The organism is Clostridium sp. AF15-41, assembly GCF_003604095.1.
Taxonomy (GTDB): Bacteria; Bacillota; Clostridia; order Lachnospirales; family Lachnospiraceae; genus Coprococcus.
In genome coordinates, this window is the sequence record NZ_QTMQ01000018.1 from 219 (window position 1) to 49,578 (window position 49,360).

Below are 49,360 nucleotides of genomic sequence, written 5' to 3' on the forward strand. Positions count from 1 at the left end.
GCTTTACCATATCATCACATTCTACGGCTTTTCTTGCAATTCCTACATAATCAATCATGCTCTTAATCTCCTTTATTTTCTTTTAAATTTTATCGGCTCGCTAAAATATACTTCTTCTGGTGTATTATCAAGATCATATACAACAGCCTCCGGTATTCCTCCTGACGTATAACCACCCGGTATCCAGTTATCATTTGCTCCCATCTCGTTACCGCTTGGAAGTGAAATATTGTATTTCTTAGGATTATTTACATACATTATTATATAATCACCATTCTCTAGAGAACCAATATTATACCCCAGCTCTTTTTCTAATTTCGTCAGATCGCCCCCTGCGTTATTTAACACTCTATCAACCTCATTTTTAGGTAGTACAAACTGTGTTCCATCCGAGCGGCCTAATTTATCTCTACCATCAAAGTAATCATCATATGTTTTCTTTGATAAAATATATGCTGCTCCATCATCAAATTTTGACAAATGATTATCTATATACTCTTTGCTCAGATATTCTGATGGGGTCGGTCTGCTTCCTTTAGGAGTATTTAAAATATCCGCTATCTTTTCACTGGTTAATCCAGACTTGCCTCCAAGCTCCTTCTCAATCTCATCAGGCGTCTTTCCCTGCTTGAGTCTGTCGACAGCATCATCACCGTATTTCCCTATGATTGTGACAGCATCATCACCATGTACTATAATCGCATCGACTGCATCATCTCCATATTTCCGGATGATCTCTATTGCTTCATCTCCGTTTTTGATAAGACACTCTGCCACATCGTCTGCGCTTTTCGAAGAACCCTTCATCAGCTCGAAGATCTCGTCCATCTTATCCGCAAAACCATCCATCTGTGAAAGCTGCTTCAACACATCAGGAGACGCCCCAAGACCTCTCGCCTTTCTCAGCCAGTCAAGTCCTGTATCTCCGAAGTTCTTTGCAAACATACTTATCACTTCATCAGAAAGTCCCAGCTTCTTAAGATTTGTTACCAGCTTGCTGATATCTTCCAGCTTCGCTCCGTTTGCCAATAGCTCCTCTACTACATCAGCACCTAGAGACTTCACAAGTTTATTTTTCAGTGTAAGAGACAATATCGGTTTTGCAAGCTCTGAAAATAATGAAAGTCCTACGGTAAGTATCACATCAAATATAGTCTGTTTGACAATGATTTCTCCCGCTTCCTCATTACCATCCATATACGCATCAAACAGCTTAAAGGTCTGTATGCACGACCATACACTCACACCTATGCACACACCAGCAAGAGCTATCTGTGCTGATCCAAGAAACGATACAGCCCCGGCTGCTGCCATCATATTTATTGACTGGAAAATAAGGAGCATACCCTCTGTTATATCAACAAGTGTAAGTCCAAATTCAACCATAGTGTCATATATTACTTCGCTCTGGGTACTTCCACCGTTTAAACCTCCCGATATCCTGTACGCAGCCGTTCCGTCTTCCGAGAGAACTATATAACCCACTCCGTTCCAGCTTCCAAGCACCATTTCCTCACGGGGAATGAAAACCGTATAGCCATTTTGTGCCGCGGTTCTTATCTCCGATACCACCTCGTCCGCTGTGTCAAGTAATATCAGAGCATCTTCAAGATTTGAAGAATTAATAGCCAGAATGTCAACTCCACTTTCCACAGCATCCTTGAGTATACTTATAGTAGAAACAGCAGGTTCCCCCATAAGTTCTTCAAAAATTCCACTCTCATATTCCGAACCCATTATACCGGTCGTAAGCAGATATTCCCGCTCCGCATTCTCATCACCCAGAAGGCTCACCACACTGTGGCTGTCTTTATCCACATCCATGAACATATAGCCGAAATCAATCCCGCTTACCATTCCATAGATGTATTCCTTTTCAGCTTCATAACCTGTTATTGCTTCACTTATATTTCTTGTAGCTGCAACATTATAACTGTCCGCTGCTGCGGCATATGTCAAATCCAACTGGGCAAAATACAGTTTGCCCGTCATCTCAAGATATCTTCCCATATATTCAGGGCTATAGACATTTTTCTCTGACACACTGTCCTTAAGAGTGATTATCTCATCATAAAGACTTTCCATATCCGCATCACTTATGCTCTGTACATCAATGGTTACTGCATACATCGAACCTGCTGTAATTGTATTCGTTATTCTGTTGTTCCCTTCATTTGTATGGAACACTATGCTGAAGCTGCTGTCCGTTCCAAGAGGGCTGTATAAAAGCTTCTCTTCCTTATCACTTACAGCCTCCCCATCCACATAAAGTACAGGCATCATATGTACTGCGTACGATGGAGTTGTAAATATATCCCCATATCCCGAAAGGATCTCTTCGTCAGCATCAGTTGCAGCCTCATAAGAAAGAAGTATACTCTTGCCCGAAAGCTCATCCGCATTGAAACTTCCAAGAGTACAGCCATCCACTTCAAATGTCACCTGATCCCTTAATCGGTCAGGTAATTCCGCAAATGTCCCCTCTTCACTATCTACCTCATACTGCAGAGAAAGTGGAAGATACACTTCATCTCTCTGTTTTATTATACGTTTCCTGAAATAGACACTATTTAAATCCATTTCGGACAATGAATCTTCACATTCCGCATAAATATCATTGTAAACATTTTCGAATGTCTCTACAGCTCCCGACGATACAGCCTCATCAAGCTTTGCCGCAATTTCATCTGTATCTCCTGACACCGTATCATATACACTATGTACACTCTCATATTCCTTAATTCCCGTATCAAGGTCTATCCATACGCTCTCTCCATCTGCATCTCCCGCTCCCCGGTAGTTGCCGTAAGGTACAAGGGTTCTCACCCATACATGCTCTATTTTTAGATATACGGTTTTTCCTTCGGATGTAAGCCTTGTTACAGGCACCCCATTTGATGCAAGTACAGCCGCCGCATGCTCTGCTGTATCAGCTCCCGTAAGTGCCATGGCTTTTTCAGGCTCAAGAAGTATATTGCCCTCTACATACATTGAAGGATATCCCTTATATCGAAGCATAGCAATAAGAAGCCCTGCCTGGTCTACATCATTTCCACCCTTTGACTCAAATGTTCCTGCAGCACCTTTCCTGCTACCGTAGTAATATTCATAATCTATGTTGTTCTTTATGTAATTATATATATTAAGCGGCGTATCAAGCTCACCGGCAAGCTTCTTCATTTCTTCGGTAAGTTCCATAATCCCTGTACAGGAAATAAGCTTCTCATCTGAAATCTCCGAAGTGTAGTCTTTTGCTGTGAAATTCTCCACATCACTTTTTTCCGCATTATAAAGCTCCGCTTCAACCACCCTGTATACTTCCGGCTTATCCGAAATCTCTGATCCATATGTATGTACATCTTCATCAGCTCTAAGCAGCTCTCTCGCTTCTTCTATGAGCCCCAATACCTCAGCGGCATCTCCTGATGATATGTCCTCCTTCAGGGCTTTCTCTATATCCTCTGCCTTTTTCTTCCTCTCCGACAGTTCTGCCTGAAATTCCCCTTTTCTTTTCTCCAGAAGAGACTGTGCTTCATCTGACAGGTTACTTAATTCATCACTGCTTCTGATTATTTCTTCAGCTTCTTCTGCCATCTGTCCAAAGGCTTCTTCGACAGCATACAGATGTGTGGCTGTCTCTTCCACATTTCCACTTTTTACCTGATCTTCCAGCGTATCAAGTTCTGTGCCAAGAAGTTCTGAGGCAGGCATAGTATTCTCCTGACTATCCGCCGACTCTTTCTCTGTATCTTTTTCAGGCGCAGTATTCTCCGTTTTATATTCATCCTGCACCGTATTATTTACACTGCCGCTTTTTCCACAGCCGGCAAGCATGTTCAGACTTAACGCAAATACAAGCAGCATTGCTATGCATTTATATCCATATTTATAAGTTTTAATTTTTTCTATCATTTATTTATCCTCAATTTTATGTTGGTAATAAGTTGCCTGTATATTGATTTTCTTTGCAATTATGCTTCCTTTATAGTCAAAATCACACACATTTATTGTAACAGTACCATTTGGAGCATATATCAATCCGTTTCCATTTACGTTTGTCGCCTGTATAGTTATGTCACCATTTTCTGAAGCTATTACTACAGGATCTTTATATCCAAGAGTCATAACATTTGCATTAAAAGATATATCTCCGTTCGAAACTAAATCTGCGAATATATTAACCCTATTGCACCATGCTCTCGTAGTCGTTTTACATATAGTAGGATTGGTTACATTTGCCATATTGTACTCTGCGATTTCTTCAATTCCCGTATTCTGTTTCATATTGTCCAATATGTCTGTCATATAATTCGGAAGTTCTATCTGCGAAGCATTTTCGATTTTCTCTGCTATATGAAGATCTCCTCCCGCTATCTGCAATTTTCCCGCAGAATATGCCGTACCAAGAAGATTTAAGGTACTTCCCTGAAATCTGAATGTTTCGTTTCCATACACAATACCTTTTACATCTGCCTGACAACAGAATAATTGTACTTCTTCCTCACTTGCAAATAATGCATATGGAAGATCAAAATACGATTCATTATCAGGTATTTCTATCTCCTGAACAAATTCTTCCCCGATATTTCCCGCATTATCAACAGGACGTATATGAATATATACAGTAGTTCCCGGGGTACATTCTCCAAGATTCACAGTTGCCTTATCCTGATTAGCCGGAACTATGTCAGATATAAGATTTCCTTTCTCATCATACTCTGCAATATCCTCTATATACTCCTTATCGCTTACCTCCACTATATAGCCCTTTAATCCTGAAAAAGCTGTTGCCGTCACTATATTTGACTGTATGTTCTCCGTCTCAGAACTTGCCGCTATTCCTTCAACGTAATACTGATATGTTGTCCCCCTGTCCTCGCCATATATAGTTGCAATACCGTTATCCGAAATTTCCAGATCATCAACAACAGGCGCGTCCAGATCGTAAAATGATTTATCAGCTGAACCTGTACTGTATGTAAACTGTTTTAAATAAAAAAGTGTATTTGCCAGTACCTTACGCTCATCATCTGTAGCAAGTCCATTACTGTGTCCTGTCTGTATCATCGCAAGCTGATTATTTGTAAATAAATAGGCACTTGATGTCACACCGGTAGCTGAATCCGTACAGTTTCCATCCGTCTCCAGTTCCATCCACACAGTCGATCCCAGACTGCCGCCCGAACATTGTCCCTGTGTATGTGTCCATGGAATTTCAAGTGTACCTGATAGATTCCATGGATAGCCTGTAAGGAACCCTTGTTTTACTACTTTTACTTTATTTGAAAATCCTGATGAAGTGCCTCCCATTTTCATTCCAAGCATATCTGAAAATTTTAAAAAATAAGGCTTGTACCAGAGCGTATCATGTCCAAACAAAGCACCTCTGCCTGAATCTATAAATTTCTTAGTTGCTATATATGACTTTTCATTTAAATCTTTTGGTGATCCTATAGGTCCATTGTAATCACTTGAACCAAACATCAGAACATCATATTTATAATTTCCGTCCTCATCAAACAGATATTCTTCAGGCTCGGTATTATAATCATCTATATAAACAGTATCTATATCAAATAAGCCTTTTCCTGCCGGCTCACCTGTTCCGCTTACAGTCGTTTCCATCCAGTCGACAAGATAATTTTCCGCCGTTAAACGAGGATATATATTAAGCACCCTTACCTTTTCATTTCCGTTCCATGTAGAGCGTGTCTCCCAAACACCGTCTCCCTGCTTTCTAAATACCCTGTAACCATATCTTTCTTCATCATTTGTTATGTCATTCCAGTCAAGCTCTATACCATAATCTTCACCGTCTTTAACTGTACATGTCAATTTCAGTTCAGGCTTTTCCTTTTTATGCACCGTAAAATTAAACTCAGTACTTTTCCATATATTCTCTATTCCCGCATCTTCCTTAGACAGCACTTCAGTACGGAGTACATATGTCCTGCCTTCGGTCGCAACAATATCCATAACAGCGTCTGTCTTCTGTTCTTCCTGTTTCGGAATAAAAAGACATTCTTTTTCTTCTGTCTTTATGATCTCCCCATCTTCCAGTAAAGTGTAACGAATAACAGCCTTCATCTCCTGGTTAATGGTATATTGTATGGTTGTCTGTAATGATACCTGTTGTTTCCTGTCTGCTTCCAGTACATAATTGTCTGCTTCCGTTATCAGATTCTTTATTTCAAACTTCAATGAATGGTACTGCTCGATTTCCCGTACCAACAGAATATATTGTATGGTATCCTTTACACTTCCATATACGCTGCCATCCTCTTCCTGTACAGCATTTAACTTCTTTTCCACATCATCGGTATCATTTATTAATTCCCTTTTGTACAGATAACCTGCCAGTTTTGCCTGTTCCAAAAATGTCTCTTCAGAAAAATCTGCAGTAAAAACATTCTGGCAGTAGCTGTCCAACTTTTCGTACACAGAAGCATTGTCAACACTCGCCAATAACAAAACGATACCAACCTGTGCAGATAATTCCGGTACGGATATGTCAAATTTTGTATAACCAAAACCTCCGTCCGCTTTCTGCTGTCCAATCAGATAATTAACAGCCTTCGTCATCCTATCTGAATGATATTTCTGTTCCGTACTATCTGTGATTTCTTCCAGTCCGTCTTTTTCCCATACTGCTTCTTGTGCCAGCAATACCAGCATAGTATCATACACATCGCTCGTATAGGATTCTGTAAGGCCAAATCCGCCATCCTCATTCTGCCACTCCCAGGCTGTATCCAGATAGCTTTGACATCCCCTTGCCCATGCAAGATGTGCCAGTTCATCTACGTTAAGCACCGTATGTTCCTGCTCCCATTTTGTTAAAAACGTACTGTCTGTTTCATTTTTTTCTTCACGCAATACTGCCATTGCATTACAGGTGAAATTCGGAAGTCCTGCATTTTTCCATTCCCCACTTTCTTCACCCATTTCTTTGAGCCATGAAAGTGCCTGCGGTTTTCCTCTTTGTTCTTCTGCCTTGGCAGAAAATGGTATTAAGTTTAATAATAAAATAATGGTGAATATAAGACTTGTAAGTATTACGCTTTTCTTTTGTATGCGTTTCATACTACCCCCCCTTTTAAATTATAATTTCTTTAGACTTCTTTTTAGAATCAACTTAATCTACATGTACAAATGTAATGATAAACCAGGTGTATGCCCCTTCTTCACTCCGTACCGTGATCTTGCCACCCATTCCCTCTACGATAGACTTTGTAAGGGATAAGCCGATTCCGACACTGTTTGGATTCACATCATGGTGTACACGGTAGAATCGTTTGAATATATTTCCGAGATCTTTCTCTGCGATCCCCATTCCATGATCCTTGACATAGATCCTGGTAAAGACCGGATTGTGTTCTACCTCAACCGTGATCTCTGTTTTCTCCGGTGAGTAGTCTGAGGCATTCTTTAAAAGATTGATGATCGCCTCTACCAGCCAGTCACCGTCACAGACCAGCTTCCTGCCATCCTCACAGATCACATGAACCTCCTGTTCCCTACTCTCCGTCAGATAGGTTACGCTGTCTCTTGCCTGTAATAATAACAGCTTCAGATCACATTCTTTCCGGTCAAACTGGATTGCTCCCGCTTCAATCCGGGCAAGCTTTAAAAGAGATAATACCATCCATTCCATTCTGGTAAGCTGATTTTTTGATTCGTTAAGCACCCGCATCCGTTTTTCTTCATCTGTAAAGGAATCATCTAACAGCAGATCGATGAATACATTTAAGGATGCCAGCGGTGTCTTAAGCTGATGAGAGATATCTGACATGATATCACGTAAGAATACTTTCTCTGACATTTCCCGCTCTTTGCTTTCTTTTAAAAATGTCACCATCTTATAAAAGTTCGTATATAAGATTCCGATCGTACCCTGCATGTATTCTTCTTCCGGCAGCTCATCTTCTCCCTGAACTACACGAAGCATCTCATCCGACACATGCTCAATCTCCCGATAAGTATGGTTGATCTCCCGATAACTGATGAAAAACAGAATTACAAGCCCGACCGCTAATATCAGCAGGATAACCGCAATTCTCTTTTCATCGCCACCGAACAGGAACCGTATACCGATTCCAACCACTGCCAACAGTATTACAGACAGGATCACAAATCGTTGTATGAATCTTTTTCTCTCAAAATCACTTTTCAAGGCTTTAGTTTCCTCTTTAAATATCCCTTCCCACGTTTGCAAGAACCATAGCCGACATCTTCGGTACCTTCAGATAAAGCATATTATGCTCTACCTTGTAGTCACAGGCTTCCAGACTGTAGCCTTCTTCATTTGTGAACATCACTCTGCGCATAACCTCATGATTCTTGACACCGATCCGTCTGACATGCAGCTTCACATCGATATCTTCATAATTTGTATTCAGGATCACAACCAGCTGCTCTGTATCTGTGAACCGTCCATAAGCAATGATCTTATGTGCTCCATATAAGAACATAACTGAGCCGCGGATCAAAGCCTCATAGTTCTTATGGATGCGGATCATGTCCTTATGGAACCGGATCAGCTCCATATCTTCTCTGCCCCACGGATAAGTTCTACGGTTATCCGGATCGGTCCAGCCGCAAAGTCCTGCTTCATCGCCATAGTAGATCGTCGGAGCTCCCGGCCAGGTCATCTGGAATACAACACCCTGACGGAATATACTCTTATCGATACCCTCATTTGCCGCCTGCGGTCCCATCGTATGCGTACGTCCGACTCTCCGGTTTGTACGGGTTAAGAATCTGGAATGATCGTGGTTCGACAATTCATTCATCGCAATCTCAAGGGATGGACGCTGGAATCTCGCCATATGATAATTCATGGCTCCCATAAATGTATCCGGATTACCCAACAGATCACCACGGAACTCATCACTGTGTTTCTCAACACCAGTCAGGAACCAGGTGATCGGCTCCATAAATGCATCATAGTTCATAACGGTATCCCACTGATCGCCCTTTAACCAAGGCTTTGGATCTCCATAATGCTCTGCCAGTACAATTGCATTTGGATTTGCCTCTTTGACTGCATCACGGAACATTCTCCAGAACTTGTGATTGTATTCCTCTGAATGTCCAAGGTCAGCTGCAACATCCAGTCGCCAGCCATCCACGTTATATGGAGAAGATACCCATTTCTTTGCTATATTCAAAATATATTCCACTAATTTTGGGGAATCTTCATAGTTCAGCTTAGGAAGTGTATCATGCCCCCACCAACCATCGTAGGTGGTATTATACGGCCATACCTCTTCGTTATAAAACTTAAAGAATGACTTATACGGACTGCTCCAGGATACATATGCTCCCTTCTCGTAGCCTTCCTGATTCTCATAGATACACTCACGATCCATCCATTTGTTGAAGGAACCGCAATGGTTAAATACACCATCTAAGATAACACGCATACCACGACTGTGGATCTCCTCCACCAGTTCTGCAAAAAAATGATTGCTGGCTTCCAGATTCCGTTTGTCGGTTACACGGCTGATATATTTTGTTGCTCTTTTATTCTCTTTTACGCCATCCGGCAGGCATTCGCCCTCGTCCACAACGATCTTTCCGAAATGCGGATCAATATAATCATAATCCTGAATATCATATTTGTGGTTGGATGGTGATACAAATAACGGATTAAAATAGATAACATCTACGCCCAGATCCTGCAGGTAGTCTAACTTATCCTTAACACCCTGAAGATCTCCGCCATAGAAACGTCCGACATCCATATTTGCCGGATATTCATACCAGTCCTTCACCTGTCTGGTAGGACTGTCGATGTAGCAGTATTCGTTGTCCAGTACATCGTTCGATGGATCTCCATTACAGAAACGATCCACATAGATCTGATAAAAGACAGCTCCCTTTGCCCAATCCGGTACATCAAAGCCCGGACAGATCTCAAAGTTATAGTCCGGATTCACATTCTTCTGTACACCGATCCTGTTATAATAACAGGTCACGCAGCCTGAATGTATCTCAAAATAATAGGATATATATTTCTCTCCGGCGGGGATCACCGCCGTATAGTAATCAAATAAATCATCGGATTCTTCAACAGACATGACGAGCTTCTCGCCATTGTAGATCAAATAAACTTCATCAGCATTATCTGCACATGTTCGAAATCTAACCTTCACCTGGTCATTGATTCCAGGCTCCTGCGGTATTCTATAGTATTCAGAACCATCGGAAAACAATCCCCCTACATTGATAACCGGCTTCAGATCATATATATAATCATGAATTCTTTCTGCGTTCGTGTATTTGTCGGACATTCAAAACTCTCCCTTTCGTTTATGCCTTTTCATTCTAATACTTTTTTAATAAATAGACAACCTTTTTATGCTGACAACCAATGGCAAAAACTAAGCCCCACAGCATCCTCCACCGCTCCCCGGGGGTCTGCCCCTGTTATAAATACCTTGCTACGTTTTCTATTCACTGCACATGTCTGATTCGTAAATACTCCTGTGCTAACTCGCCTTCGGCTGAGCGGAGCACTTAGTGAAGACGAGCGTTAAAGCGAAGTCTGAGGTTAGTGCGTGCCATGTAAGTACACTTAGCGAAAACAAGCGCTAGCGTAGTTTGAGGTTAGTGTAGCTTACTCTGATTCAACAATAACGAAAGCCTCGCAATGGTATTTATAACAGGGGCAGACCCCCGGGAAGCGGCGGAGGATGCTGTGGGGCTTTTTATACGGACTATTGCCATGAAAATTGTCTAGGCAAAAGATAAGACATATAGGTCTGGGGCTGCCTGTCTATCTGTATTATAATATAACGTTTTTGAGGATTTCGTCGTTTACTGCACATTGTCAGTAAATGCGGGTGCTTGTCTGAGCCCGAAGGGCGAGTTGCACAGGAGCATTTACGAATCAGACATGTGCAGTGAACAGAAACCGCAGAAAGTTATTTATAATGCAGATAGACAGGCAGCCCCAGACCGTCAGGATGAATCGGTGGTGCCCGCCAAAAAATAAAAGAGACAGTCAACGCACGACTGCCTCTTTTGGAGAAGGTATTTTGTTACTTATGGGGTGTAGCCAAAACTATATAATGTATTGGGGGGTTACAAGTATTATTATATACAAATGCTTCTAAAAGTCTGCCCAAACATTTTTTTATTTTAAAAATTTTATTGTGCAAAACAGAGAGCGGCGTTTTTTGAAATTATTCAAAAAACGCCGTTTTTGTGCAACATGTACAAATTTTTATTGGTTTTCAATCAATTTGTTTGTGTTACTATTGTCTATATTGTTGAAGGCTCTGCGTTTGCAGCAGAGTTTGCATTTGGGACATCATCAAACAATGCTTCAAACTCAGCCCGGTCGATTCTCTCTTTCTCAAGGAGAAGCGCTGCACATTTATGAAGGATGTCTTCATGTGCTTCAAGGATCGCTCTGGCATCTGCGTAACATTCATCGATGATACGCTTAACTTCCTTATCGATCGCTCCCGCAACCTTCTCACTGTAATTCTTTGCATGACCAAGATCACGTCCAAGGAACACTTCTTCCTGATCATCACTTTCGTAATTGATCAGACCAAGCTTCTCAGACATACCGTACTTGGTAACCATTGCTCTGGCATACTGGCTTGCCTGTTTGATATCCTGCGAAGCACCTGTTGTGATATCCTCAAGAATCAGTTCTTCTGCGATACGTCCGCCAAGGCTTACCTTGATATCCTCTAACATCTTTGCCTTTGTCATGAATACGTTATCATTTTCAGGAAGCGGCATCGTATATCCACCTGCACCGGTTCCGGTCGGGATGATAGATACGGTATAAACCGGTCCCACATGAGGAAGCAGATGGAACAGGATCGCATGACCGGATTCATGATAAGCGGTGATTCTGCGCTCGCTCTCCGGTACCAGACGACTCTTCTTCTCTCCACCGATTCCTACTTTGATAAATGATTTATCTACATCTTCTTTTACGATATAAGCACGGTTATCCTTTGCTGCACAGATGGCAGCTTCGTTCATCAGGTTCTCCAGATCAGCACCTGCAAAACCTGCCGTTGTTCTTGCAATATCATTCAGATTTACATCTTCTGCAAGTGGCTTATTCTTTGTATGAACCTTCAGGATCTCTTCTCTGCCCTTGACATCCGGACGGTTTACGAATACCTTACGGTCAAAACGACCAGGTCTCAAGATCGCATGGTCAAGAATATCTACTCGGTTGGTTGCTGCAAGAACGATAATTCCTTCATTTACACCGAAACCATCCATCTCAACAAGTAACTGGTTCAAGGTCTGCTCTCTCTCGTCATGTCCACCGCCAAGTCCGGTACCACGCTGTCTTGCAACAGCATCGATCTCATCGATGAAAATAATACATGGAGCATTCTTCTTTGCTTCGTCAAACAGATCTCTTACACGGGAAGCACCGACACCGACAAACATTTCCACGAAATCAGATCCCGAAATGCTGAAAAACGGTACACCGGCTTCGCCTGCAACCGCCTTTGCCATCAATGTCTTACCGGTTCCCGGAGGGCCTACTAACAGAACACCCTTAGGGATTCTGGCTCCAACCTTTACGAATCTTCCCGGATTCTTAAGGAAGCTGACGATCTCTTCCAGATCTTCTTTCTCCTCATCCAGTCCTGCTACATCTTTAAATGTAACCGTCTTTCCGATATCTTCATTCTTCTTGGCACGGCTCTTTCCGAAGTTCATCATCTGTCCGCCGGATCCTCCGCCCTGGATCCGTCCGATCATGAATGTCATGATAATGACCATAATGATCATAATGATCAGATATGGGATCCACATGCCAAGCATGCTTTCCTTCTGCACATCGTACAGATTATACTTTGCCAGTTTTACCTGATCCTCTGCAGATGCCGTCGCATTCTTCTTATCAACTGCTGCTTCATAGTCATTATAGATCTTAATAATCTCATTAACATCTGCCGCATAGAATGTAAGCTGTTTTCCGGAAACAAACTCCACATCTACGGTTGCTGTCGGCACATTTGTATTCTGTGTAATATCTACCGCTGCGATATTTCCCGCGTTCAGATCTGCCGAAAATTCCGTATAGCTGTAATTGGTTGCAATATTACTGCTGCCACCCAGCCATTTGTTGATCAGCAGGAATCCGACAATAAGGATGATCGCATAGATCACAACAGCACTTCTTGCTCTCTTCTTATTCATTGTCTACTCCTTCATCTTGGTCTGTCTTTTTATATAAACAGTCTGATATCTACTGTTCAATCACTCCGATATATGGAAGGTTCCTGTACTTCTGTGCACAATCAAGTCCATATCCTACTACAAAACGATCCGGGATCGTAAATCCTGTCATATATAATTCAACCGGAATCACACGTCTCTCCGGCTTATCAAGCAGCGTTATTACCTGCATGCTCGCCGGCTTTCTGTTATTTAATAATTTGATCAGATACGACAGCGTTCTTCCTGAATCGAGAATATCTTCAACGACGATCACATCTTTTCCTTCTATTGATTCGTCCAGATCCTTATTCAGCTTCACAATTCCTGATGATTTCGTATCATCTCCATAACTGCTGACTGACATAAAATCCATGGTTACAGGAACCGTGATCTTCTTCGCCAGCTCACACATGAAGAATACACTTCCTTTTAATATTCCGATCAGATGAACGGTCTTTCCTGCATATGCTTTATCAATAGCTGCTGCCATCTCTGAGATTCTGTTATCTACTTCTGCTTCAGATATCATGACTTTAATCTGCTCTTTCATCTTCATTTTCTCCTTCTGGTATATATTCTAAACATATTACTCTTTTTGTATCAGGCCGTACCTTATACTTCTCACTCAACCGGACGCCTACTGCCCAGATGATGTCATGTCCGGAAGCTACAAGCGGTATCTGCAAACGCTCTGCCACCGGTATCTTGCAGGATGAAAATAACCGGTTTATCTTCTTCGTTGAGCCGTCTGATGCGATCACCATATAGTCATTTTCCATATATTTCCTGATAGTAATGCCATTCTGTATTCTATCATAATCTGCAAACTTCGTATACTCTTTTTTTGTTAAATCTAAATGAACAGATTTCTCAAATATTTCAATCTTCATCCTTCCCATTCCGGGCAGGATATATTCACCTGCACCTTTTATAACTATCTCCTGCCAGTCGACATCGCGTGCACCCTCTGCTGTCTTCTCAAAACACAGATATCCATAATTCTGATATACCATTCCACCATGCGGAAGCATGATCCGGCTTCCCGCAGCTGCCTGATACAGCTTCTTCACTTCTCTTACATGGTTCTGACCGATATCCTTTCTTCCGCCGCTGACTCTGCCAATCAATTCTAAGATCACAAGATCCTCGATCAGTTCATCCTGTTCCCGTAGCTTCCCGATTTCCAATACATATGCATCTGTTTTTCCGGTCTGTTTCCGTATCTCCATATGTTCATCCAGAAAATATCCTACCTGCTTCATCACATAGGTATCATACATAGCCGCATAGGCTGCTGCCTGACTGATATGTGCCGCTGCCTGTGTGTTTATCTCATTAAATGCCGGAATCACCTGATTACGGATCTTATTTCTGGCATAATCATTTTCCAGATTTGTGGAATCCGTACAATACTGTATCCCCTGCTGTTCCAGATAAGCCTCAATCTCCGTTCTGGTACATGAAAGTAACGGACGCACGATCCGGTCCCGCTTTACCGGTATCCCGGCTATTCCGGCAATCCCCGTTCCCCTTACCATGTTGAGCAATACCGTCTCTGCTACATCATTTTTGTTATGAGCAACTGCCACCTTATAATCAGTGATGCCATACTTGTCCGCTGCCCGGGCAAATGCCTCATACCGGGCATTTCTTCCCGCTTCTTCCTCCGTCAGCTTCTGTTCCTTTGCAAGCTGCGGCACATCGATATGGTAACAGTCACATGGTATTCCAAGCTTCTTACAATACTCTGCCACATAAGATTCATCTGCATCTGCCTCTGTTCCGCGGATCATATGGTTAACATGGACCGCATATAACTTGAGTTCTATTTTCTCCCGAAGTCCTGCAAGAACCGTCAGCAGGCAGATGGAATCCGCTCCGCCGGACACACCAACGATGCAGTTATCTCCTGCTTCAAGCAAATTCTGTTCTTTTATAAATTGATAAATCTGTTCTTCTAATGTATTTTCTGTCATATGTTTTCCACACCTGTCCGTCTTCTATGATTCGGATATTCGATCATCTATATTCATTACCTGTATCTTTGTATGCATATTGTATATACGTTTCTTTAAAATCCTACATCCACCGATATATGCAGCTTCGTTATTTTACATCCGGTCATATACATTTCTTCGTTATCTTAATACAAGCCCGCTATAAATTTCAAGTAACAAACCAGAAAGTTTATGCTATTTCCAATTTTGCCACGATCACCGTCACATCATCCTCAAGTTTACCTTTACAGCGAAAAAGCACCTGTGAGACAATACGATCAAGTGTCTCCTTGCAGTCATCCGTTTTCAGCGTGGAAATGATCTCCTGCATCTCATCCTCATCTCCCAAAGCTCCATCACTTACCATCACTACCCGATCTTCCGGCTGTAGTTCCTGATGGATCACATCGCATTCTGCAGATTCAAGGATACCGATCGGCAGGGATGCTCCCCGCAGCACCTCCGTATCCCCTTCATGAATAATATAAGTCGGTGCTGCCCCCTGCTTATACTGTGTCAATTCTCCGCTGTACAGATCTATGATTCCCATATCAAATGTCGTAAAACACCTCCCACTGTTCTTTGCCGATATGCAGTCATTTGAAAATGTTATTCCATAAGAGGGATCAAATCCGGCATCCAGTAATTCCTCCATTGTATCGATCATCAATGTACTTTCGCAGGACGCAAGACTACCGCTGCCCATTCCGTCTGATATCATCATAATAAGCCTGCCATCCTCATGCTCCTTTACCGAAAAATTATCCCCCGAGACATTTGACCCATATTTTTTAATTCTGCGGACAAAATATGTGCAGCGATATTTTGCGCATTCCTCAAATACGACCACACGATCATTTTCCGATATGATCGCAGGTGCATCCTCTGACACACGAATCTGCTTGTCCAATACCTCAGACATGATTTCTGCCGCATCTCTCGACAACATGATCCTCTTATTCTTCGTTCTTGCTGTTATATAATACTGAATATGATTCATCTCATTCTTCATAGATGATAAATGTGTCATGACAACCCCATGCTCCATAAAGCTTGCACGAAGCCGTTCTTCCCTGTTCAATGAAACCGGTTCAGCAGTTGCCAGATTATCGGAAAATCTTCCGATCATATCTCCGACCTCACCCAGATCTACTCTTGCTGCAGCAGGTCCACATCCTGCCAATGTATATTCGATCCGTTTAAATGCCCCGGATAATTCACGTATCTTCTCTGCCGTGATACGGTTCATCTCAGTCGCAGTCTGAAGATTATACTGTGACTGAATCCATCCATCCTGAACCGTAAGCAACCATTTGGGGGTCGCCGCAAAGATCAGCAGCGCACTTCCCACACTTTTGATTCCCTCAAATGTCAGGAAATAATCATCGTACATAAATCCCGTCAGAATACAGGCTACAGTTACCGCCATAATGGTTCCCATTTTTCTTTTATCCGAAAGTGCGCGCCCTGCAAGGATCAATATTGCAAATATAAAAAATCCACCGACTAATTCCGGTCTTCCGCTCTTAACCGCCGCAATGAATCCGCATACGCCTGTGACAGCCATTCCGTAACCCGCACCAAACCTGTGAAGTGTATACCACGACACATAAAGGCTACACATTAACAGCCAGCTCACTGCCCTACCGATCATATATGGCATCCCCCACATACAAACAGCAGTCAGAACCAGAACCCCCAGCAATTCTTCATTGTACTTCTCTCTCTCTCTTTTCTGTAATAACAAAACCTGTGTTCCTGTCTGAAATACAGGTATCGTTCCGACAGATATCACTGTTTCAAATAAAGCCATAAGCGCCGCATCCTGCATACCGAAAATGTACATACCACATATAAATGACCAGACGAATATTATTAATCCACAGCTTCCGGCAAGTATCAGATATGTACGAGTTCCTCCCGATCGCCTGCATTTCAACCCACCTTCAAGGTTCATGCAGACCAGAACAGCCACCAGGATCACACTGTATTTTATTAAGAAATAAGCAGCAGAGTTTTCACCCGTTCCCATCACATACGGTCCCATCCGAAATATCTGCCCCGTGTTCCAACCTTGTCCGCCATATAACACCGCCCCGCCAAAAAGCATTGCTGTGAACAGACCGAACGTACTCTGTTTCATATAATAAACTGCAATAAGCATCGGAACCATAAACGGATGCATACCAACGATCGCAGAATGTCCGCATAGGAATCCGATCAGATATAACAGCATACGATTCACTTTTTTTTCATTCATATATGTGTCCTCCCTTTTCGCCTTAAGTGTCAGACATTATACGGAGATAACACGTAAAAAAAAAGCGAATGCTGAAAACAGCAATCGCTTTATTCTGACTATTTTTTATTTTTCCGGCTCTTTTATGTACTTATTCCTTCGGACGAATCACTATTTCGTCAGGATATACCAGACCGAGCTGATTTCTGGCTACTTCCTCAACGTACTTTTTCGTCTTCATATATTCTTCTTTTTCTTCCAGCTTCTTATGTTCATCCTGTGCTTCTTCAATCTGTGCTGAGATCTCTGCTGCCTGAACCTTTAATTCTGCTTTCTGTTCACGAAGCGAGATAGATTTTACTACCACGATCACTGCTAACAGCAGAAGCGAAACAATAATGATCGCTGTACATATCTTTGATTGTTTTCTTCTGGTATTTGTTCTACCCATAATCCATTCCCCTATTGTCAGGCTTCTTTTTTCGATGCATTGTTTTCCTAAAAAAACAGTGTTTTCGAAGTGCATTGACATAATTTTACCTTCTCGAACAAATTATGTCAACAAGCTTTTTTGCCTGGAAAATCACTTTTCTCAACCCCTTTTTCAACTCACACAATATATAGTTTAAGAGTCTGGAAACAGCCCAATTTATAGTAGAAAAATACAGTCCGATTCCAGAAAAAAATCCTAAAAAAATATACAAACGTATCACGCCGCTGTTATAGGTAAATGTCGTCCAAATTACTGTCGCACATAATACCAGCCAAAAAAGGAGATCTATAAAGCCAATCCAAGCGTCTTTTATATTTATCACTTTTTTAAAAGCATTAAATAAGCCTATGATCAATCCTATCCCGGCCCCGAATAATACGCATACTGCAAAGGCTGTTGACTGCTGCTCCAACATCTCTGTCATTATTTGAACAGCCTCTTAATTGAAAATGTTCCGTTCTCTTTATCCGTCATGTAACAGATACAGTCAACCTTACCTGTCAGATCAAGCAGCCCCTTCTCAATATCCAGATTTGTCATATGCATATCTTTTCCGGTTATTTTCATCTTGCCAGCTTCAGTGATCAAAAATACCAGATCCGGCTCAAATGAGATGACCTTCTCCACTCCGGTTATTCTGGCCTCCTTTCTTGCATCCATAATAAGCTTATGCCCGCTCGTAGTATTCTGCGTTTTCTCCATGCTCCACCCTTCCGCCAAAAGCCTTCAGAAGCTTTCTTAAGTCTGTTAGAACAATATATGAAGCTTATTTCTGCAGTAGAACATGTTCTCAATTCCATATCTCAACAAACAGTTCTTCCATCTTGCCGATATTGATAGGTTTTGACAGATGGTCATTCACACTGCTTAAATTATGACGTAATCCTGATATCTGTACCGAGCATATAAAAAAATAATTTTATATTATTTATAATAATAGCTTTGCTGCTTAAGTATCTTCGCGAATGCATAAATCCACATATTTGCCACATACTAACTACAAAGCTAAAACTTAGCAAAAGAGAATGGATCATAACAGAACAGTTAAGACATTCTTACAAAATATGACATTGGAGGAAAATACAAGTATGAGACCCACTGGAATTGTCAGACGTATCGACGATCTTGGCCGGATCGTTGTTCCAAAAGAGATCCGCCGCGTGCTTCGGATCCGGGAAGGCGACCCACTCGAAATCTTTACCGGAAAAGACGGCGAAGTTATCATAAAAAAATATTCCCCGCTTGGAGAGCTTGGAACCTTTGCTCAACAGTATGTGGATTCCATCTCACAGATCCTTGGTTGTCCGGTCTGTGTCGCCGATCGTGATCAGATCATTGCTGTCGCCGGAATGCCCAAGAAAGATCTGGTAGGCAAAGCAATCCACAAAGATCTGGAGGAAGTCATTAACGATCGAGAAAATATTATTGCCCGACATGGCGATACCCGATATGTCAATATCACTTCAGATGATACAGCATATGCAGGTCAGGTAATTCAGACAATCATTTGTGAGGGCGACGCGATCGGTGCAGTCATTGTGTTGAGTAAGGATGACAAAATGCGTTTCGGTGAAACAGAACAAAAAACTGCGATCATTGCTGCTAATTTTCTCGGAAAACAGATGGAGAACTAATTCTGTGTCATTTGCCTTGAAAAGCAGCGAAAAATCTAGGTTTTTCAAGGCAAAATGGCGTTCTAACCTTGACAAATACTGGCATTTTAGGTATAAATATACATGTTGGGGCGTGATCTACGCCAGGAGTTATCCGGTTTAGCTCACCAGGATAATATATTATGAGTATTTTAGGAGGATTTTTTCGATGAACAAGACTGAATTAGTTGCTGCTATGGCAGAAAAGACAGAATTATCAAAGAAAGATGCTGAGAAGGCTTTAAAGGCTTTTACAGACGTTGTAGCTGAAGAATTAAAGAAGGGTGAGAAGGTTCAGTTAGTTGGTTTCGGTACATTCGAAGTTGCTGAAAGAGAAGCAAGAGAAGGTAGAAACCCAAGAACAGGCGAAACAATGACAATCGCTGCTTCTAAGTCTCCAAAATTCAAAGCTGGTAAGGCTTTAAAGGATTCACTTAACTAGTTTTTATAGAATGAATCAAGTACTTAAGGGATGCTGCATCGTATAAATCAGCATCCCTTTTGTTTTTCTGTTTTCCGGAATAATCCGATTGTCTTCTGGTAATACTTCTTACAGATGCAAAAACAGAGCACCACACATTTATCTATGTGGGCTTGTTATATGTACCAACCCATATAAAATACAGGAGGCAATAACTATGGTTTTAAAAGAGAAAGAAAAACAGGCTATCAAGGATCTTCAGACACTGGAACAGGCCTGCATTGACAAATACGGCAAATATGCAGCTCAGGCAAAGGATCCTGTGTTACAGGAATTATTTACCACGCTGAAAAGGAATGAACAGAAGCACTACGACAGTCTGGAGCAGGTTCTGACCGGAACCGTGCCAAGCTGCAACTGCAATGACAGTGATGGCAGAGACTATGACCCAAAAGCTACCTACAGCCAGCTCGGACAGTCTCAGGACAAGAAGGACGATGCCTTTCTTGCAACGGACTGTATCACCAGTGAAAAGCTCGCATCCTCTGAATATAACAGTGATGTATTCATCTTTGGCGACAGTGCAATCCGCAAGCTTCTTGCCGACATCCAGATTGAAGAACAGAATCATGCCGAGATGCTCTTCAAATACAAAACAGCAAACGGGATGGCATAAGACCTCCAACAAAATACTTTTATGACTATATAGAACACTATCATTTAAAATACAAAAGGAGATATACAAATGAGATTAGACAAATATTTAAAGGTTTCAAGACTGATCAAAAGAAGAACCATCGCAAATGAAGCCTGCGATGCCGGACGTGTTATGATAAACGATAAAGTCGCCAAAGCATCCACCGATGTAAAAGTTGGCGACGTTATCGAGATTGGATTCGGCAATAAGACCGTCAAGGTTGAAGTGACAATGATCGCCGACTCCACCAAAAAAGAAGACGCCAAAGAAATGTTCCGGTATTTGTAATGTCTTTCATGACGATATAAAGTCTGCATACCCGGTTGCTATATAAACACATGACTCATTTCGTTTCTACTCGATACACTCGCCCATTTGTCAGCAGTCGCCCAAACTCACCCTTACGGGTTCAGACATGGGCTTGGTGCTGACGGCTAGAGTGTATCTCATCATGAAACTACATGAATGTCATTGTTTATATAGCAGCCGGATACGCAGACTTTATATCTGTATCAAAGACAAAAACAGATAAATTATCTACAACAGCCTGACTATATATTGACATTAGCGAAAATTTCGTTATGAGATGCACATTGCCAGTAAATACGGGTGCCTGTTTGAGTCCGAAGGACGAGTTGGCACAGGAGTATTTACGAATCAGGCATGTGCATCGAATAGAAATTGTGCGAGTCAATTATAGTCAGGCTGTTGTGGATAGTTCATCTGTTTTGTCCGTTTAGTTCGAGGTTTTAATTTCGAGTTCCGGCATAGTGGAGGCAACTTTGGTGTTTGCAGGGATGGACTTCGTTACGAAGGTATTTCCCGCCACTACGGAATTTGCACCAATAATGGTCTCACCACCTAAAATGGTTGTATTTGCATAGATGACTACGTTGTCTTCTATGGTTGGGTGACGTTTTACGCCGGATAGCTGCTGACCTTTTCTGGTCGACAGTGCACCAAGAGTAACTCCCTGATAGATCTTTACATTATTTCCGATATCGGTGGTCTCACCGATAACTATTCCCGTTCCATGATCAATAAAGAAATATTCGCCGATATTTGCACCCGGATTAATATCAATTCCTGTCTCGCCATGCGCATATTCTGTCATGATTCTTGGAATAAACGGCACCTTCATCTGATAGAGCACATGCGCATATCGATATACAAATATCGCAAATAAACCCGGATAAGAGAAGATGATCTCTTCCCTGCTGTTCGCTGCAGGATCTCCATTATATTCTGCTTCTACATCTTTGCACAGCAACGCCTGCACCTCCGGTATCCTTCGGATAAAGCCCAGTGCCTTCTCCTGTGCATCTTCTGTGATCTCCTGATAGGATTTGGCACCGTTTTTATAGCTCAATGCTACCTTGATCTGACGGAACAACTTATCATATAACAACGATAACTTATGTCCTGCAAAATATTTCTTATTAGCATATGCCATATTCTCTCTACCAAAGAAGCCCGGAAATGTTACTTTCCGAAGTTCATCTACAAAATCAATGATCTCATCTTTCTGCGGAAGGCGTTCACCCAGTGAAAGATCAAATAATTTTTGATCTGAATAATTCTTATTTAATTCCTCAGCCATTTCTGCAATGACTGTTTTAACATCATTTTCAAATTCCATTTCAGACTTACTCCATTTCGTTTCCTAATATCAATATATGCGGCAGTCACGATATGTCCTCGGAAATACTGCACAATATACAGCATTAGTATAACATTTCAATGGAAAATGTAAATATTTTTGTTTTTCATTACCGGATTCTTTTTTGAACAGGTCACAGATAAACTTCTCTACAGATTCTCCGCTCTCATATCTTCGATCCTACGGTTTAATTCTTCTAAAAACTGTTTATGTTCCTTTTGCAGGTTTAAAATTCTGGTCTCATACTGCACTCTTTGCTCTGCAAAAGCTACCAGAAGAATACAGATAATTATGACTAATACAACAACTGCTAAGGCTAATGCGACCATCATGCTACCATCTCCCGATGTAGAACATGGATCAGATTTAATTCTTGCTTGCTGAATTGATTGTGAACTTTCAGAATTACGTTCATGATTCTCCCCCCAATTTTCTTTTATTACTTTTGTATTCATTTAAACAGATGCACGCTTCCATCTGCGTACATCTGTTTATACTATACTCAACTTTTCGACATAATGCAACATTTTTTCTACTTAAAATAAGATTTTTCCTGTCGCAGTGCGATTTTAAATTGTTTTATTGCTTTCGAAATAACCGCTTGATCTTACCGGGCAGCCACACAAGGACTTTTCCGATCCGGAAAGACCAGGATGCTCTTATCTTCTGATTCTCCTGTTCAACAGTCCTCAGCTTCTTCCCAAGAGCCTCATTCTTTTTCTTTTGTTCTGTAAGCTGACGTTTAAGATCAGCATTTTTTTCTTTTAATATTTTTTGTTTTTCTTTCAGAGCTTCATTTCTTGCTGTCAATGTTGTCTTTCTATTCTCTGCTTTTTGAAGTTCCTTTTGTGTCCTTTTCAATGTTTCTGACAAATGTTCCTTTTGAGTTACATTTTTCACCTTAAAAAGATATGTCTGATACAGCATAAAGCTTATAAAATCTTCTGTTGAATCCTGTAGCAGATGTTCTAACCATTTCTGATGATACTCTATGCTATAATAGGAATCATCTTCAACCGTTGTAATTCCAAGTTTTTCCAAACCTTCTGTCTTCAAATAAGAAACTAAAGTTTCAAACGCCAGCCAAGTTTTCATATGAGACAAAGTGTAGAAAATCACATCTAATACCCGGTTATCAAAGCTTTGTTTTGGGAACAAACCTTTCCCTTCCAAATACTCTTTCACTGATATCCATGCATATATCGGGTCAAGTGGAGATTCCTGTGCTTTTCCCATCAGACTATCGGACTGACTAATCCTATACCAGACTAGTGGTTTTGTTACAATTGTAATCTTTTCTGCCAGGCAAAGTGTACATGCAGAAAAAAATGCATCATTCGCATGTTTTAGTGCCTGAAAATCCATATTCCATTTATCCACGAAGTCATGTCGATACATTTTATTCCATGCAGCAACTGTAGAAAAAGTCAAAATATATTTCTCATTTGTTTTTATATTGAATGGAATCTCTTCCGGTATTCTCTTTTTATTTACATAATTTTTTCCGGTATAGCCAATACCTATATCTTGTAGATATCTCTTAACACCACATACACATATATCTGCCTGATCCTGTTGGCACTGATCATACATTTTTTCCAATGCATCCGGTTCAAAGAAATCATCGCAATCCCAGAATACCAGATATTCACCTGTTGCATGTGATTTTCCTGTGTTTCTGGCAACACCTGCATACAGATTCTGCTGCCTGTACAACTGAATACGATCATCCTGATCTTTGTATCGATTTAAAATATCCCAAGATGAATCGGTTGAACCATCATCCACACATATGATCTCTATCTCCTGCAATGTCTGATTGCAAATACTGTCCAGACATTGTTCCAGATATTTTTCTCCATTATATACCGGTACGATTACTGATACCTTTATCATAAGAACTCCCTAACTTACTCCTTTATAATATCCGCATACACTCCGTTCACCGCACGAAGCAGGTCATCCGGTTTCAACAAAATCTGTTCTCCCAGTCTTCCACCTGATACGATCATCTGCGGAAGCAGCTTTGCGCTTTCGTGTATAACTGTTTTGTACTGCTTCTTCATTCCGATCGGTGTACAACCGCCTCTGATATAACCGGTCACTTTATTGATATCCTTGACCGGAAGCAGTTCCAGATTCTTTTCTCCTACTACTTTAGCTGCCTTTTTCAGGTCAATCTCCTTATCGATTGGAAGTGCAAATACATAATATGACCGGCTTTTTCCAATCGTTACAATCGTCTTAAAGCTTTCGTCATAACTCTGTCCAAGCAGATCTGCTACATGAACACCATCTATAAATTCATCACACTGATATTGATTCAGCGTATATGGAATCTTCATACGATCCAGAATACGCATAGCATTTGTCTTAGTTTCTTTTCCCATGGTTTCTACCCTATTATGAAAGTACACAATCCTGTATATTTAATACGCGCTCTATACGAGCTGTGAGCGCATTCGCTGTAAACGGTTTACAGATATAATCTTCTGCACCGGCTTCAAAACATTTCGTTTCGGAATATTCATCTGTTACCGCAGTCAGAAAGATTACCGGAATATTCTTATACTCCTGATTTACCTTCAGTCTGGATATCACATCATACCCATCCATTCCGGGCATTTTCAAATCCAGAAGAATAATATCCGGACGTACACGCTCCAGTACGCGGAATGCCTTTTGTCCATCATTTACCGCAGACACATCAAATTTGTCTGCAAGAACACCCTGTATCATATCCAATATCATCTTGTCATCATCTATAACCAAAACTGTCCTTTTCACTAAAGCATCCTCCTAATATCTGTCTCGAGTTTTTCAATCACATCATATGCCTTATCCATATCATAATCTGATATATATGTATGCAGCCTGTCCAGAATGCCAAAATATCCGGTTCCCAATTCTTTTTGGATCACCGGCACTTTAATGTGATATAGCTTTTTCAAATCCTCACATGCCGCCTGTTCCCGGTAATCATAGGCTTCCTGTTTCATTCTGTCGAGTATTATAAGCACTTCTGTTATATCTGTGACTCCTGTAGTTTCTATTGTACCATCTGATTCTATATTCGCAAGCCATTTTTTTATCTGTCTCAAAAGGTCTCTGTATCGATGCATTGTATCCGCATGTTCCCGGTCTATCTCAGTCCATGCCGTTTCTTCATGCCGGCATGCAACCTCCAGTCTCGCAGCCGCTTGAGCCATATCATCCGCTCCTATACTGGCCGAGATTCCTTTCAGGCCATGGATTGCAATCTCGTATGCCTGCAGATCTCTGTTTTTTCTGCCGGCGTCCAGCTTTTGTATACGTTCTTCACTTCCGGTCAAATAGGTCTGTAAAAGATCGATATAGAGTTCCTCGCTATTGCCTATATAAGACAGACCCTTCTCTGCATCAATTCCGGGAATGTTGATCTGTGTTGCCGGAACATCAGATTTATGAGCTTCTGCATCCGTTTTATCACATACTGTAATATACTCATCCGGAAGATTCTCCATCAGAATACGTTCAAATCGTTCCGGATCGATCGGTTTCGAAAGATATCCATTGAAGCCTGCATCCAGATACATCTGTTTCGCATCAGAGAGTGCATTCGCCGTAATGGCGATTGCCGGGATATGCTTGTATTTTCCACCATCCATACCTTTTATCTTCTGGAGCATGATCAGTCCGTCCATCTCAGGCATCATATGGTCAATTAAAAATAACTGATATTCCTGTTTTCTGATCATGGCAAGTCCCTGCTTTGCACTGGTAGTCATATCCATCTGTATTCCGGTTCTTTTAGCAAGCCCTTCTATGATCTTCAGATTTACCTCATTATCATCCACAACAAGAACATGTGCTCGCTCTGCATGAAACATTTCGTGATAAGCTATTTCCGTCTGAATCTGCTTTTTGTATCTTTCCCTGTAGTCACCAACCGGTTCTTCATCTGCAATCTTCTGTGTCAGAGCTACGGTAAATGTTGATCCCTTTCCATATACACTTTGTACTTGTATAGTTCCTCCCATGGCATCAAGAAGGCTTTTTACAATCGGAAGTCCCAGACCGGTTCCTTCTACCGAACGATTCCGTTTCAGATCAAACCGTTCAAATTTCGTAAATAATTTTCCGAGATCCTCATCCCGCATTCCGATACCGGTATCTGCCACCTCTATGAACAGTTTCTGGATAGTATCCTGACTTTCACCCGTGATTCGAAGACTGATACATCCCTTTTCTGTATATTTCACTGCGTTTATCAGAAGATTCATAATGATCTGTTTAATTCGGACTTCATCGCCTTGCAGATACTCATGCATATGTGGTGAAACCGATATGTTAAACTGAAGGTTTTTTTCCATTACCCGTTTCTGGATCGATCGTTCAACATCTTCTATCAGACTGCTCAGGCTGTATCTCTCTATTATGATATCAACCTTTCCGGATTCAATCTTCGACAGATCCAGAATATCACTGATGATCGTAAGCAATGTTTTTCCTGAATTCTTTATATACATTGCATACTCTTTGATATGAGGCTGTCTGCTCTCACGCAAAACCAGTTCATTCATACCAAGTATCGCATTTAAAGGTGTCCGTATCTCATGAGATATATTTGCCAGAAACGCCGACTCACTCTTTGCTGCTTTCTCTGCTTCCTGTGCATTTTGTTTCAATTGGATCTGAAGCCTCTTATTCCAGGCAATTACCACTAACAGCATTAAGCTTCCAAGCAAAATAATTATCATATCCGTTATACAGCCATCAATATCTCTTCCACCTGATGCATCCTGCATATGATCTGACAACAAAGCATACAGATAATAAATCGCTATACTGACCAGCATAAATATATTCAATTCAATCATCTGGTATAACGAAATAATAACCATGGCTGTCAGGAACATTTCCGTCAAACGATTGTGTCCATCCGGCAGAAGTCCATACATGGCAATTATCATAAACAGGCAGCCCGTCATACAGAAGCCATGCGCCTTAACGGATGTTTTTTCGGAACAAGTCACATATATACAGCCGGGAACCGTACAAAATGTTATAATGACAAAACCCGCTCCACTTTCATAACGAAGAAATGCCGTAACAAAAAAACAGATCAGTAACAAATATGTGTAAAATACCATATATTTTAAGCGTTTATCATCTTCCAGTACCGCTCCGGAGGAATATCGATATACTTCAAGCTTCTCTGTTCCTGTCTGATCTTTAGTTCTGTGCAACCGAACAAATAAATTCAGATAGAGCATGAAAAATACGACCAAAACAGTTATAAGAATAACCGCAGATGGTATCGCATTTCTTGCTATAAGCCGATTAATACTATCTTTATTAATAATTGATACTACATACCAATCATTCATGATAGGCTTGACCGATATCCATGATGAAGCCGTCTTATAGGATACAATGTCGCTATTCTGTTCCAATTCTTCATTTATCTTATCTTCATAGGACTGCGTCTTTTCATTTTTCCCGTAATAATCCGTCAGGCTGCTTCCAACCATATCAAAATCAGTGCCGGCCTCAATAATTCCGGATGAATTTACAATATATAAATCGCCAATATCATTTTGCAGCATCTGCAGCATTTCTGACAGATTTTTTATGTCCAGATCTACCCCGACCATGTCTGTTCCGTTTTCCATTGTTCTTCCAATGGTCAATACCTGTTTTCCCGTCTTCATATCGATATATGGCGTTACAAATGTCAGATCTGTTCCATTTGCTATGATCTCCCGATACCAGAGCCGATCCTCTACATGATAATCGGCCGGTGGCATCCACTGCCCACTCAGCATCAATTCTCCATCAATATATCCATATATGCCGAGATAAGATAATCCAAGTCTGTCCTTCAGATATTCTGTCTGCTCAACAAAATATTCCTTCAGCATGGCTTCGTCTTCATTTTTCTCATTCATATATTGAACAGTGAAATAATTTACATTCAGTACATTAACCGCATCCGTTAAGATATTTTCGCAGGAAACAGAAGCATAATCCAGATTACCCTTTATAGTATCATTCACCTGTTCTGTCGTGTTTTTTACTTCTCTTGCACAAAACACAAGAACCACAGCCGCTATAAATATCAGAACAATACTAACATACATAATTAATTTCTGAAATGATCGTTTTTCCATTTTCCATCACCTTCCCCAACACTGATATCCGTTCCTACCCCAAATGTTCTATCAGTTTTTCCAGATTTACGATTCGATCTTCAAATTGCTCATAAAAATCCTTCTGCTCCTCATACCTCGCAATATACATCAGATTCAATATCAGCATACAGATCTGTCTGGTCTGTTCATCCGCTTTTGCTTCATCGTTTGCTGCAGGCAGTTTGCACATATACTCCTGCACTTGTTTCAGAAAATCATGCCAACGATTGATATATTCCGTGTTCTTCTGAAGATCCGGTGTATCGATCCACTTTGACACCTTCACCTTCACCTTTCCCGCACGCTCACACTCATGAATCTGGAGGAAATATTTGAAACCGCTATCCTCATAATATCGTCCAAGAGGGAACAAACGACAGAAGCCCGGACGTGCCGCATGGATACTGCATCTTCCCGCTTCATTCAAAAATGAACATTTCCCATCTACCATCTTGATATTCGGAAGGATCAGTCCATCCACTACGTTCAGTTCGATTGTATCGGCAAGCAGGGCTTCAAAACTTTTTCCTGTCTCCTTCGTCAGACGGTATATATCTAAAGGATCTAAAATAATCGATTCACCCATACCTTCACAACAGGCATGGCACCCCTTACATTCATTACAATATGCTTTTACCATATCATTTGCTTCATACAGACGTCCATCCGATATCTCAATCCAAGCTGCAATTTCTAAGCATGTTCTTTTACCTCACACAATACTCCATATTTTATCTTGATCCGGTCTAATTTCTCCAGAAACGGGCAAGCCATAAGCCAGAGAAATAACACAGTGGCAAATCCCTGTACAACATCAAACGGAAATCCCGTCACATAAGCAGCAATGATCATCTGCAGATTGACCGTCGGCTGCCACATGATCACGGATGCAGGATTCATAATGCCGCCATATATTATAATACAACAAAATCCACCAAATACGCAAAGGGAGAGACGCGTCAGTTGTTCTCCCCGAATCTTTGAATTATTAAAGACAAGCCCGGCGGCAAATCCTACCAGTCCCATCGAAAACATCTGCCATGGTGTCCATGGTCCCTGACCAAATACCATATTCGACACCAGCATCGTGACTGCTCCTGTAATAAATCCGGTTTCGCAGCCAAATGCCACTCCGCTTATGATCACAATTGCTATAACCGGATTAAAATTCGGTATCATAAAAAATGCGGTTCTTCCTACTGCTGCCAGTGCACATAAGACTGCAACCGTTACCAGATCTCTTGCCGATACCTTTCGGGTTTCAAATGCCACTCCAAACGGGATCATCATCTCGATCAAAACCAAAAGCGAGATAAAATAATACTTTCTATCCGACAGTACAGCTTTTCCCATCCAGATCGTAGCTGCGGCTGCCAGAATACAGGCAATCGTTACTATCATATTCTTCCGGCTGATATGGTACCGTTTTCTTCGTTCAATCTCCCTGTCCTGTGCCTTTGCCAGAGGACCCAACAGACAGAGAAAAAGCCCGACCATCAATATAAAGATCACATATATCCCTATATATATAATACCCTCCGATGTCACCCTGCCATCATCGATCAAGCGGGTAAGATCAGACTGGCGAATCGTTATGATAAAGCAGGCCGCCATAACAAGCGTTGTTATCATCAGACCTAATCTGTGTACAAATGCAGCCTTACCTGACACTATGCTCTTGTGCTGTTTATCTTCTATTTGTCCGGATTTCACACCTGACTGTTTATGCTTGCCTGTGTTCTTTTCTGTCTGTTCGGAAGCCTCTATATCTGTTAGCGTTTTATCCGCTTTTTTCCGTGAGGCTCCTGCATCCGTGCCTGACCGATCTGTGTTTTTCCCATACACCGCAAGAACGTCTTTAACCGTAACAGCATGATCCACGATACCTCTGGCAATTCTTGCCGCTGCCGTGGTATAGAATTCATTCCCTGTAAAATATTCCGTTACACCGTTTACAACTGCTGTCTCTCCATCAAAGATCAGGCAGACCTGATCCGCAGTCTGTGCACAGAATTCGATGTCATGACTCACGATCACGATAGTACATCCCTGCATCTGTAATTTTCTGAGGATTTCCGCAAAGGTCTGCTTGAATTCCGCATCCATCCCTTTCGTCGGTTCATCCATCAATATAACATCCGGCATCCCGATCAATACTCTTGCCAGTCCCAGTCGTTGCTGTTCACCACCGGACAGATCATATGGATGACGTTCAAGAAGCTTCGTCAATCCGCAAAGCTCCGTGATTCGATATCTACTACTCTGTCCGGTCTTATCCTGCGCCACCGCACCGTTACTATTTTTTTCAATTCCAAGTTCTCCCCGTACAGTGGATGCCGTAAATAACAGCTTCGGATCCTGCGGAAGCAGTCCGACCTTTTTTCCTTTTCCGATCCGGATTCTGCCCCGATAAGGTATACACGCACCGGCAATTAATGAAAGCAGGGTGGATTTGCCACATCCATTGCTGCCGTTAATTGCAAGGATCTCACCCTCATAGACAGACAGATTAAGTCCATGCAGCACATCGCACGCCATCCGATCATATCGAAAGAATACATCCTTTATCTCTATGATCTTATGCTCGCCCTTATATGCCCGTGTGGTCACTTCGCCAATCTGTTCATGTTCCCGGTCATATCGGATAAGCCAGTTTCTTCCATCTGTAACAGTCACCGGAACCTGTTCTTTTTCCTGTAAACCAAGTGCGATCCTGCATGCCGCAGGAAGCTCGATAGATGGTTCTGTCTCATACAGAGTATGCACCCCTTCCTGTATCGTTCCATCATATAAGACCATTCCATGATCAAGCAGTATAAAACGGTCACACATCGCCCACAGCTCTTCCAGTCTGTGCTCCGTAATAATGATCGTAATTCCAAGCTCCTTATTGATCCGTTCCAGGCATCGGAAGAAATCACGCGCCGCCATCGGATCCAATTGACTGGCCGGTTCATCCAGAATCACTACATCAGGTGACAGCGCAAGCACAGATGCAAGGTTCACTAACTGCTTCTGTCCACCGGACAGCTCATTTACTTTTTTATGAAAAATTGAATTCAATCCAAAAAAAGAACACATCTCTGCAACACGTTTTCGGATTGCCTCTGTCGGAAGTCCCAGACTCTCCAGTCCAAATGCAAGCTCATGCCAGACCTTGTCCGTCACCAGCTGCGCATCCACATCCTGCATGACGAATCCTATCTTCTGCGTCTGCATTTTCTCATCCATCTGAGAAAACTCCTGCCCCGCAAAGGTAATTGCTCCCTCTCTTTTTCCTCTCGGTGTCAGCACAGGTTTCAACTGTCTGAGCAATGTGGTTTTTCCACTCCCGGAACCGCCTGCAACCACAACGAATTCTCCCTGTTCGATCGTAATATTTATATCATTTAAACAGGGATCAAGATATATATCGTCACGCTCTGATATGATATCAGGATATGCAAATGTCAGACCTTTTATCTCATACAAACTCATATTCTTCTCCAATAAGTATTACCGGCTGCCTACTGCCGCCTCAATAGTATCTCCCGACTGCATCACACGGCATCTTTTCTTCCACATCAATACCTCTGCTATATGCATACCGGTCGGCCATACTGCCAGAACCAGATAACTTCCAAATGCAACTTTCGACCGGATATTCCATGCCGCCACAGCCACATACGGATAATACCGCATCGCCATCTGCCCCGATAAGAACCCTGCCAATGTCATACCTGCAAGGGTCAATATTCCTGCCAGACAGACCGCATCCCGCCTGTGAAAACGGAACAGAGAAAAGGCCGTACGTCTTCCGATTCCATATCCCCGGCTGCGCATACTGTCTCCGGTAATGACCGCACGTTCAAGTGCCCAGGTCGTCGCAGATGAAATTACCCGCATACCTGTCCTTATACGTTTAAAATATCTACCTTCTACTATAAATCCTGCACATTTCTGTGCCTGATATACCTGACGGATCCTTGCTCCAAACTCCGGGAAAAATTTCAATGCCATAGATATGACCAAAGACAGGTATGGTGCAAATCTTCCAAATAAATAGATCATCTTATCCGATGTCAGCACACGATTAAGAGACGCAAACCAACAAAGCACAGTCACAAGCATCCCTGCTGCCGCAAGTCCATACAGTATGGATTCCAGCGTCAATGCATTTCCTGTCGGAAAATACCATAATACCGTAACTCCCTGATGACTGAATGCCGGATTGATCAGTGCCGTAAGAATTATGACCGGTATCATGTATCGTAGATTCCGCAAAACCGCTTTTCTTCCACCAAGGCAGACCGAATATGCAAATGCTCCCATAAATGCTATCATCAGACACACCGGATGTAATGACATCATTCCAAATGCGATCACACTGACAAAATATATGAAATTAACGATTGGATGACAATCTGCAAATGCATCCTGATTTTCTTTTCCCACTGATATCTCCTGTTTTATCAAATTCTGTCCTATTAACCTCTGCCTTATTAATCTCTGTCGTCCGAAGCCGATACTTCCTGTATTCCCTATTCAAAATATGGGTTTCCGACATCCGCACCCAGATCACAGGTGTACTTCCATTCTATCTTATCCCCATCCTTCAGGACATATTTTGAGCATCCAAATGCAGGAAACTTCCCATTTACGCAGTATTCCCAGCCTGACAGCTCGCCACAGTCAAACTCATAAAGATTATTGATTCCCTCTATATAATAGCTTCCGTACAATGCCGTAAATGAATATTCCATCTGAATGGCTCTTGTCCGGGTCACATTCTTTAACACATCGAAAACTGTCTGTCCCTTCTTAAATTCAACCGTCATCTCACGAAGGATCCAGCCATCCGAAGGAACACAGGATGCCTTCGTCTTATCAAAGATATCCCAGTTCGATAAAATATTACTGCAATTAATTGATATGGTACAAGTATATACAGTGTCTTCCGACGGCTGCTCCGTGGTGGTCGGTGACTGTACTCCCGGCTGCTCCGTAGTTGGTACCTCTGTATCCGGCTGCTCCGTCGGTCCGCTCTGTTCTGTTCCTGAACCATCTTTTTTCGATGAACCGCCGCCATTTGACGGAGTCTTATTGTCCGTACTCTGCGATGAATCTGTCCCCGGATCCTCCGATACATCCGTATCTCCATTTTTATGCTCCTGCGTCGTGGCGGAATAATCCGGAGTTACGATTCCGGACTTGTCCTTTTCTGAGCCCTTATCGTCTTTTTTCGTATCCCTTTTACTATGATTTTTCTTTATTGAACCCTGTCCTGACGACGATGAGTCATCCCATTTTGCATCATCCGATATTTCCGCTTCAGCATCTTCTGTATCTGAAGCTTCCCCGGAAACCGCTTCCTGTGTCGTACTCTCTGTATTTTCAGAAGTCGTTCCCGGCCTTCCAAATCCCCTGGAGCCGGGTGCATTTCCTCCATACCAGTACGCACCGACAAGTATAAGCAGTACAACCAGAATTCCTATTATCTTTTTCAGATGTTTCTTAATCCACGCCATATCTTATCTTCTTACTCCAGCTGCTGTAATATTTCTTACCCTTCACCGTCTTATATGCCCGCACTGTTATATAATACCGTTTTCCTCGTTTCAGACCGGTCAGTTTTTTTGTCATCGTCTTTCCTGATCTGACCATTACTGTCTTTGCTCCGCTAAATGAAGATTTCAAGCTGTACCTGATCTGATATCCGCTCGCCTTACTGTTCTTCTTCCATGACACAGACAGCTTCCTTTTTCCTGCCTTTGCTGCCTTTGCAGTAACCGCAGTCACGCGGCATGCCGCCTTTGTATTCGCATTTTTACCCTGCAGACCTGCAGTATAGGCGCATACCTTATAAGAATATGTCGTACCGTTTTTTGCACCGGTATCCACATAAGAAGTCTTTGCACCGGAAACGGTTTTATATTTCTTATATGCCCCGGAACCTGCCTTACGATATAAGATATACTTGTCTGCTCCTGTTACCTTCTTCCATGTTACAGTCAGACCTTTTTTGGCATTTGTGACGGATTTCACAGATGCCTTTGCCGGATAAACAGACACTGTCTTCGATACCATTCCCTTATACATTCCTGTTCCTGATATCTGAACAGTCGCCTTTCCCGGCTTCGTATTATTCTTATATGTCACTGTATAATCTGTTCCTGCAGTCAGTTCTTTTGATATTCCATCAATTCCTGTCATGCTGACAGTGACGGCAGGCGTTATCGCCTTGCCTGCATATGTGTATGTCGTCCGGGGAATCTTCACCTGACAATCCGCAAGATCCATGACACGAGCATCCACCGCATCTGTCATATTGTATAAAGTATTTTTATTATTCTTATATCTGTCATAGGATACCAGCGCATAAAATGCCTGTTCTGTCGCCATCTGATTGCCACCATCGGAAGCCACATGCTCAAATGCACCTTTTCCCGTCAGATAAAACTGCTCTAAACCATCCAGTACGGAATGTCCGTTTTTTATAAAACGAACATCTGTATCACCATCCAAGCCCAAACTGGATAAGGCAACCAGTACCTGTGCCGTACTCTCTGCATTTTTCGTTCCCCAGCTGCTGTATGTTCCATCTTCATTCTGTATCTCTGACAGCACACGGATTCCACGGTTTACAGCTTCTGTCACCTGACCGCGTACCTGTTCGCTAACATCTGTACTTCCCTTATAATATGGAGCAAGTGCCTGCAATGCCATCGCTGTGACATCCGGGTCCGGTGATGTACCCGACAGACAAAAGCCGCCATTCTTCAGTTCATTATTCAGAATATAAGTAACCAGTTTCTCTCTTGTCACCTGTGTCTTAGCTGTTCCCGATGCAAGCGGTTTGATCTCATAATTACCCGAATCAAGTGCGATCAATGCAAATATCGGTCCATTGATTCCCTGTTTTTTTACATATGTCATATCTGACAGCGCACCGGTCAGATCATATCCCTCTATATCAGATGCATCAAGCCCCATAGATGTAAGGGCGAGAATAGCACGGGAATTCTCCGTGCTCTTTCTGCTATCCAGCTTCAACGGCACAATCTTTTCATTTCCACCTGTCGTTGTTCCGGTCGTTGATCCACCGGCAGATTCCTGCATTGCTTCTGCCGTCTTTTTCAATATATCCATCAGATTATTATAATAAGCGCGATACCATGGCGCATTCTTCATACCATAGCGGCATTCTCCGATTACAGCCCACTCGCCGCCGATTGAAGCATTTGCAGGTCCATACCAGTCTACGATGGAAGTTCCGCCTGTTTCATCTGCCACTTCCACCTTATAGGTTGTGAGCTTTTTCTCAATAGCAACAGAAGTCTCCTCCAAAATCGTCTTATAATCAATGGAAGCATCCGAAGCTGCCTCTACCTGATTAAACCCCGCGATCACACCTGTGCCTGCCTGTTTGCCAGTTCCGCCCAATGTGCCATTCGCAGCAATCTGCCCAAACAGCGAAACAGTCATCACCGTTACCAATATATAACTAACTATTTTTGTCCAACGCCATCTATACATTTTCTCTCTGTTTTCCTTCATCTTTCTTACCTCATACCATTTCATAAAGATATAAATCATGCCCTACAGCCATAATCTTCATAATCTTTCTTAACAATCTCATTCATAATGCTCATACATAATACCTGATTTCGCACAGAAATCCCTTATATCAAGCCTATACTAGCAATTATAAAACAATGTGTCAACAGAGAGGATCTGGCAGGGGAACACTAATACAAATGTCGACATAAAAAACACCCACACCGGGATCAGATATTTCTTTTAGCAGACCTTTTCTCACGTCGGTCCTTAATGAACCGCTCCGCGGTGAATTTAGTACCGCTACGTGAGAAATAGAACGAAAGTGTTCTGCATAAAGAAATGATCTGATCATGGTGTGAGTGTTTTACAGTACTGCTCAGCAATATAAAATTACACAATATAACAAAAGAGGATAGTCAATATCCGTTTTACAGACCTTGTCTCACGTCGGTCCTTAATGAATCGCCCCTGCGGTGAATTTAGTACCGTTACGTGAGACACGAACGCAAGTATGCTGTAAAATGGATATTGACTATCCCCTTGTTATATTGTGTAATTTACGCATTCTCTTCAGCCTGCTGCTTCATGAGTTCCTTGAAGAACGCATCCTTCTCCGGATAACGTTTCCGCATGAACACCGGCTTGTTCTTCTCATCCAACAAACAATGGCAGGATGTGCCGACGCACCGAAGCTCTCCGGTCTTCTTGTCATGTACTTCATAGGAAAATCCAATACGGATGCCTGTGTACTCTGCAAGCTTTACATAGATCACAACGTTATCTCCATATCTGGACATGGTCTTATATTCCGCTGATACTGACAATACCGGAATAATAATATTGTCGTCCTCGATGGTCTTGTAATCCCATCCAACTTGCTTCATCCAGTCCAGTCTCGCTTCCTCAAACCATCTGATATAGTTGGAATGATGAACGATTCCCATTCTGTCAGTTTCATAGTAATAAACCATACGCTCATATGGCTTAATTTCCATATCTATCATTTTATGAACATCTCCATTTCCTGCCTGCTTCTCACAGGCTGTGTCATTTCATCTGTCTCGGCAGATGATCGTCCGTACTTATTTCCAGTCTTTCTCTTTGATCTCTACACGTCTTACCTTACCACTGATCGTCTTTGGCATCTCATCGACAAATTCGATCACACGAGGACGTTTGTAGCTCGCCATATTCTCCTTGAAATAACGCTTCAGCTCTTTCTTCAGATTATCATCGCCAACCGTTCCTTCTGTCAGAACGATCGTTGCCTTGATCGCCTGTCCTCTGGTTCCATCCGGTATAGCTGTAACTGCACATTCCAGAACATATGGAATCTTCATAATCTCATTTTCAATCTCAAAAGGTCCAACACGGTATCCGGCAACCTTGATGATATCATCCACACGGCCTACGAACCAGAAATATCCATCCTTGTCCATATATGCGGTATCACCCATGTGGTAATAACCATCGTGCTTAACTTCTTTTGTCATTTCCTCATTATTATTATAAGTAGAGAACAGACCATATGGCTCGCCATCTGCAATCTTAATAACGATCTCTCCGGTCTCATCTACATCAGCAAGTGTTCCGTCCGGTCTCATAATGTGAACATCATAGAGTGGGCTTGCCTTACCCATGGAACCCGGTCTCGGTGTTGTATTTTTCAGATTTCCGATCGCAAGTGTAGTCTCTGTCTGACCAAAGCCTTCAAAGATCGTAAATCCTGTCATCTCTTTGAATTTATAGAACACTTCCGGATTCAGGGCTTCTCCTGCGGTTGTGCAGTAAGTCAGTGCGGAAAGGTCGTATTTGCTCAGATCCATCTTAACAAGGATTCTGTAAAGGGTTGGTGGCGCACAGAAGGTTGTGATCTTGTACTGTTCTACAAGCTTCATGATATTGTCTGCACTGAATACATCAAAATCATAAACAAAGATACAGGTCTCGCATAACCACTGACCATAGAGCTTGCCCCAGAGAGCCTTACCCCAGCCGGTATCGGATACTGTAAAATGAATACCATCCGTCTTTACGTTATGCCAATATCTTGCTGTAATATAATGTCCAAGTGCATACAGATGATTATGTGCTACCATCTTTGGATGCTTGGTTGTTCCTGATGTGAACATGATGATCATGGTATCATGTGCATAGACTGTATCTTCCCCAGTCGGACGTGCAAATTCTTTGCTGAATGAAAGGATATCTTTATCAAATGGATGGAAATGCTCTCTCTCACCATTTACGATAACCTTGATCACCTTATCATCCGGATCGATGGCTGCCATTGCATCCGGAATCTTGTCATCAGCTGTACATATAACAGCCTTTACATTTGCAGCTTCGATTCTGTATCTGTAGTCTTCTACTTTTAAGATATTGGTTGCAGGAATTGCTACTGCTCCGATCTTGTGAAGTGCAAGGATCGTAAACCAGAACTGATAATGGCGCTTTAATACAAGCAGCACTCTGTCGCCCTTCTTGATACCAAGGCTCTTATAATAATTTGCTGCCATATTGGAATACTCTTTGATCTCTTTAAATGTAAACTTCTTTTCTTCCTTATCTCTGGACACATAGATCAATGCTGTCTTATCCGGTGTCTTTTCTGCTAATGCATCCACTACATCAAATGCAAAATTAAAGGTCTCATCATTTGTAAATTCAATCTTGCTTAATACACCATTCTCATCAAATGCTGTCTTAACAAACTTTCCGGCAATTCCTTCTTCCGGCTTTAATTCTGTTATCATACTGTCTGTTCCTCCGTAAAATAATGATCTATATAATGAAAATGTGTTTTCTTTTTTCACGTTTTTGCAACTTCGTTCTCGGTTTTTCCAGACTTTATTCCAAGTTTTTCGTTAACTTCAAACGTAGTTTTAAAAACCACTTTACCTATAGTACCATATTTCACTTATCTGTCAACAGTTTTTTGCAGTTCATTTTTACAAAAAACGGGGGAATTATAACTACAACCAGCTAATTATATATTGACTTACGTCGATTTCTATTCGCTGCATATGCCTGATTCGTAAATACTCCTGTGCCAACTCGTCCTTCGGACTCAAACAGGCACTCGTATTTACTGGCACTATGCATCTCATTACGAAATCTTTGGTAATGTCAATATATAATTAGCTGGTTGCAGTTATATTCCACCTTTATTATAATTTAGAAATACCGCAGATAGATGCAGACCATCGAGATCAGAATAACGATAACGGATGCCGGAGCCGATACCTTACAATATTTGCCCCAAGAGATCGGATGACCTTCTTTTGCCGCGATCGACATTCCGACAACATTTGCCGATGCCCCGATCGGAGTCGCACTTCCACCGATATCTGTACCCATTGCCAGTGTCCATGCAAGAACCGAGAGATCCACACCTGTCGATGCTGCCAGAGTCTTGATAACCGGGATCATGGTTGCGGCAAATGGAATATTATCTACAAATGCACTTGCGATCGCGGATACCCAGATAATAATGGCTATCATTACCTTGGCATTTCCATGGCTTACCTTCCCGATAAATCCGGCTGCCAGTTCCAGAATACCGGTCTGCTCCAGACCGCCGACTACTACAAACAGACCAATAAAGAAAAGGATCGTCTTATAATCTACATTTTTTAAAATATGTCCGATATTCTTTCCTGATGTCAGAAGAACCAGTATTGCTATAAACAGGCCGATAAATGCAACTGTCAGTCCGGTCTGTGCATGTGTGATAAGTAAGGCAACCGCACATAAAAAGATCACGCAGCTAATGGCAAATGCCCGTTTATCCGTGATCGCAGATACCGGTGATGGATGATCTTTCTCCGAAGTCTGTGACGCCGAAGATGTTGTGAGTTCTTTCCTGAAACAAAAATAAAAGTAAAAAATAATAACCACCAGTGAAAGTACCGCCATCAGGCCGGTATTTGTAATAAAATCAGAGAACGAATACCGAAGGGATGTTCCGACAATGATATTTGGAGGATCCCCACACATTGTTGCAGATCCACCCAGATTTGCACAGAAGATCTCAGACAGGATCAGCGGAATCGGATTAAAGTCCAGAAGCTGCGCCAGTTCCACTGTAACTGCTGCTAAGAACAGGATAACCGTGATACTGTCAATGAACATAGCAAGGACAAATGACATGATCATGAATGTAATAAATATCGGAATGACTCTATACCGAACCGCTTTCGCGATCGTCATACATAGCCAGCGAAAGAAACCCGCCTTTGCCATACCTTCTACCATAACCATCATTCCCGCAAGAAAGATAATCGTGGCCCAGTTGATACCACTCGTACTCTCGGAGGAGGCTCCTGCCTCATACCAGAACGAAAGCGTAAAAATGTTTCTGATATTTAATGTTTCAAGTACCGCATTCATGCTGTGCATTGCTACGCCAAATACCAGAACAAGTGTTGCCAATCCACATACCAATGTGATAACATGACGCTCAAATTTTTCGGATATGATCAATCCGAACATAACTACAAAAATGGCAAGTGCCAAAATCTGTGCTACCATGCGTGTAACCTCCATCGAAAAAAATGCCGCCCGGATTATTTTATGTTTCGTCTGGCGACATTTAATTTTCTTACTTTCTTCTTTATCTTCTTTTGTTGTTAATAGTTTCTGCTTTTCCCTGTAATATCGAAAGACCCCTCATCCGATATTACGATCACCTTCTTATAACTAACGGATCATGTCAACCGACTCTGCATTCTGTTTGTCCAGATTGTCCTTGATCAATATATCCGACGATTTAGCAAGTGCTGCGTTCCTGTCCCGCATTGCAAGATTCGGATCACGATGTCTTGATGGTCCACCGACACAGCCCCCTTCACATACCATACCTTCGACAAAGTCTTCAGGAAGTCTTCCGACCTTCATCAGCGTCAATGCTTTCTTGCATTCGGTTATGCCACTGCATTTGCATACGGATACATCGCCGGTACAGCCAAGTTCTTTCATACTTTCAAGAACTGCTGCGGTTACACCACCTGCATTTGCAAATTTCTTACCATAGATACTGCCCTGATCATCCGTATCTTCTTCCGGCTCCAGCTTTACACCCTTTGCACGGAGCATCGCACGAATCTCACCATAAGTCAGTGCATAATCCGCAGTATCCTTTTCTCCTGACATGGATTCGGCTTTCTTCGCAATACATGGTCCGATAAATACAGTAACTGCCCCTGGAAATTTCTCCTTTATATAACGGGATACAGCACACATCGGTGATACTGTCTCTGAGATCGCATCCTTTAATGTCGGAAAATGCTTCTCTATATAGTTCTTAAATGCCGGACAGCAGGAGGTTGTCTTCTTCTCACCCTTCTCCTTGGCTTCGATCCATTCCTTTGCCTCACTCATGGCAGTCATATCTGCTCCAAGTGATACATCCATAACATCATAAAAACCAATCTTCTTCAAAGCGGTTCTCCAGCTTGCCATCGTAATATCTGCACCAAACTGACCGATCGTTGCAGGTGCAAGCATGGCAAATACCTTAATATCCGAACGCATCTTCTTAATGATATCCACGATAAATGTCTTAGAACCGATCGCGCCAAACGGGCATTTGTGGACGCAAGATCCACACTGGATGCATTTGTCCTGATTGATCACAGCAATACCGGTACCATTATCGGCCACCGAGATCGCATCCACAGGGCAGCTCTTCATGCAAGGTCGTACCAGATCTGCGATCGCATTATAAGGACAGGCTTTTGCACACTGTCCACACTCTTTACATTTAGATGGATCAATATAGGACTTATCTCGTCCCATGCTGATCGCTCCAAACCGACAAGCCGCCTGACAGGCTTTGCCCATACACTTCTGACAGTTATCTGTTACTACATATCTGGAAATCGGACATCCTTCACAGGCAGAATTAATGACCTGTACGATATTTCCGTCATCTTCAGCACCCGGTGCTTTACCTTCCGCAAGCCGGATTCTCTGTCTTATAACCTCACGTTCCCTGTAGATACAACATCTAAACGCCGGCTGCGGTCCCGGAACCATCTTATAAGGAAGACTGTCTCTTTCTTCCTCCAATCGTCCGGCATACGCAAGCTTGGCAACTTCATACAATACTTCATGTTTTACTTTTAAAAGCGTCGCATCGTTTGTTATCATTTTTTCTCATTCTCCGTATTCTATCTTCCGTATACACAGTTCTTCCTGCGCATATTTTCTTTTATTATGACTTTTTTCTCAACTAATTCTTCCTATTAATGTATACCACATTTTTACCACAAAAGGAAGCGATTTTGTCCAGTATTCCATATATAACCAAAATACAAAGAATGACTGTAACGGCATATATGATCAGATATGGAACATAGCCATGCTGCAGATAGACAGACAGAAACGGAGAACCATTGGATGGGTAACAAAGGAACATAAAATTACAGCCCCAGATCCTGTTTATAACATAGACAGAAGGAACAACCGTAAACAAAAACAAAAAGATCTGCCAGATTCTTTTTATAGAAGGTCTGTATCTGCCGGATGTCAGAACAAGAACCGGAACAAGAACCAACAACCCATGTATCAGAAAAGTGTTAATGTGCATATAATTAAATAACGGATATCTGGTCCAGTCCGGAAATAACAGTGCTGCCATTGCACCGGGCATACTGATCACGCACATAATTTCTCCCAGAAATTCCCGGTGGAAAAATGCAAATCCCAGTTCCACAAAAATCGCCAGTCCGCACATCTCAAACGGAAGATATGATATCCCCATCTCCCCGATCAGTATAAGATAAAGATCCTTGCCTAATTCCAGACACAGGCACACACTTGTCAGCATCTTCAGGATCCTGTCCTGAACGGCAGCATCTGCCTTTCTATAATAATGACCGGTCATTACACATACAAATATAATTCCAGCCAGCCAGCAAATATGAATCCATCCAAATAATCGAAAACCACCATCTTGCGGCAATTCATCCCAATATCGAAAAAAATCTCCAAACATACCTATATCATCTCCATAACCAGACATTTCATGCGATATAATGAGCAAAAGGTGCTTCCGTATATCCGCGCCATGGTCTGGCGGTGTTATAAAATATCATTGCGAGGATTTCGTCGTGAACTGCGCATTGTCAGTAAATGCGGGTGCTTGTCTGAGTCCGAAGGACGAGTTAGCACAGGAGCATTTACGAATCAGACATGTGCAGTGAACAGAAACCGCAGTGAGATATTTATAACACCGCCAGACCACGGCACGGATATACGGAAGCACCTTTTGTTATATTTAAAAAAGAAAAGAGCCACCAAAATGGTGGCTCCAAATGAGGGGGGAAAGGATTCAAATATATGAAAAGCTTTCATGTTGTATGTTACAGTATATATGTGAACATTTCATGAACGATTTGTGAACTATTTTTGTTTTTCATGTCAAAAAAAGCGACAAATTTCTGTTAATAATCACGGAAATCTGCCTATATTTGACATGATACCGTATAATTTTCTATTTTTCGTTTTCATTTTGTCCGCATCGCACACTAAATTCTGAACTTTTCAATTTTTATGAAAAAATAATCCACTCCTTTTTTATCTATGCTATAATACTCACAAATATTCTTTTCAGGAAGGCGAAACATCATGTATAAAATTGATTTTAATCATCCAATAAATGTACATTTTATGGGAATCGGCGGTATCAGCATGAGCGGTCTTGCAGAGATCCTTATAAAAGAGGGGTTCAAAGTTACCGGTTCTGATATGAAAGCATCCAATATGACAGATAAACTTTCGGACATGGGCGCTCTGATCAACATCGGACAGACCGCAAGCAACATTACAGATCAGATCGACCTTGTCGTCTATACAGCAGCTATCCATCCGGACAATGAAGAATTTCAGGCTGCAAAAGCTAAAAATATCCCTATGCTGACAAGGGCACAGCTCTTAGGTCAGATCATGGAGAATTACAAATACTCCATCGCGGTCAGCGGTACTCATGGTAAGACAACCACAACTGCCATGCTTTCTTATATTATGTTAGAGGCTGACGTTGACCCGACAATATCCGTTGGCGGAATCATCGATGATATCGGTGGAAATATCCGTGTAGGTTCTTCTGATTACTTTGTAACAGAAGCCTGCGAGTATACAAACAGCTTCCACGCATTCAAACCATACATCAGCATTATCTTAAATGTTGATGCGGATCATTTGGATTTCTTCAGTGGCATTGAAGAGATCGCTGAGTCATTCCACACATTTGCAACAAAGACTCCTGAAAACGGAAAAGTCATTGTAAATGGTGATATGCAGTATTTTGATACCGTAACAAGAGATCTGAAGTGTCAGGTTATTACTTTCGGCGAAGATCCAAAGAACCATTACAGCGCTGCAAATATCCGCTTTGATGAATTTGGCCGCCCAACTTATACCCTTGTGATTGACGGAAAGAAGATTACAGACATCACACTTCATGTATTTGGAAAGCATAATGTATACAACTCCTTATCTGCTATTGCCGCCGCAACAGAACTTGGAATCGGAATCGATGCGATCAAAGCAGGTCTGCTGCATTGTAAGGGTGCAGAGCGAAGATTCGAATATAAAGGAACGATTCTCGACAATGTAAAAGTCATGGATGACTATGCACATCATCCAACGGAAATCGCCGCAACCCTTGCCGCTGCAAAGAATACCGATTACCATGAATTATGGTGTGTATTCCAACCACATACCTACAGCAGAACTTACGCACTTTTCGATGACTTTGCAAAAGTCTTAAGTGTCTGTGACCATGTCATCGTTGCTGACATCTATGCAGCCAGAGAGAAAGACACAGGTCTGGTATCCTCGAAGCAGCTTGCAGAAAAGATCGCTTCCTATGGTACAGATGCGTTCTATCTGCCATCCTTTACAGACATTGAAAATTATTTATTGAAAAATTGCAAAAAAAATGATTTGTTGATAACTATGGGAGCCGGAAATGTTGATTCTATCGGCAATGAACTTATTAAAAAATAATTATCCACATTATCCACAGAGCCAGATGAGCGACTTTTCCTCATTTGGCTCTATTTGTTTGTTTACATAAATTTTACCTGATATATACCGGAAAGTACCGAAGTTACCCACTTTTTCAAAAATATGGTATTAAATAATATTCGATCGATCATCTTTTCCACATTATCCACAAAATCAACATCTTTGTTCATTTTTCTAACCGACTATTTGTTCTATTTGCTTTTTAAAAAACTCATGCTATAATGTGAACGCTTCTTAAGTAATAGAAGTTTTTTTCAATGAAAGGCGGGAAAAGTTACCATGGACTACATCACAATTTCAACAGAATCAAAGGAAACATTTTCCCTGATATCAAATCATTTTATCGATTATTACATGACCGACGCAAATGGAGAATTTGTCAAAGTCTATCTATATCTTGTCAGACTGATGTCTTCCAAATCTCCGGTCTCGGTTGCCGGTATTGCAGATCATTTTAACCTTACGGAAAAAGATATCTGCCGTGCGATCCGGTACTGGATCAGCGAAGATGTACTGCGGCTGGAATATGATGCTTCCGGTCATCTGACAGGAATAACGCTGCTTCCTCTACATGAAAAGGACAAGAAAACGGATGATGCCTCTCTGTCTCTTGACAGCATTTCATTATTAAAGTTCCCTGAAAAGAAAGCAGGCACTCCTACTGCTCCTCCAATCAGTGAACCGGTACATACAGCAGTAACAGCACCAAAGGCGACTGTAGTTCAGGAGCCGGCCTCCGAATTTCCGGAAAAGCAGCCATATTCTGCCGCTCTGGCAGCAAAGGCAAAGGCAGACGACGCATTTGCCGATGTTATCTTTGAGGCAGAGACTTATTTCCGAAAAGAATTATCAGTAAATGACATAGAAATTCTGATCTATATACATGACCAGCTTGGATTTTCCACCGAAGTAATGGAATACCTGATCGAATACTGTGTCAGCATCGATAAATTAGATCTGCGGTACGCGGAGGGCATCGCAAAGAACTGGTATAAGGCAGGCATTCATACTCTGGATGAAGCAAAAGAAGCTGCCGAAAACGGGACTCCCCTTTACCGTGCGGTATTCAAGGCTCTTGGAATCAACCGTAAAGCCCCTACCACAGGCGAGATCGCGTGGATGGACTCCTGGAATAAAGAAATGGGCTTTGATCTTCCTATTATTATAGAAGCCTGCAACAGGGGAATCGCACAGCATCCAAACGATGTTACATTTGCATATGTAAACGGAATCTTAAAGCGTTGGAAAAAGCAGGGCGTTAAGTCCATTGATGATATCGAAAAAGCAAGTAACCAGTTCCATGAGGACAAGAAAAAATCATCACAGAAAGCAAATCAATATACTGTCAAGCCAAATGCATTTAATTCTTTCCAGCAGAAGGATATGTCATCAGCCCTTGATGAAATGGAGCAATTGTTTCTTGATGAAATAAATTCTCGATAGCGAAGGTAAATATACACATTATGAAGAATATAGATTATGATAGTATACTGTCGGGTCTGCAGCGAAAGCGACTGGAAAATGCGAATCTGACAGATACCCGAAGAAATGAAGTATATAACAGAATTCCGGAAATCAAAGAGATCGATCAGAAGATTGCAAGCTCTTCTATCCAGGCAGCAAGGAATCGAATCCGCAAAATAACTGTTGATACGAACGATATCTCCCACCGGAATAAAGCTCTGGCTGATAAAAAGAGATTACTTCTGAAGCAACACGGATATCCTGAGAATTATCTGGAACCCATCTATGACTGTCCTCTCTGTAAGGATACGGGCTATCTGGATGGAAAGCCATGCAAATGCATGACGCAGCAGATCATTGATGAATTATACAATCAGTCCACGATCCGCAGGATTCTCGAACAGGAGAATTTCTCTACATTTTCGCTTGCCTACTATTCGAAAGAACCGGATGGCATTCACAAACACACGCCATACGAGAATGCATCGAATACGCTGGCAGCTTGTAAAGACTATGTGGAACATTTTGAAAAATCCCATCCGGGCGTTCTGATCTATGGTGAAACAGGACTTGGAAAAACTTTTCTTTCCAACTGCATTGCAAAAGCATTACTGGACAAAGGACATACAGTTCTTTATCTGACTTCAATAAATTTATTTGAAAATATTTTATCAAGCATTATAATGGGTAATGTGCGTGAAAAAGAAAACATGGCACTTTACGATTATATATATAATTGTGAACTTCTGATCATTGATGACCTCGGTACGGAAGTGCCAAATACATTTGTCAATTCTCAGTTATTTGAGATCATTAATATGCGGAATAATCGTTCCCTTGCTACTCTTATCTCTACGAACCTGAGTATGCGGGAGCTTTCCGACCGGTATACCGAAAGAATCATGTCGAGGATTATTGGCGACTTCAAAGTGTTGCAGCTCTACGGAACCAATATCCGTTATACGAAACGAAAAGATATGATTCAGAATAAATCTTCTAATTGATGCCATTGCAGTCTTCTGCATTTGCATATATACTATCAATGATACTTACACTATAAAGTATCGGATCATTACACTATAAGATTATGGAGGATATTTATCATGCCAGACGATAGCAAATTAGAAACCATACCCGTGGGCAGTCTCGGAATCGTTGCTCACAAAAGTTGTACAGGCCTTGGTGAAAAGGTTGATCATTATCTCGTAAAATGGAGAGCTAACAGAGACAATGTACACAAAGACAACATTGTCTTCCACGGTTATGAAGCTGACACTTACCTGATCAGTGCCGATTGTCCACGTTTCGGTTCCGGTGAGGCAAAGGGTGTTCTGAATGAATCCGTTCGTGGTAAAGATATCTACATTATGGTTGATGTCGGCAACTACAGCTGTACTTATATGATGGCCGGCCAGCCACAGCGTATGTCTCCGGATGACCATTATGCAGATCTAAAACGACTGATCGCCGCTATGACTGATAAACCAAAAAAGATCACAGTAATTATGCCATTCCTTTATGAAAGCCGCCAGCACAAGCGTTCTTCCAGAGAATCTCTTGACTGTGCCGTTATGCTTCAGGAATTAAAGTCTTATGGTGTTGACAATATTGTGACATTTGACGCACACGATCCTCGTGTCGTAAATGCCATCCCTAAGAGTGGATTTGAGAATGTACGTCCAACCTACCAGTTCATCAAGACCCTGCTTCGTACCACACCGGATCTTGAGATCGACAACAACCACATGATGGTCATCTCCCCGGATGAAGGTGCTATGCACAGAGCAATCTACTTCGCAAACCTGTTAGGTGTAGATGTCGGAATGTTCTACAAACGCCGTGACTACTCACGCGTTGTTGATGGAAGAAATCCGATCGTTGCTCATGAATTTCTCGGTGATTCTGTTGAGGGCAAGGATGTTATCATCATTGATGATATGATTGCCTCCGGCGAAAGCATGATCGATGTTGCAAGACAGTTAAAGCAGAGAAAAGCAAAACGTGTTTACTGTATCGCTACTTTCGGTCTCTTTACAAAGGGGCTTGAAGTATTCGACAAGTGTCATGAAGAAGGTCTGATCGAGAAGGTCATCACAACCAACCTGACCTACCAGATGCCTGACCTGTTCAAAAAGGACTGGTACGAATCAGCCGATATGAGCAAATACATCGCTCTGATTATTGATCACTTGAATCATGATGCTTCTATCAGCGAGTTGTTAGATCCTGCTGAGCGAATCAACGCACGTATCGCTGAGTATAAAGAAAAACATACCATCTCAGATAATTATGAGATGTAATTAATAAAAGCCCAAACCCCGCTTACTTCCAGCTCTATCGTAGGTAGGAATTGAAACGCGTTGCACTTTCTATTCGATTTGCACGCCTATTTGTCAGCAGTCGCCCAAACTCGCCTTATCAGGCTCAAACATGGGCTTAGTGCTGACAGCCAGTGCAAATCTCATAACGAAAGTTCCACTGATGTTTCAATTCCTACCTGCGATAGAGATGAAAGCAAGCGGGGTTTTGTGTTATGAGCATGGTTTTTGTCAATAATTCCAGTTCGAATTATTTGTAAAAAGTGCAAATTGTTACATCCAGACATACCATTCATTACATTTATGAACTTTTTCTTTTTATTTCTGGTAAGCTGACCTTGTCGACAAAAAAGGCGCCGGAAATTAAGAGGAAATAAATTTATGTACAATGAAAATAAAAACAATAATATTGTGACCACATCAGAATGTAATAGGCCAAAGTCTTCTATTACAAATATT

The 49,360-nt window shown here is 41.8% G+C and carries 35 protein-coding genes; 8 read left to right on the plus strand and 27 right to left on the minus strand.

What is annotated here, in order from left to right; translation table 11 throughout:
• Positions 1–72: 72 nt before the first annotated feature.
• The 11 genes from DWW43_RS11015 to DWW43_RS11065 all read right to left on the minus strand — a co-directional run bounded on the left by DWW43_RS11015 (position 73) and on the right by DWW43_RS11065 (position 18,643).
• Entirely contained in the window at positions 73–3,912 is a 3,840-nt protein-coding gene (locus DWW43_RS11015; RefSeq protein ID WP_119963583.1) for a transglutaminase domain-containing protein, read from the minus strand.
• Entirely contained in the window at positions 3,913–7,083 is a 3,171-nt protein-coding gene (locus DWW43_RS11020) for a hypothetical protein (RefSeq protein WP_133302418.1), read from the minus strand.
• A gap of 52 nt (positions 7,084–7,135) precedes the next feature.
• Positions 7,136–8,173, minus strand: coding sequence for a HAMP domain-containing sensor histidine kinase (locus DWW43_RS11025; RefSeq protein ID WP_243104477.1), 1,038 nt, complete (start codon positions 8,171–8,173; stop codon positions 7,136–7,138).
• Positions 8,174–8,189: 16 nt separating this feature from the next.
• Positions 8,190–10,295 carry a glycoside hydrolase family 13 protein gene (locus DWW43_RS11030; protein WP_119963586.1) on the minus strand — a complete coding sequence of 702 codons (2,106 nt, stop codon included), beginning with the start codon at positions 10,293–10,295 and terminating at the stop codon, positions 8,190–8,192.
• 973 nt (positions 10,296–11,268) lie between these two features.
• The gene (ftsH, locus tag DWW43_RS11035) at positions 11,269–13,191 is read right to left on the minus strand and encodes an ATP-dependent zinc metalloprotease FtsH (protein ID WP_119963587.1); all 1,923 of its coding nucleotides are present in this window, start codon (positions 13,189–13,191) and stop codon (positions 11,269–11,271) included.
• Positions 13,192–13,240: 49 nt separating this feature from the next.
• On the minus strand, positions 13,241–13,762 hold the full coding sequence (hpt, locus tag DWW43_RS11040) for a hypoxanthine phosphoribosyltransferase (RefSeq protein ID WP_119963588.1): 522 nt from the start codon (positions 13,760–13,762) through the stop codon (positions 13,241–13,243).
• A complete protein-coding gene (gene tilS, locus DWW43_RS11045; RefSeq protein ID WP_119963589.1) occupies positions 13,746–15,188 on the minus strand; it encodes a tRNA lysidine(34) synthetase TilS in 1,443 nt (480 codons plus the stop codon). Before tilS ends, hpt begins: the two co-directional genes overlap by 17 nt.
• A 211-nt stretch (positions 15,189–15,399) precedes the next feature.
• Positions 15,400–17,469 (minus strand): SpoIIE family protein phosphatase, encoded by a 2,070-nt coding sequence (locus DWW43_RS11050; RefSeq protein ID WP_119963590.1) that lies wholly within the window; start codon positions 17,467–17,469, stop codon positions 15,400–15,402.
• 130 nt (positions 17,470–17,599) lie between these two features.
• Entirely contained in the window at positions 17,600–17,899 is a 300-nt protein-coding gene (locus tag DWW43_RS11055; protein WP_008402557.1) for a septum formation initiator family protein, read from the minus strand.
• An 85-nt stretch (positions 17,900–17,984) separates the two neighbouring features.
• Positions 17,985–18,365 (minus strand): spore cortex biosynthesis protein YabQ, encoded by a 381-nt coding sequence (gene yabQ / locus DWW43_RS11060; RefSeq protein ID WP_119963591.1) that lies wholly within the window; start codon positions 18,363–18,365, stop codon positions 17,985–17,987.
• Positions 18,365–18,643: a YabP/YqfC family sporulation protein gene (locus DWW43_RS11065; RefSeq protein WP_008402555.1), complete on the minus strand. Its 279-nt coding sequence runs from the start codon at positions 18,641–18,643 to the stop codon at positions 18,365–18,367. Before DWW43_RS11065 ends, yabQ begins: the two co-directional genes overlap by 1 nt.
• 386 nt (positions 18,644–19,029) lie before the next feature.
• Between DWW43_RS11065 and spoVT the strand changes: the two genes are divergently transcribed.
• From spoVT to DWW43_RS11085, 4 genes are all read left to right on the plus strand, one after another.
• Complete coding sequence (gene spoVT / locus DWW43_RS11070) at positions 19,030–19,575, plus strand: stage V sporulation protein T (protein WP_044946001.1); 546 nt, start codon at positions 19,030–19,032, stop codon at positions 19,573–19,575.
• Between the two features lie 187 nt (positions 19,576–19,762).
• Positions 19,763–20,035: an HU family DNA-binding protein gene (locus DWW43_RS11075; protein ID WP_008402552.1), complete on the plus strand. Its 273-nt coding sequence runs from the start codon at positions 19,763–19,765 to the stop codon at positions 20,033–20,035.
• A 196-nt stretch (positions 20,036–20,231) separates the two neighbouring features.
• Positions 20,232–20,690 (plus strand): ferritin-like domain-containing protein, encoded by a 459-nt coding sequence (locus DWW43_RS11080; protein ID WP_044945999.1) that lies wholly within the window; start codon positions 20,232–20,234, stop codon positions 20,688–20,690.
• A gap of 69 nt (positions 20,691–20,759) precedes the next feature.
• Positions 20,760–20,999 carry an RNA-binding S4 domain-containing protein gene (locus tag DWW43_RS11085; RefSeq protein WP_008402549.1) on the plus strand — a complete coding sequence of 80 codons (240 nt, stop codon included), beginning with the start codon at positions 20,760–20,762 and terminating at the stop codon, positions 20,997–20,999.
• A gap of 448 nt (positions 21,000–21,447) precedes the next feature.
• On the opposite strand, the gene epsC is transcribed toward DWW43_RS11085, so the two are convergent.
• From epsC to DWW43_RS11165, 16 genes are all read right to left on the minus strand, one after another.
• The gene (gene epsC, locus DWW43_RS11090) at positions 21,448–22,350 is read right to left on the minus strand and encodes a serine O-acetyltransferase EpsC (RefSeq protein WP_119963592.1); all 903 of its coding nucleotides are present in this window, start codon (positions 22,348–22,350) and stop codon (positions 21,448–21,450) included.
• A gap of 170 nt (positions 22,351–22,520) precedes the next feature.
• A complete protein-coding gene (locus DWW43_RS12035; RefSeq protein WP_044945996.1) occupies positions 22,521–22,703 on the minus strand; it encodes a hypothetical protein in 183 nt (60 codons plus the stop codon).
• Positions 22,704–22,950: 247 nt separating this feature from the next.
• Entirely contained in the window at positions 22,951–24,267 is a 1,317-nt protein-coding gene (locus tag DWW43_RS11100; RefSeq protein ID WP_119963594.1) for a glycosyltransferase, read from the minus strand.
• 14 nt (positions 24,268–24,281) lie between these two features.
• On the minus strand, positions 24,282–24,761 hold the full coding sequence (gene ybaK, locus DWW43_RS11105) for a Cys-tRNA(Pro) deacylase (protein WP_119963595.1): 480 nt from the start codon (positions 24,759–24,761) through the stop codon (positions 24,282–24,284).
• Between the two features lie 13 nt (positions 24,762–24,774).
• Positions 24,775–25,158 (minus strand): response regulator, encoded by a 384-nt coding sequence (locus tag DWW43_RS11110; RefSeq protein ID WP_119963596.1) that lies wholly within the window; start codon positions 25,156–25,158, stop codon positions 24,775–24,777.
• Positions 25,158–28,523, minus strand: a complete 3,366-nt coding sequence (locus tag DWW43_RS11115) for a hybrid sensor histidine kinase/response regulator (RefSeq protein WP_119963597.1) — start codon at positions 28,521–28,523, stop codon at positions 25,158–25,160. The genes DWW43_RS11110 and DWW43_RS11115 overlap by 1 nt, the downstream gene beginning before the upstream one ends.
• Positions 28,524–28,557: 34 nt before the next feature.
• The gene (locus DWW43_RS11120; protein ID WP_119963598.1) at positions 28,558–29,184 is read right to left on the minus strand and encodes a YkgJ family cysteine cluster protein; all 627 of its coding nucleotides are present in this window, start codon (positions 29,182–29,184) and stop codon (positions 28,558–28,560) included.
• A gap of 53 nt (positions 29,185–29,237) precedes the next feature.
• A complete protein-coding gene (locus DWW43_RS12205; protein WP_119963599.1) occupies positions 29,238–32,021 on the minus strand; it encodes an ECF transporter S component in 2,784 nt (927 codons plus the stop codon).
• A gap of 18 nt (positions 32,022–32,039) precedes the next feature.
• Positions 32,040–32,978: an energy-coupling factor transporter transmembrane component T gene (locus DWW43_RS11130; RefSeq protein ID WP_243104479.1), complete on the minus strand. Its 939-nt coding sequence runs from the start codon at positions 32,976–32,978 to the stop codon at positions 32,040–32,042.
• An 86-nt stretch (positions 32,979–33,064) separates the two neighbouring features.
• Complete coding sequence (locus DWW43_RS11135) at positions 33,065–34,051, minus strand: DUF4430 domain-containing protein (RefSeq protein WP_119963601.1); 987 nt, start codon at positions 34,049–34,051, stop codon at positions 33,065–33,067.
• Positions 34,038–36,080: a fibronectin type III domain-containing protein gene (locus DWW43_RS11140; protein WP_165853068.1), complete on the minus strand. Its 2,043-nt coding sequence runs from the start codon at positions 36,078–36,080 to the stop codon at positions 34,038–34,040. Before DWW43_RS11140 ends, DWW43_RS11135 begins: the two co-directional genes overlap by 14 nt.
• A 560-nt stretch (positions 36,081–36,640) precedes the next feature.
• Positions 36,641–37,087: a thioesterase family protein gene (locus tag DWW43_RS11145; RefSeq protein ID WP_119963603.1), complete on the minus strand. Its 447-nt coding sequence runs from the start codon at positions 37,085–37,087 to the stop codon at positions 36,641–36,643.
• Between the two features lie 78 nt (positions 37,088–37,165).
• A complete protein-coding gene (locus tag DWW43_RS11150; protein ID WP_119963604.1) occupies positions 37,166–38,839 on the minus strand; it encodes an AMP-binding protein in 1,674 nt (557 codons plus the stop codon).
• Between the two features lie 421 nt (positions 38,840–39,260).
• On the minus strand, positions 39,261–40,616 hold the full coding sequence (locus tag DWW43_RS11155; protein ID WP_207666012.1) for an ArsB/NhaD family transporter: 1,356 nt from the start codon (positions 40,614–40,616) through the stop codon (positions 39,261–39,263).
• A gap of 168 nt (positions 40,617–40,784) precedes the next feature.
• Complete coding sequence (locus DWW43_RS11160) at positions 40,785–42,236, minus strand: 4Fe-4S dicluster domain-containing protein (RefSeq protein WP_119963606.1); 1,452 nt, start codon at positions 42,234–42,236, stop codon at positions 40,785–40,787.
• Positions 42,237–42,318: 82 nt separating this feature from the next.
• A complete protein-coding gene (locus tag DWW43_RS11165) occupies positions 42,319–43,083 on the minus strand; it encodes a YwaF family protein (RefSeq protein ID WP_165853069.1) in 765 nt (254 codons plus the stop codon).
• A 632-nt stretch (positions 43,084–43,715) separates the two neighbouring features.
• Between DWW43_RS11165 and murC the strand changes: the two genes are divergently transcribed.
• The 4 genes from murC (at position 43,716) to DWW43_RS11190 (ending at position 48,883) form a co-directional block, all read left to right on the plus strand.
• A complete protein-coding gene (gene murC, locus DWW43_RS11175) occupies positions 43,716–45,098 on the plus strand; it encodes a UDP-N-acetylmuramate--L-alanine ligase (RefSeq protein WP_119963608.1) in 1,383 nt (460 codons plus the stop codon).
• Positions 45,099–45,398: 300 nt separating this feature from the next.
• Positions 45,399–46,562, plus strand: a complete 1,164-nt coding sequence (locus tag DWW43_RS11180) for a DnaD domain protein (protein ID WP_119963609.1) — start codon at positions 45,399–45,401, stop codon at positions 46,560–46,562.
• A gap of 20 nt (positions 46,563–46,582) precedes the next feature.
• Positions 46,583–47,587, plus strand: coding sequence for an ATP-binding protein (locus DWW43_RS11185; protein ID WP_119963610.1), 1,005 nt, complete (start codon positions 46,583–46,585; stop codon positions 47,585–47,587).
• Positions 47,588–47,683: 96 nt separating this feature from the next.
• Positions 47,684–48,883, plus strand: a complete 1,200-nt coding sequence (locus DWW43_RS11190; protein ID WP_347475266.1) for a ribose-phosphate pyrophosphokinase — start codon at positions 47,684–47,686, stop codon at positions 48,881–48,883.
• The last annotated feature ends 477 nt before the right edge of the window (positions 48,884–49,360 follow it).

Excerpts from the sequence above, each read along its gene's own strand:
- DWW43_RS11015 (WP_119963583.1), bottom strand. The coding sequence starts at position 3,912 with ATGATAGAAAAAATTAAAACTTATAAATATGGATATAAATGCATAGCA.
- DWW43_RS11020 (WP_133302418.1), bottom strand. The coding sequence starts at position 7,083 with ATGAAACGCATACAAAAGAAAAGCGTAATACTTACAAGTCTTATATTC.
- DWW43_RS11030 (WP_119963586.1), bottom strand. The coding sequence starts at position 10,295 with ATGTCCGACAAATACACGAACGCAGAAAGAATTCATGATTATATATAT.
- ftsH (WP_119963587.1), bottom strand. The coding sequence starts at position 13,191 with ATGAATAAGAAGAGAGCAAGAAGTGCTGTTGTGATCTATGCGATCATC.
- hpt (WP_119963588.1), bottom strand. The coding sequence starts at position 13,762 with ATGAAAGAGCAGATTAAAGTCATGATATCTGAAGCAGAAGTAGATAAC.
- tilS (WP_119963589.1), bottom strand. The coding sequence starts at position 15,188 with ATGACAGAAAATACATTAGAAGAACAGATTTATCAATTTATAAAAGAA.
- DWW43_RS11050 (WP_119963590.1), bottom strand. The coding sequence starts at position 17,469 with ATGAATGAAAAAAAAGTGAATCGTATGCTGTTATATCTGATCGGATTC.
- DWW43_RS11055 (WP_008402557.1), bottom strand. The coding sequence starts at position 17,899 with ATGGGTAGAACAAATACCAGAAGAAAACAATCAAAGATATGTACAGCG.
- yabQ (WP_119963591.1), bottom strand. The coding sequence starts at position 18,365 with ATGACAGAGATGTTGGAGCAGCAGTCAACAGCCTTTGCAGTATGCGTA.
- DWW43_RS11065 (WP_008402555.1), bottom strand. The coding sequence starts at position 18,643 with ATGGAGAAAACGCAGAATACTACGAGCGGGCATAAGCTTATTATGGAT.
- spoVT (WP_044946001.1), top strand. The coding sequence starts at position 19,030 with ATGAGACCCACTGGAATTGTCAGACGTATCGACGATCTTGGCCGGATC.
- DWW43_RS11075 (WP_008402552.1), top strand. The coding sequence starts at position 19,763 with ATGAACAAGACTGAATTAGTTGCTGCTATGGCAGAAAAGACAGAATTA.
- DWW43_RS11080 (WP_044945999.1), top strand. The coding sequence starts at position 20,232 with ATGGTTTTAAAAGAGAAAGAAAAACAGGCTATCAAGGATCTTCAGACA.
- DWW43_RS11085 (WP_008402549.1), top strand. The coding sequence starts at position 20,760 with ATGAGATTAGACAAATATTTAAAGGTTTCAAGACTGATCAAAAGAAGA.
- epsC (WP_119963592.1), bottom strand. The coding sequence starts at position 22,350 with ATGGAATTTGAAAATGATGTTAAAACAGTCATTGCAGAAATGGCTGAG.
- DWW43_RS12035 (WP_044945996.1), bottom strand. The coding sequence starts at position 22,703 with ATGATGGTCGCATTAGCCTTAGCAGTTGTTGTATTAGTCATAATTATC.
- DWW43_RS11100 (WP_119963594.1), bottom strand. The coding sequence starts at position 24,267 with ATGATAAAGGTATCAGTAATCGTACCGGTATATAATGGAGAAAAATAT.
- ybaK (WP_119963595.1), bottom strand. The coding sequence starts at position 24,761 with ATGGGAAAAGAAACTAAGACAAATGCTATGCGTATTCTGGATCGTATG.
- DWW43_RS11115 (WP_119963597.1), bottom strand. The coding sequence starts at position 28,523 with ATGGAAAAACGATCATTTCAGAAATTAATTATGTATGTTAGTATTGTT.
- DWW43_RS11120 (WP_119963598.1), bottom strand. The coding sequence starts at position 29,184 with ATGGTAAAAGCATATTGTAATGAATGTAAGGGGTGCCATGCCTGTTGT.
- DWW43_RS12205 (WP_119963599.1), bottom strand. The coding sequence starts at position 32,021 with ATGAGTTTGTATGAGATAAAAGGTCTGACATTTGCATATCCTGATATC.
- DWW43_RS11135 (WP_119963601.1), bottom strand. The coding sequence starts at position 34,051 with ATGGCGTGGATTAAGAAACATCTGAAAAAGATAATAGGAATTCTGGTT.
- DWW43_RS11140 (WP_165853068.1), bottom strand. The coding sequence starts at position 36,080 with ATGAAGGAAAACAGAGAGAAAATGTATAGATGGCGTTGGACAAAAATA.
- DWW43_RS11145 (WP_119963603.1), bottom strand. The coding sequence starts at position 37,087 with ATGATAGATATGGAAATTAAGCCATATGAGCGTATGGTTTATTACTAT.
- DWW43_RS11150 (WP_119963604.1), bottom strand. The coding sequence starts at position 38,839 with ATGATAACAGAATTAAAGCCGGAAGAAGGAATTGCCGGAAAGTTTGTT.
- DWW43_RS11155 (WP_207666012.1), bottom strand. The coding sequence starts at position 40,616 with ATGGTAGCACAGATTTTGGCACTTGCCATTTTTGTAGTTATGTTCGGA.
- DWW43_RS11160 (WP_119963606.1), bottom strand. The coding sequence starts at position 42,236 with ATGATAACAAACGATGCGACGCTTTTAAAAGTAAAACATGAAGTATTG.
- DWW43_RS11165 (WP_165853069.1), bottom strand. The coding sequence starts at position 43,083 with ATGTTTGGAGATTTTTTTCGATATTGGGATGAATTGCCGCAAGATGGT.
- murC (WP_119963608.1), top strand. The coding sequence starts at position 43,716 with ATGTATAAAATTGATTTTAATCATCCAATAAATGTACATTTTATGGGA.
- DWW43_RS11180 (WP_119963609.1), top strand. The coding sequence starts at position 45,399 with ATGGACTACATCACAATTTCAACAGAATCAAAGGAAACATTTTCCCTG.
- DWW43_RS11185 (WP_119963610.1), top strand. The coding sequence starts at position 46,583 with ATGAAGAATATAGATTATGATAGTATACTGTCGGGTCTGCAGCGAAAG.